Source organism: Paenibacillus vietnamensis (assembly GCF_020169515.1).
In the GTDB taxonomy this organism is placed as follows: Bacteria; Bacillota; Bacilli; order Paenibacillales; family Paenibacillaceae; genus Pristimantibacillus; species Pristimantibacillus vietnamensis.
Map to the genome: position 1 here is coordinate 115,344 of NZ_JAHMHW010000012.1, position 53,677 is coordinate 169,020.

At 53.8% G+C, this 53,677-nt stretch carries 48 protein-coding genes, 1 tRNA gene and 1 other annotated feature (1 of these 50 running past the window's edge); of the genes, 28 read left to right on the forward strand and 21 right to left on the reverse strand.

The features are described 5' to 3' along the window. The 4 genes from KP806_RS19980 to KP806_RS19995 form a co-directional block, all read left to right on the forward strand. On the forward strand, nt 1-115 hold the 3' portion of the coding sequence (locus tag KP806_RS19980) for an aspartyl-phosphate phosphatase Spo0E family protein (RefSeq protein WP_224725502.1). 110 nt of this gene lie to the left of the window's left edge; the window shows 115 of its 225 coding nt (coding positions 111-225); its start codon lies beyond the left edge, outside the window; its stop codon occupies nt 113-115. A gap of 200 nt (nt 116-315) precedes the next feature. After that, nucleotides 316-936 carry a hypothetical protein gene (locus KP806_RS19985; RefSeq protein WP_224725503.1) on the forward strand — a complete coding sequence of 207 codons (621 nt, stop codon included), beginning with the start codon at nt 316-318 and terminating at the stop codon, nt 934-936. Nucleotides 937-1,101: 165 nt separating this feature from the next. Further along, entirely contained in the window at nt 1,102-1,725 is a 624-nt protein-coding gene (locus KP806_RS19990) for a hypothetical protein (protein WP_224725504.1), read from the forward strand. Between the two features lie 31 nt (nt 1,726-1,756). Continuing rightward, nucleotides 1,757-2,992 carry an NAD(P)/FAD-dependent oxidoreductase gene (locus KP806_RS19995; protein ID WP_224725505.1) on the forward strand — a complete coding sequence of 412 codons (1,236 nt, stop codon included), beginning with the start codon at nt 1,757-1,759 and terminating at the stop codon, nt 2,990-2,992. Between the two features lie 19 nt (nt 2,993-3,011). Here the strand turns inward: KP806_RS19995 and KP806_RS20000 are convergent, their stop codons facing one another. Continuing rightward, entirely contained in the window at nt 3,012-3,545 is a 534-nt protein-coding gene (locus KP806_RS20000) for a TraR/DksA C4-type zinc finger protein (protein WP_224725506.1), read from the reverse strand. Between the two features lie 146 nt (nt 3,546-3,691). Between KP806_RS20000 and KP806_RS20005 the strand changes: the two genes are divergently transcribed. Both KP806_RS20005 and KP806_RS20010 read left to right on the forward strand, forming a co-directional pair. Further along, on the forward strand, nt 3,692-4,420 hold the full coding sequence (locus tag KP806_RS20005) for a DUF421 domain-containing protein (RefSeq protein WP_224725554.1): 729 nt from the start codon (nt 3,692-3,694) through the stop codon (nt 4,418-4,420). Next, complete coding sequence (locus tag KP806_RS20010; RefSeq protein WP_224725507.1) at nt 4,417-5,067, forward strand: SMI1/KNR4 family protein; 651 nt, start codon at nt 4,417-4,419, stop codon at nt 5,065-5,067. The genes KP806_RS20005 and KP806_RS20010 overlap by 4 nt, the downstream gene beginning before the upstream one ends. Before the next feature lie 518 nt (nt 5,068-5,585). Here the strand turns inward: KP806_RS20010 and KP806_RS20015 are convergent. From KP806_RS20015 to KP806_RS20050, 8 genes are all read right to left on the reverse strand, one after another. Next, entirely contained in the window at nt 5,586-6,029 is a 444-nt protein-coding gene (locus KP806_RS20015; protein ID WP_224725508.1) for a hypothetical protein, read from the reverse strand. Nucleotides 6,030-6,166: 137 nt separating this feature from the next. Beyond that, entirely contained in the window at nt 6,167-6,646 is a 480-nt protein-coding gene (locus KP806_RS20020) for an RNA polymerase sigma factor (RefSeq protein ID WP_224725509.1), read from the reverse strand. A 265-nt stretch (nt 6,647-6,911) separates the two neighbouring features. Beyond that, a complete protein-coding gene (locus KP806_RS20025; protein ID WP_224725510.1) occupies nt 6,912-7,487 on the reverse strand; it encodes a YdcF family protein in 576 nt (191 codons plus the stop codon). Nucleotides 7,488-7,510: 23 nt separating this feature from the next. Next, nucleotides 7,511-7,978, reverse strand: a complete 468-nt coding sequence (locus KP806_RS20030) for a hypothetical protein (RefSeq protein WP_224725511.1) — start codon at nt 7,976-7,978, stop codon at nt 7,511-7,513. Nucleotides 7,979-8,026: 48 nt separating this feature from the next. After that, complete coding sequence (locus KP806_RS20035; protein ID WP_224725512.1) at nt 8,027-8,878, reverse strand: nucleotidyltransferase family protein; 852 nt, start codon at nt 8,876-8,878, stop codon at nt 8,027-8,029. Nucleotides 8,879-9,506: 628 nt separating this feature from the next. After that, nucleotides 9,507-10,412, reverse strand: a complete 906-nt coding sequence (locus KP806_RS20040) for an AraC family transcriptional regulator (protein ID WP_224725513.1) — start codon at nt 10,410-10,412, stop codon at nt 9,507-9,509. Between the two features lie 474 nt (nt 10,413-10,886). Continuing rightward, on the reverse strand, nt 10,887-11,897 hold the full coding sequence (locus KP806_RS20045) for a Gfo/Idh/MocA family protein (RefSeq protein WP_224725514.1): 1,011 nt from the start codon (nt 11,895-11,897) through the stop codon (nt 10,887-10,889). A gap of 20 nt (nt 11,898-11,917) precedes the next feature. Then, nucleotides 11,918-12,769: a sugar phosphate isomerase/epimerase family protein gene (locus KP806_RS20050; RefSeq protein WP_224725515.1), complete on the reverse strand. Its 852-nt coding sequence runs from the start codon at nt 12,767-12,769 to the stop codon at nt 11,918-11,920. Between the two features lie 418 nt (nt 12,770-13,187). Between KP806_RS20050 and KP806_RS20055 the strand changes: the two genes are divergently transcribed. Continuing rightward, entirely contained in the window at nt 13,188-14,207 is a 1,020-nt protein-coding gene (locus KP806_RS20055) for a glycoside hydrolase family 43 protein (RefSeq protein ID WP_224725516.1), read from the forward strand. 24 nt (nt 14,208-14,231) lie between these two features. Here the strand turns inward: KP806_RS20055 and KP806_RS20060 are convergent, their stop codons facing one another. Beyond that, the gene (locus KP806_RS20060; RefSeq protein ID WP_224725517.1) at nt 14,232-14,744 is read right to left on the reverse strand and encodes a cupin domain-containing protein; all 513 of its coding nucleotides are present in this window, start codon (nt 14,742-14,744) and stop codon (nt 14,232-14,234) included. A gap of 158 nt (nt 14,745-14,902) precedes the next feature. Here KP806_RS20060 and KP806_RS20065 point away from each other — a divergent pair, with 158 nt between their 5' ends. The 5 genes from KP806_RS20065 (at nt 14,903) to KP806_RS20085 (ending at nt 20,790) form a co-directional block, all read left to right on the forward strand. Next, nucleotides 14,903-15,244 (forward strand): DUF1801 domain-containing protein, encoded by a 342-nt coding sequence (locus tag KP806_RS20065; protein ID WP_224725518.1) that lies wholly within the window; start codon nt 14,903-14,905, stop codon nt 15,242-15,244. Nucleotides 15,245-15,499: 255 nt separating this feature from the next. Continuing rightward, nucleotides 15,500-19,147, forward strand: a complete 3,648-nt coding sequence (locus tag KP806_RS20070; protein ID WP_224725519.1) for an S-layer homology domain-containing protein — start codon at nt 15,500-15,502, stop codon at nt 19,145-19,147. A 62-nt stretch (nt 19,148-19,209) separates the two neighbouring features. Continuing rightward, a complete protein-coding gene (locus tag KP806_RS20075; protein WP_224725520.1) occupies nt 19,210-19,728 on the forward strand; it encodes a phage tail protein in 519 nt (172 codons plus the stop codon). A gap of 12 nt (nt 19,729-19,740) precedes the next feature. Beyond that, complete coding sequence (locus tag KP806_RS20080) at nt 19,741-20,244, forward strand: phage tail protein (RefSeq protein WP_224725521.1); 504 nt, start codon at nt 19,741-19,743, stop codon at nt 20,242-20,244. 21 nt (nt 20,245-20,265) lie between these two features. Beyond that, nucleotides 20,266-20,790 (forward strand): phage tail protein, encoded by a 525-nt coding sequence (locus KP806_RS20085; RefSeq protein ID WP_224725522.1) that lies wholly within the window; start codon nt 20,266-20,268, stop codon nt 20,788-20,790. Nucleotides 20,791-21,375: 585 nt separating this feature from the next. Here KP806_RS20085 and gcvH read toward each other — a convergent pair. Further along, nucleotides 21,376-21,768: a glycine cleavage system protein GcvH gene (gcvH, locus tag KP806_RS20090; RefSeq protein ID WP_224725523.1), complete on the reverse strand. Its 393-nt coding sequence runs from the start codon at nt 21,766-21,768 to the stop codon at nt 21,376-21,378. Continuing rightward, entirely contained in the window at nt 21,725-22,006 is a 282-nt protein-coding gene (locus KP806_RS20095) for a hypothetical protein (protein WP_224725524.1), read from the reverse strand. Before KP806_RS20095 ends, gcvH begins: the two co-directional genes overlap by 44 nt. Before the next feature lie 456 nt (nt 22,007-22,462). Between KP806_RS20095 and gcvT the strand changes: the two genes are divergently transcribed. From gcvT to asd, 4 genes are all read left to right on the forward strand, one after another. Further along, nucleotides 22,463-23,575: a glycine cleavage system aminomethyltransferase GcvT gene (gcvT, locus tag KP806_RS20100; protein WP_224725525.1), complete on the forward strand. Its 1,113-nt coding sequence runs from the start codon at nt 22,463-22,465 to the stop codon at nt 23,573-23,575. Nucleotides 23,576-23,580: 5 nt separating this feature from the next. Next, complete coding sequence (gene gcvPA / locus KP806_RS20105; RefSeq protein WP_224725526.1) at nt 23,581-24,954, forward strand: aminomethyl-transferring glycine dehydrogenase subunit GcvPA; 1,374 nt, start codon at nt 23,581-23,583, stop codon at nt 24,952-24,954. Further along, entirely contained in the window at nt 24,938-26,404 is a 1,467-nt protein-coding gene (gcvPB, locus tag KP806_RS20110; RefSeq protein ID WP_224725527.1) for an aminomethyl-transferring glycine dehydrogenase subunit GcvPB, read from the forward strand. The genes gcvPA and gcvPB overlap by 17 nt, the downstream gene beginning before the upstream one ends. Nucleotides 26,405-26,481: 77 nt before the next feature. Beyond that, nucleotides 26,482-26,746: a binding site (T-box leader), on the forward strand. Between the two features lie 125 nt (nt 26,747-26,871). Further along, nucleotides 26,872-27,957 (forward strand): aspartate-semialdehyde dehydrogenase, encoded by a 1,086-nt coding sequence (gene asd / locus KP806_RS20115; RefSeq protein ID WP_224725528.1) that lies wholly within the window; start codon nt 26,872-26,874, stop codon nt 27,955-27,957. 593 nt (nt 27,958-28,550) lie between these two features. Here asd and KP806_RS20120 read toward each other — a convergent pair. Continuing rightward, nucleotides 28,551-29,084: a superoxide dismutase family protein gene (locus tag KP806_RS20120; RefSeq protein ID WP_224725529.1), complete on the reverse strand. Its 534-nt coding sequence runs from the start codon at nt 29,082-29,084 to the stop codon at nt 28,551-28,553. Between the two features lie 194 nt (nt 29,085-29,278). On the opposite strand from KP806_RS20120, the gene KP806_RS20125 reads away from it, so the two are divergent. Beyond that, nucleotides 29,279-30,748, forward strand: a complete 1,470-nt coding sequence (locus KP806_RS20125) for a sensor histidine kinase (protein WP_224725530.1) — start codon at nt 29,279-29,281, stop codon at nt 30,746-30,748. On the opposite strand, the gene KP806_RS20130 is transcribed toward KP806_RS20125, so the two are convergent. Next, nucleotides 30,745-31,332 (reverse strand): response regulator transcription factor, encoded by a 588-nt coding sequence (locus KP806_RS20130; RefSeq protein WP_224725531.1) that lies wholly within the window; start codon nt 31,330-31,332, stop codon nt 30,745-30,747. The genes KP806_RS20125 and KP806_RS20130 overlap by 4 nt on opposite strands. Nucleotides 31,333-31,566: 234 nt before the next feature. On the opposite strand from KP806_RS20130, the gene KP806_RS20135 reads away from it, so the two are divergent. Together KP806_RS20135 and KP806_RS20140 are read left to right on the forward strand one after the other, a co-directional pair. After that, complete coding sequence (locus KP806_RS20135) at nt 31,567-34,239, forward strand: Ig-like domain-containing protein (protein ID WP_224725532.1); 2,673 nt, start codon at nt 31,567-31,569, stop codon at nt 34,237-34,239. A gap of 14 nt (nt 34,240-34,253) precedes the next feature. Further along, nucleotides 34,254-34,973, forward strand: coding sequence for a hypothetical protein (locus KP806_RS20140; RefSeq protein WP_224725533.1), 720 nt, complete (start codon nt 34,254-34,256; stop codon nt 34,971-34,973). A 169-nt stretch (nt 34,974-35,142) separates the two neighbouring features. On the opposite strand, the gene KP806_RS20145 is transcribed toward KP806_RS20140, so the two are convergent. The 3 genes from KP806_RS20145 to KP806_RS20155 all read right to left on the reverse strand — a co-directional run bounded on the left by KP806_RS20145 (nt 35,143) and on the right by KP806_RS20155 (nt 37,417). After that, nucleotides 35,143-35,829, reverse strand: a complete 687-nt coding sequence (locus KP806_RS20145) for a hypothetical protein (protein WP_224725534.1) — start codon at nt 35,827-35,829, stop codon at nt 35,143-35,145. A 455-nt stretch (nt 35,830-36,284) separates the two neighbouring features. Continuing rightward, complete coding sequence (gene gluQRS / locus KP806_RS20150; RefSeq protein WP_224725535.1) at nt 36,285-37,250, reverse strand: tRNA glutamyl-Q(34) synthetase GluQRS; 966 nt, start codon at nt 37,248-37,250, stop codon at nt 36,285-36,287. 90 nt (nt 37,251-37,340) lie between these two features. After that, a tRNA-Asp gene (locus KP806_RS20155) sits at nt 37,341-37,417 on the reverse strand. 157 nt (nt 37,418-37,574) lie between these two features. On the opposite strand from KP806_RS20155, the gene KP806_RS20160 reads away from it, so the two are divergent. After that, nucleotides 37,575-38,324: a stalk domain-containing protein gene (locus KP806_RS20160; protein ID WP_224725536.1), complete on the forward strand. Its 750-nt coding sequence runs from the start codon at nt 37,575-37,577 to the stop codon at nt 38,322-38,324. A 73-nt stretch (nt 38,325-38,397) separates the two neighbouring features. Here KP806_RS20160 and KP806_RS20165 read toward each other — a convergent pair whose 3' ends face one another. Both KP806_RS20165 and KP806_RS20170 read right to left on the reverse strand, forming a co-directional pair. Then, nucleotides 38,398-38,802, reverse strand: coding sequence for a VOC family protein (locus tag KP806_RS20165; RefSeq protein WP_224725537.1), 405 nt, complete (start codon nt 38,800-38,802; stop codon nt 38,398-38,400). A 122-nt stretch (nt 38,803-38,924) separates the two neighbouring features. After that, on the reverse strand, nt 38,925-39,893 hold the full coding sequence (locus KP806_RS20170; RefSeq protein WP_224725538.1) for a glycoside hydrolase family 43 protein: 969 nt from the start codon (nt 39,891-39,893) through the stop codon (nt 38,925-38,927). Between the two features lie 305 nt (nt 39,894-40,198). Between KP806_RS20170 and KP806_RS20175 the strand changes: the two genes are divergently transcribed. The 8 genes from KP806_RS20175 to KP806_RS20210 all read left to right on the forward strand — a co-directional run bounded on the left by KP806_RS20175 (nt 40,199) and on the right by KP806_RS20210 (nt 53,220). Further along, complete coding sequence (locus KP806_RS20175; protein ID WP_224725539.1) at nt 40,199-41,146, forward strand: DMT family transporter; 948 nt, start codon at nt 40,199-40,201, stop codon at nt 41,144-41,146. Nucleotides 41,147-41,167: 21 nt separating this feature from the next. Continuing rightward, nucleotides 41,168-42,400, forward strand: a complete 1,233-nt coding sequence (locus KP806_RS20180) for an MFS transporter (RefSeq protein WP_224725540.1) — start codon at nt 41,168-41,170, stop codon at nt 42,398-42,400. Between the two features lie 174 nt (nt 42,401-42,574). Continuing rightward, nucleotides 42,575-44,920, forward strand: a complete 2,346-nt coding sequence (locus KP806_RS20185) for a helix-turn-helix domain-containing protein (protein WP_224725541.1) — start codon at nt 42,575-42,577, stop codon at nt 44,918-44,920. Between the two features lie 133 nt (nt 44,921-45,053). Next, the gene (locus tag KP806_RS20190) at nt 45,054-48,842 is read left to right on the forward strand and encodes an Ig-like domain-containing protein (RefSeq protein ID WP_224725555.1); all 3,789 of its coding nucleotides are present in this window, start codon (nt 45,054-45,056) and stop codon (nt 48,840-48,842) included. A 209-nt stretch (nt 48,843-49,051) separates the two neighbouring features. Then, nucleotides 49,052-50,017: an ABC transporter permease gene (locus KP806_RS20195; RefSeq protein WP_224725542.1), complete on the forward strand. Its 966-nt coding sequence runs from the start codon at nt 49,052-49,054 to the stop codon at nt 50,015-50,017. 14 nt (nt 50,018-50,031) lie between these two features. After that, nucleotides 50,032-50,928: a carbohydrate ABC transporter permease gene (locus KP806_RS20200; protein WP_224725543.1), complete on the forward strand. Its 897-nt coding sequence runs from the start codon at nt 50,032-50,034 to the stop codon at nt 50,926-50,928. Nucleotides 50,929-50,967: 39 nt separating this feature from the next. Further along, the gene (locus tag KP806_RS20205; protein ID WP_224725544.1) at nt 50,968-52,473 is read left to right on the forward strand and encodes an ABC transporter substrate-binding protein; all 1,506 of its coding nucleotides are present in this window, start codon (nt 50,968-50,970) and stop codon (nt 52,471-52,473) included. A 285-nt stretch (nt 52,474-52,758) separates the two neighbouring features. Next, nucleotides 52,759-53,220: an SRPBCC family protein gene (locus KP806_RS20210; RefSeq protein WP_224725545.1), complete on the forward strand. Its 462-nt coding sequence runs from the start codon at nt 52,759-52,761 to the stop codon at nt 53,218-53,220. A 57-nt stretch (nt 53,221-53,277) separates the two neighbouring features. Here KP806_RS20210 and KP806_RS20215 read toward each other — a convergent pair whose 3' ends face one another. Further along, nucleotides 53,278-53,424 (reverse strand): hypothetical protein, encoded by a 147-nt coding sequence (locus KP806_RS20215; protein WP_224725546.1) that lies wholly within the window; start codon nt 53,422-53,424, stop codon nt 53,278-53,280. Between the two features lie 33 nt (nt 53,425-53,457). Further along, the gene (locus KP806_RS20220) at nt 53,458-53,628 is read right to left on the reverse strand and encodes a hypothetical protein (RefSeq protein ID WP_224725547.1); all 171 of its coding nucleotides are present in this window, start codon (nt 53,626-53,628) and stop codon (nt 53,458-53,460) included. Nucleotides 53,629-53,677 lie beyond the last annotated feature (49 nt).

The window sequence follows — 53,677 nt, forward strand, 5'->3', positions numbered from 1 at the left end:
CTGCCGGATAGAACTGAACAACCTGGGTACGCTTCTGGGTGAAATCCACCCGAATGTGCTGGAAAAGTCACGGCAACTTGACGAGTTAATTCTGCAGCATATGGTAGGGATCTAGGAGAATATGAAGCAGATAATACAGCGGCAATTCAGGGCATTAATCACGTCCCGGACTGCCGCTGTTTTTGTTGTACCGGTACTAGTCAAAGTTGGTACTTTTTGGTTATCCATATTCGATCCATAATGATGGAGGGTTGCAACCACACAAAATTAAAAATTTGGAGGGTTTACGAAATGAATGATACGGAGGGTTTTATGATGAAAACTTGGAAAGGTTTGTTGTTAACGCTGATGATTGCCGCTGTTGCTCTAATATCTGTTGTTCCTTCTTCTTCGGTTTTCGCGAGAATGTCGGAGGATCCGATCATTGACGGAGGAGGCTATGACGGAGGAACGGGAGGAAGCACGGGAGGAAGCACTTCGTCTTCATCCACGATTCTAACGATTCCATCTTTAACCGCAGAGTCTACTTGGCAAAGCTCCAACGGCGGCCGCTACATGTACACACGTGCTACATTGCAGCGTTCGGGAGCTCTTGCCGGCCAACTGGATGTCGTGACTCGTACAAAAAACAACGTTAAACTAACCGGATTTACCGGCGGAGTGTTCATTTTGCTTCGCACAGCGGACGGTGCTGTCATCGGCGTAACCGATCAGAAGAAATTCGGCGTAGACGGACAATGGATCGGCCGTTACGACCGCACGGATTACTGGTCCTGGTCGTTCAGCCCGGAAGTGGCCGCAGCTACTGCTTATATGGAAATCATCCAACAGCACTCTGCAAAAGAGCTGGATGACCAGCTGGCTTACTGGCAAAGCACGGTATGCGGCAACTTGGACCGCCTAGGTTTGCCGAAGCCGCCTTACGGCTGCCCATAATAATACAATGCGGATAAAGTACCGGCCATCCCATGCCCGGTCCGGTACTAGTCAAAGTTGGTACTTTTTGGTTAGCGATACTCGATCCATAATGATGGAGGGTTGCAACCACACAAAATTAAAAATTTGGAGGGTTACGAAATGAATGATACGGAGGGTTTTATGATGAAAACTTGGAAAGGTTTGTTGTTAACGCTGATGATTGCCGCTGTTGCTCTAATATCTGTTGTTCCTTCTTCTTCGGTTTTCGCGAGAATGTCGGAGGATCCGATCATTGACGGAGGAGGCTATGACGGAGGAACGGGAGGAAGCACGGGAGGAAGCACTTCGTCTTCATCCACGATTCTAACGATTCCATCTTTAACCGCAGAGTCCACTTGGCAAAGCTCCAACGGCGGCCGCTACATGTACACACGGGCTACACTGCAGCGCTCGGGAGCGCTTGCCGGCCAGCTGGATGTCGTGACTCGTACAAAAAACAACGTTAAACTAACCGGATTTACCGGCGGAGTATTCATTTTGCTTCGCACAGCGGACGGTGCCGTTATCGGCGTAACCGATCAGAAGAAATTCGGTGTAGACGGACAATGGATCGGCCGTTACGACCGCACGGATTACTGGTCCTGGTCGTTCAGCCCGGAAGTGGCCGCAGCTACCGCTTATATGGAGATTATCCAACAGCACTCTGCAAAAGAGCTGGATGACCAGCTGGCCTACTGGCAAAGCACGGTATGCGGCAACTTGGACCGCCTAGGTTTGCCTAAGCCGCCTTACGGCTGCCCTCAATAAAATTCCAGCATAGGAGGAGGGAATTGACGGAATGAGTCAACATTTTGATATCATTGTGGTTGGTGCGCGGGTCGCGGGCTCGGCGCTTGCCTACGAGCTGTCGAGGTCCGGCTACTCGGTACTGCTGCTGGATAAAAGCCGATTCCCGAGCGACACGCTTTCGACTCATAATTTTTACGGAAACTCGCTGGCGATGCTGGAGGAGATGGGGATTTTGCCTAAGCTGCTGCAGACCGGCACCCCGACCTACAAGCGGGCGGTCATCCGGTTCGAGGATGCCGTCATTGACGGAGAGTTTCCGGAGTCTGACGGGAGGGCGGAGTGCTTGTGCATCAGGCGCACCCATCTGGACGATCTGATGTTCAAGCATGCGTCTTCGCAGCAGAGCGTTACCGCTATGGAAGGCTTTCGCTTGACGGATGTCATTCGTGACGGCGGGACGGTCACGGGGATCGAGGGCATCGACCGGAACGGAATCAGACAGCGGTTTTACGCGAAGCTGGTCGTAGGCGCGGACGGTCGCCGCTCTACGCTCCGGGATTTGGTGAACAGCAAATGCAAGCTGGCCGTTCCGACCGATTATGCGTCTTATGTCGGATATTACGAGGGCTACAGCCAGAACGGCGAGCTTCACGCGGAGCTTTACAAAATGAATGACAAATTAAGCATTGTATTCCCGACTAGCGACAATCTGTATGTAGTGGGCGTCATGTTCCCACTCGACAGCGCCGAGTGGGTGGAGAGGTTTAAGCAGTCGCCGGAGCTGGCCATGCAGGAGTGCATCGAGAGCGGTTTTGCGGGTTCCCCGCTCCAGGAGCGGATGCGCCAGGCATCACTAGTCGGGCGGGTCCGAGGACTGCTCGGTTACGATAACGACTGGCATGAAGGGATGGGAGCGGGGTGGGCGCTTACAGGAGACGCCCTCTCCTTCAAAGACCCGGCCGTCGGGCAGGGCATGCAGGATGCGCTCTTCGGCGCCCGGATTTTGACCGATGTGCTGACCAGCTTTCCCGATTGGAGCCGAAGCTGGAAGGAGATGGCGGCAAGCTATGAAAGGCTGATGGAAGAAAAAATGATGTTTCACTTCCAGCTGGCATGCCAATATACAAAAAATGCGCCGTTTACCCCGGAGCAAATGGCCGTTAACCGCCTGATCGCCTCCGATCCGATAGCGACGAAGGCATTCCTCGGCATCTACAACCGCGCGACGGAGCCGCTGCAATTCGCGCAGGTCCTTGCGGACTTGGCCTCCGGATGCCGGCAATAAATACATGAGAAACCCGATGCTACTTGGCATCGGGTTTTACCGTTTCGCTCGCATTTCCGTATTCCTTCACAGAGCGCCAGGCATCCGCCTCGTCGAAACGGCTGTCCTCTCTCCCTATCGGTCCGGAAGGAGGAGGCGTCATCACCTGCTCTTCTACCGGCCGATGGTCTGACGGCCCGGTATCATCGGAATGCCCAATACAGCGGGATGCCGTAGGAAGCGCCTGCAGACGCTCGAATTCGATATCTTCTCCGCATACCTCGCATTTTCCGTAAATGTCCGTTTTCAGAAGCTCCAGGGATTGGTTGACTTCCTCCAGCCGCTCGCCGAGCGACGCATCGATCGCCATATCCCGGCCTTTCTCGAACGTTTCCGTTCCAAGATCGGCAGGATGATTATCGTAAGAAGACAATTCGCCCGATGTGTCTTTAAGCGAGCCGCCAAGCTCCCCTTCGGATTCCTGATCTCTTTCGAAATGAGCCGTCAGATCCTTTTTCTCCTCCATAAGCTGCTCCTTTAGCTCTTTCAGCTGTGCTGGCGTTAAATCCGGCATCTTGAACTCCCCTTTCAGAAATGAGCTTTCTTGTTCTTACCCATTTACGGGGGAAGGTGACGCAAGAGGTGCCGTTTAGGCATGGCATCGTTAGTATTTTTTAAATAAGGGTAAATAGTATAAAAAGAGCAGACGAGGTGGCTGAGATGGAGGCGTATGGAGCCATATTCATAAAGCTGGCTACGGCGTTCGCCGGACTTTGGTGCATGACGCGCCTGCTTGGAAAGAGGGAAATCTCGCAGCTTTCGCCCTTCGACTTCATATCGGCTATGGTGCTAGGCGATCTCGTCGGCAACACGATTTACGATGAGAAGGCATCGGTATGGATGCTTATTTTTGCACTGGCGGTCTGGGCGGGTCTCTCTTATTTATTCGAAAAATTGCTGGAATTCGGGAAGTCATTTCGCAGGCATCTGGAAGGCAAGCCGGAGCTGCTGATTGTGGACGGCGAAATTGATATGGCTATGCTGCGCCGTAACAATATGTCGTTTGACGAACTGAGGATGATGCTTCGGCAGCGCGATGTGTTCTCCGTGAGCGATGTAGCGTATGCGGTGTATGAGACGAACGGGGCACTCAGTATTTTGAAAAAATCGGACTTTGAATCCGTGCGGCGCAGCGATCTCGAGCTTCCTTCATCGGCCGTAAGCCTGCCGCATGCTCTGGTCGAGGACGGGGTACTGCGGCCGGACGGGCTGGCTGTCATTGGCCGGGACGAGAAGTGGCTGGTGCAGGAATTGAACTCGCTCGGTTATGCGGATTTTCGTTCGGTTGCGTTCGCGGAATGGACAACGGAGGGCGAGCTCAAGGCGGTTTCGCGCTACGAAGGCGGAGGCTACCGAAAGGCCAAATCAGAAAGGGAGGTATCGTTATGAATTACGAGGAATGGAAGCGGCGGATCGAACGGATCGCTCTTCGGATTCAAGAGATCGGCGGCCAGGTTCATGAGCTCGTTATCGAAGAGCCGGCAACGGAAGCGCAAATTGTGGAGGTTGAACGGAAGCTGGGTTTCCCGCTGCCAACAAGCTTTAGAAGCACGCTGCTGGAGTTTTCTTCCCATTTCAGTTTCAGCTGGTTTTTACCTGACGACTTTAAGTTATCTGGAAAATGCCGCAAAGTTTGCGGAGGTTCGCCTCATTGGGGGCTGCATTTGCTCCAGCTGCTGGACGAGGACAGAAGAAATTGGGCCAGCAAGGTGTTCTCGAATAAAGAAGATGAATACGACGCCGTCTGGCACGATAAATTGGCCTTTCTGGCTGTAGGCAACGGCGATTACATGGCGTTTGACCGGAACGGAAGCGACGATCCTCCGGTCGTGTACCTCAGCAATGACGATGGGGACGGCCACGGATACAAAATGGGGGACAGCTTTCACGATTTTATCGAGAAATGGTCGAAGATCGCTTTTGTCGGCAACGAGGATTGGCAGTGGATGCCTTTTACATCGGACAAAAGCAGCGGCATTGAACCTGACGGGGAAGCGGCGCAGGAGTTTAGGGCTTGCTTGAGGCTGGATTTATAGCGGAGCGGCAGGTACTAGAGAAGGATAGAACTATTCCATTCCTTTGAGTCGCCTTATAATTTAATGGTGGGCGACTGTGAAGGAGGAGCATCGATTGCTAAAGCTTTTTGTACCTGTGTTGATTTCATTAACGTTATCGATGATTTATTGTATGAAGTTTAATAAGAGTCAAACCATCACCAAATTAATGATAGCTGGATCAGTAATTAATGTGGTTAGTCTGCTATTAGGGACGGTTTGGTTCTGGTCTACTGTATCTGATGGATTGGCGCAATTGGTACAGGGGGCTATATATGGCGTAAGCTTTTTTTGTCTCTTATTTCTTAATCTAATTACGGTTTTAATGATGAAAAAGAATTACCGTCAATAAATAAATTAAACAGACATTCGGGAGCGCTCTTGTCCATTTCAAGCGGTACGATCGTCTACATGGTGTTAGTACAGCTTTTCTTTTAGCTTTATTGAGCATAAAAAAACCGCATTCTTATGAGAATGCGGTTTGTCTGTTTACAGCATTATTAAAAATTATTGTAAATAACGTCGGCCGTTACTTTCCCGCTCGTGACGTCTCCCGAGGTGAAGCCGGATACCGTGTTGCCGACTTTAAATTCCTTGCTTACCAGCTGCTCGGAAGGATCCGGAGCCGTCGGGCCCGTGATGCCGTAAGTCGTATTTTCCGTTACCGTCACCCACAGCTCGCCGATTCGGAAGCTTTGGCCGTCGGCGCTTACCTCTTCAATGACACCGTCAATGTTGACCCGATGCTTAGCCGAAGTGGCCGGTCCCGGACCGTTATTTTCAACAACTCCGCCGCTTGGGTTGTTCGTAGCCGGATCAGGGGCAGTACCGCTTCCATTCTGGTTTACCGCATAAATGCTCAAGGTTAATACCGCGCAAGCCGCAAAGCTCGTTGCCCAGATGACTACCTTGTTTTTCTTTACCGCCGGATTAGCTGTTTTCATAGAAATCTCTCCATTTCGTTTATCGTTATTTATTTGTTTGTGCCTTTCCAGGTTTAAGCGTTCAAGCGTACGTTCTTGAAAGTCTTCGCTCGTTTTCAATTTGGACATGGCCGATTGATAACTCGATTTCTTCATCTTCACAAATCACCACCTATAACTTCTTTAAGCTGGTTGCGCCCGCGAGCAAGCCAAGTGCCTACCGTAGCCGGTTTGGCATGAAGAATGTCAGCTATTTCTTCCAATGAGTAACCCTCGTAATAATGCAGATGGATCGGGACCCGATATTTTTTATCCAGTGATAATACAGCCTGCATGACCATATAGTCGTCCACCGGCAGGTAAGACAGGTTGTCCGGTATGGGATTACGGCTTCTAAACCAGCCCGTTTTGAGCAGGTTTTTGCATTTATTGATCGTTGTCCGGATTAACCAGGCTTTCTCATGATCAGCGCTAGCGAAGACGGGGGATTTCTGGAGATAGGCCAGGAATACTTCCTGTGCGACTTCTTCCGCGTCGGCAACGTTTTTGAGATAAGCGAAGGCTATCCTGATCAGGCTGTCGGAATAGTTGACAACGGCTTTGCGGACGGATTCATTGAGCTCATATGAATCGATCACCAAATGTCCCCCTTTCACTAGTAATACAATTGAGGAGGCCGTTATTTTTCACGGTGTAAAAAAAGTTTAGAAAAATTGCTTTAAAAAGGGGAGCGCCGCGCTTTCTATCAGTATGTCCGTCTGCCGATAATGGCAACAGTCCGCGGGTTAGAAGTAAACAAAAAGCCGTTTGGACGAATGCAAAAACAGCGGCAGCCAGGGACGTGAACATCAGTCCTGACTACCGCTAACAAGGATCTTCTAAGATTGTCATTTTATTTTTTCACTATTTAAAGAGATATTTATAATAGGCCGGGAATTCCCGTATTATGGAGTAAATATCTCTAAACTCAAAGATTTTGGCGTGAGCTGAATACACTTCATCAAGATCCATTTTTCTAAACGCTAATTTTGTCCTGGATACATGAAAATATTGGGTAATAATCATAACGGAATCTATTTTTAATTCATTCATAATCTTGCTGGTATTTTGGGCGGTCATGTAGGAGTTGTACCCGTTACTATCCTCTATAATTTTATCTTCCGGTATTCCTTTTTCTATTAAGTAAGACTTCATAACCGTTGCCTCATCGAAACCTTCCTTGCCAATACCGCCGCTTACAATGATATTAGTAAAATAGCCTCGATTATAAAGTTCTACGGATCTATCTAATCTAGCTTTTAATCGCTCAGAAGGCTGTCCATTAACTTCTACTTTATTTCCTAAAACTACAGCTGCATCGACAGATTTCAATTCATCATTTAACCCATCTATGATCACGAAAGTAGTGTGAATGATAAACCAGATGATAAAAAGACCTGCTGATACTATTAAAAATCGTTTAATGGTAACAAAGTTCAATATTTCACCTGCATTCTTTCATTTCATATATCATTTGTTTCTAATTCATATTCGAATATACTCTTCAGTTCACTGTCTTCAATAATATATTTTATTTCTGATCTGGTAACATAAATGTTCTTCCTATCATATTGTATTCGCACTTCTGATTTATCCTTTAATCTAATAACAATTCCTGAAATTATGCTGGGATCTGCTGTATTGATCGATTTTATTGATTCGGGTGATATTGAATTATATATATTAATGATTCTTTCAGCCTGTTCTTTACCTAGATCTATATCAATATGTTTATATGTCGAATTAATCAATATGACTTTGCTCATCTTAGTGCTATCAATTTGCTGTTCATTAATCTTCTGATGCAATGAAAGACTTTCCATAAATTTTTTTTCTGAATCGTCAGTTAAGAACGAGAATATCACATAAGCAGAAAATATAATGAAGACAGCAGCTAAACCAATTATAATTTTGTTATAGATTGTATTCATCACTTGCCCCCATTTCTTATATCTCCGTTAGTCCAGACGCTGCTCCGCTTAGTTCAACAGACCTTTATTTTTTACCAGATTGTCTGTTTCATGAATGAGATCACGTAACATGTTCAAGGCCTGATCCAAACCGGTTTGATCTTCTGTGACCAAGGTCAATATGTTATTTATTCTATAGGAGTAATTGTCTGGCACCATGCAAAATGAATCGGCGATGGCAGCAGCTCCTTTTTCATTCATCCAGTAAGTTTCGTTAAGTGCAAACAAAACCTGATTCAAACAAGAAACTGACCTAAACCAGCATCCAGCTATGTAAGATAAATCTTTTTTATAAATCCCTTTTTTTCCAATCTCAAAAGAGAAATTTGCTTCCCATAGAAATTTTTGAATGATCGCTGTTTGCAAAACGTGCGGGTATGGATTTGTTCTGGACTTCATTGCTCCGACTAGACCTGACGGATCCCATAACACCTTACACAACGCTATTTCAGCTACATACACTGAGTTGATAAAACCATGAGGATGCCCCGGCTGATAGTCGATCGTGATATTCCCCATGAGGCATTGGTCAATTACTTTTGACACTTGATTAAGATCACGATACAAAAAATCGACCGGTATTTGATTCACTTTTAGCCAGCCGCCACCGTTAATCCATGGTCCCCAGCCGCCGATTTCTGTTATTAAGTTGTCTCTATGGTCGTCATCCAACATGGAGGCTGCCCGGCGAAGCTGGGCAATGTCTAACCCGCTGTCGGCGCTATAATAAATTCCAATATCAATATCGGAGGTGGGATTTTCAGTCCCCCTGGCTCTTGAACCGCCTAGAACCAAAGCATCGACACCATCGATCTGCTTAAGGCGATCAATAATGCTAGAAATAATATTTTGTACATCCATTTCTCTCACTCCGTTCCGAATATCTCAAATGCCTTTTTAAGCTTCTGTGTTATTGTGGTATTTCCATCGTAATAAAAGACGAGTATTTTGCCCATACCAAAAGATCCGTTTGGGGGGACGGCATCAGCGGTTGGAAATGGGTCGCGTTGTATTTCTCTAAACTGATAAAAAGATGACTATAAAAATGAGGATAAATAAAGTTTTTTTCATACCCCATTTCCTCCTTTTAAGCTTAGACGGGTTGAAAGTGGGAATGTTGCGTTAAAACTTTATCTTTGCACTCCCGCTGCAAATTATCGTGGTAGGACCGCTGGTTCGGTATCTGTTCAGCAGATTTGTGAAGGGCGGAAGAGAGGCGGAGGCTTTAGGATAAGCCGATAGAGGAATTGAGGCACGGAGACTGTAACCCTCAGTTATTTATCGAAACGATGGCCATACCATATACATTGGGAAGTTCATAAGAAAGGGAGGAACGATGGATTCCAATGCAGCGACTGCCTGGCCATCGTTCGAGCCTTGGGAACGGGTCCGATCCTTATTCGGGCGCATTCTGAGAAGCTGGTGCCCGGGCAGGTCGAGCTGCGATTCATCAAGAGACTCTGACGACGTTGAGGTCAGTGTCTCTTCTTTATAAAATCCGTGACAGCTTACGGTATTCCCGCGGCGAGATGCCTTCATGCCTGCGGAAGATGCGGCTGAAGTAATGGATGTCCGGATAACCGACTTGTCCTCCGACTTCTTCGACCGACAGCTCCGTTTCCCTCAGCAGCTTCCGTGCTTCCCGGTGCCGGACGGTGCTGACGAATTCGCCCGGCGGCATCCCGGCATGTTTCTTGAACAGCTTGGCAAAATGATCCTCGTTCATGCTAAGCTTCGCAGCGAGCTCTTTATTGGACCACGATTCGGCCGGCGCAGCTTCGATACCATGCATAAGAGCTGCGATTTTGGCGCCATGTACGGAAGCGTCCTCCAATCTGCGCGTTCTTTGCGTCCGAAGCAGCTGGGCGAGAATGTTCAGCATCAGCGACTTGCAAGCCAGCTCATAGCCGGCCGGACGCATCGCAAATTCGTGGACGAGCTCCTCCATCAGCTTGACGCAGGCTAGCGGCGGTGTATAGACGGGGCTTTCGGATAATGGTTCAAACGTTTCGGCAACGGCTTCCGAAGCGAATTTATTCGATTGAACGGCTTCTTCGCCGACGACGATATCCGCTTCCGTCTGAATGTCCAGCTCATCGAAAAAATCGAAATGAATGCCCAGAAGCTTGGCTCCCTGCGCCGATACGACTTCATTTTGGTGATAGACCCCCGCAGGAAGCAAGATCAGCTGACCGGCCGTTAGCAGGTAACGCTGCCCGTTCATCGTCGTAGCCGCATCGCCGTGGCATACGTAGATCAGCTCGAAGTCGTAAATTCTTCTCTGCTCCAGCTTGCCTTGGGGCAGCGTCTGAAATTGAGCATAATGGATGCTGGGAGACCATTCGCGAAACGGAGCCGTTTTGAGTATCGGATAGTTGGTTGCAGTGGGGTTCATCGTTTGTGTTTGTCCTCCTATGGGGCCCGAAACCCGGACATGAGATCCGTTATTTGTCTCAAAAGAGGCCATTTAAGCGTCCCGCGGACACAGGGTCCGTTATCGGCTAAAAAATGCCGTGCGAGCGGCTTCGTTTCAACGAATAAAGCATCTATTGTCCAGAAGTGCGGTTTTATCGTGTTTTTTCGCGGAATAGCGGATCGACGGTCCGGCATTTGCCGAGTCTCTATGAGAGGGCTCTACGTGGCTAGAGTTCTTACAAGCTATTATAATGCAGATGCAAAGATACGGAAACGCCGTTAAGCTTGCATAATGCAGATACAAGGACGCGGAAACGCCGTTAAGCTTGCATGCAAGCTGCCGGCAATTCGTGCGCTTTTCCATCCATAAGCCCAATGCCTCAAAAACGAAGCCCGATACCTCCAAGGTACCGGGCCTTTGTTTCATCCCGTTAAATATTGGGGGCTCAGCCGCTTACAGAGCCTCAAGCGCGCCATTCGCGTCCGCAGAACGGATTTCCGCTTCGACGATTTCAAGCGATTCGACTGCGCTTTCCGGCGTACATACCGACACCGGCTTGCCCTTGTCGACCGCTTCGATGAAGTATCTAAGCTCGCGGTAGTAGCCCATGTCCTCCGGCAGCTCGGCGAAAAAGCCGGGACCTCCGTTCGGATTAACCTTCAGCCGGTTGTTCTCGAAGACCAGGTTTCCGCCTTCGAAGTTGACCCGGAACGTCATCGCAAAGCCGAAATCGCCCTGCAGCGTCCAGTCCGCCTGCGCGTTCAGCACCTTGCCGTCCGGATACATATAGTTCGCGGAGACGATGTCGTAGCCGCTGCCCGGAATGACGCTGCGCGCGATGGCCGATACCCGATCCGGCTTGCCGAACAACCAATTGATCATATCTACATCGTGTATATGCATATCAAGGATGCATCCGCCGCTTTGTTCGCCGTCAAGGAACCAACCTTGCGGCGATCCGCCGCCGCGGAAAAAGCTTCCGGACGTTACTGCACCGTAGCGCCCGTCCTCCACGCAGGACTTCAAATATTCGTATGCCGGCCAGAATCGCAGGCATTGAGCGACCATGAACGTGCTGCCGGTTTTTTTCGCTGTATCCGCCATCCGCCGGCCATCCTCCGAGGTGAATGCGACCGGCTTTTCGCACAGCACGTGGATGCCTCTTTCAAGCAGACTGCAAGTTAAATCCGCATGAAGCTTAGTAGGGAGGGCTATGTCGACGATATCGAGCTGCTCGTGCTCAAGCATCGTGGCAATATCGTCATAAAGCCGGTAAGGCGACAAATCGTAAATGCTTTGACCGGTGGCGATATTGCCCCATGCCGCACCGTTTTTCAGCTCCTCGATGCGCAGGTCGCAAATCGAGACGAGCTGTACCGGCGCGCCTTCCGCAGCCAGTCGGACATAATTGTCAAAGTGCATGCGTCCCATAAAACCGAATCCGATTAAGCCAACCTTTAGCATGATTTATGTCTCCTTTTTCGTTATTTAGCGGCTTGCCGCCCTAGAATCGCGTCCATCGAGCTCGACGTGTTGAATAGGATTTGCTCGGAATGGTGCGCGTACGGGGGGATCATCTCTGCCGTAACATAATTGTCGTAGCCGGCCGATTTCAGCGCATTCATAACCGCAGGGAAGTCGACATCCCCCGCGAGCAAATCGACGAAGCCGTGCAAGCCGCCCGCCTGCCGGCGGTAGTCCTTGAAATGAACCTTTTTGATGCGGTGCTTTAAAACCCGGATCCAATGCTCCGGATAGCCGCTATAGAGGACGTTTCCCACGTCAAAATAGGAACCGACGAAGTCCGAGCCGTGCGCATCGATGAACGAACGCATTTCCAGCGGTGACAAAAGAAACTTGTTCCATACGTTCTCGATGGCGATGGCCACCCCGGCGTATTCCGCGAACGGCACCAGCCCGGCTATCGCTTCCAAGGCAGAGTCATAAGCCCGCTCATAGTCGACGACTTCGCCGCCAGGAATGAAATCGACGCCTACCGCACCGGGTATGACCAAAATCGCGTCGACGCCGAAGGCGGCTGCCAGCTCAAGCTGCTTCTTGCAAATGTCGATCGCCTTGCGGCGTTTGGCCGCATCGCTGCTCGTCATCGAGTAGGACCAGTAAAGCCCTGTCGCGAGGCCCGCGATTTCCAGCTCCGCATCGTCCAGCTGAGCCTTAATTTCGCGAACCTCCCGATCGGTTGCCTGAAGTCCCAGCTCCCCGGTCTCGTTCAGGGCAAGCTCGATACCGTCGAAGCCGGCTTTTTTGGATAACCGGATGCATTCTCCGATTGGTGTACCTTCCTTGAACGACCAGATGTTGATTCCTTTTTTCATCGGCGCTGCTCTCCTTTTCGGTTTGGCTAATTCCGTGTTTACATGAAAAGTGAAATTATCTCTTAATGCTTTTATATTAAACGCTTCTATGATCAAAAAGCTTTAGCGTAAAAAGTGTATTTTTGGACAATTCCGTGTAATTAAGCAATGACGCCTTCGCTGGATGAATCGGCCTGAGAATGCGTTATTCGGGAGCTGGCCAATGAAGAAGCGGAGCGGATTCTGCTGTGGGACGGTTATTCCGAAATCGGGCAGGTGCAGGAAATCGATCGAAAGCTGATGGAGCTTGTTTAGGAACGGGGCAAGGAATGAGCCGCTGCGCGGAGAACTATATGTTGAGGGCGCTTTCAAAAGTGAAAGAGCCGAGCAGTCAAGCAAGAGGACGATTCCATATCGAATACAAGGAGGAAAAGATTCCATGAACGTTTATAATGCCGCATCCGATATTGCGAATCCGGGCACAGGCCACAAGCTGGCCGACATTCCGGCTCATGATCCGTTTGTGGTGGCCGACGAGATCACAGGAACTTATTATCTTTACACCGGCGGGGGACCGAGGTTTAACGGGATGGACCGCCACGGCGTGCTCGTCTACAAAAGCAGGGATCTCGCGAATTGGGAAGGACCGTACGTCGTCTTCACCATTCCGGACGGCGCTTGGGCGAACCCGAAGCATGGCGCATGGGCGCCGGAGGTCCATGCCTATGGCGGACGATACTACTTGTTCGTTACGCTGCATAATAACGACAGGCCGCTGGAGGGAGAGGGGCATGGGGGCTTCCGGCTCCAATGGCGCGGAACGGCTATTGCCGTGTCGGACTCGCTTGAGGGGCCGTTCGAGCTGGTGAAGCAGGACGAGCCGATTCCGCCCGAGTACCATATGACGCTCGACGGTACGCTGTACATAGATGAAGAAGGCGGTCCCTGGATGGTCTATTGCCATGAATGGGTGCAGACGGCCGACGGCACGATCGAAGCCATCAGGCTGAAGGACGACCTTACCGGCCGGGTGTCGGAGCCGATTCATCTGTTCAGCGGCTCCGAGGCGCCATGGGACAATGGAGAGCATCCGGACGGAGGCGCCAATTCCATGTATGTGACGGACGGCTGTCAATTGTACCGGACAAGCGGCAACCGGCTGGTCATGCTGTGGTCGACTTACGAAGCAGGAAGCTACGTGCAGACGATCGCCCGTTCCGTATCGGGACGGCTGGAAGGGCCGTGGGAGCAGCTGGAGCCGCTCGTGTTCGAGGACAGCGGGCACGGCATGCTGTTTCAGACGTTCGAGGGAGCATGGATGCTTATTTTGCATTCCCCGTTCAAAATGCCCGACTCCAGATGCAAGCTGTATGAAATGACGGACACGGGCGATACCTTCAAGGTCAAGGCGGCCAGGCCGGATCTGGACGGAAGTCGAAATAACAGCGCTGCCAGCTAGATTTAAAAAGGAAGGAGTCTGCTTTTAAGCGGACCCTTTTTTCCATAATTCGATGAGCGGACCGTCAGCTCCGAAGAGAGGATCGGTATCCGGCAGCGGAACCCGGCGGATTTCCTCCAGAACGTCCGGCCGCTTTCCTTCGCCGCTTCGCAGCAGATTATATTCCATCCCGTCCGGATAAGCCCCGACCACTTTAAAATCCGGGCTTGCCGTAAGAAGCTTATGCCCGGTGCCGGCCGGGAGCACGATGACATCTCCGGCCCCAAGCTCGATCGATTTGCCGTGCTCGCCTCCGGCCTGGATGGCGGCGGAGCCGCTTTGCACGCCGAGTACTTCGTGCGAATTGCTGTGGTAGTGATGGTAGCCGTAAACGCCGTTCGTCCAGCTGTTTCTCCAGTTGTTGCGGTTGAACACGGCTTCGATCCGGCCAGGTTCGTCCTTCATCGCGCCCGGATAGACAAGCAGCGGCAGGTCCGGGTTGTTCGGAATTTGCCCGTCATCGTTGAATTTGTAAGGGATGGCCGTTAGTTTTGACAAGGAATATCCTCTCCTTCGTTTGGATGGTTTTATTTTATAATAACCGCCCTGGGATAATAGCAAACGAGAAGAAACCGTTCTTCGCCGTACATGCTAAAATTTTCCAAGAGACAGGCGCCTGTTGAAGGCAAATTGCTAAGGAAGACGAGGGTGATTCCATGAATCAGGAAGTAACGGACTTTATTGAAGGCCTGGGACAGCCATGGCAGGTCGAGGTTAGCAGCCGGCTTCGCGAAATGGTCCATCAGGCGATACCGGACGTTGCGGAGCGCATCCAATACAAAAAGCCGCATTTTTTGAAAAATGGATCCTACGCCGCTGTCATTTCGCCGGCAAAGGATGCGATAAGCTTTATGATTTTTAACGTCGCCGGTCTGGAGCTGCCTGCTGGCCAGTTCGAGGGGCCGCAAGAAAGAAAGTGGATCAAGATCCGTGAAGGCCAGACGCCGGAATACGACATGCTGGCCGGACTTCTCACACAGGCGTCAAGCACGCTCTGAACGGTAGGACGGAACGGGATGGGCGGTACTTCAAAAGCCGCGGCATCCACAAAAGACGATGAAATAACGGGAGGCGGGCCCTGTTGTTCCATCGTCTTTTTTTTACAATTTTATAGACGGCATAAGTCGTTGGTCGCTGGTGCAATTGGGAATTTGTGCTATGGTAAATATGGAAGGGTTTTCATTTAAATGGGGAGAAAGGAGGACGTTTGGGATTCCGGTAGTGGGTTAACAGATTATCGTTGGGAGGGGCTCATGAGAAATAAGCTGGCTGTGCTGCTGCTGTCGTCGCTTGCCGCTATGCTGATCCAGCCTGCGGCTTATCCGGCCGCGGTTTATGCGGCGGACGCCGGGGAGAGCGGGGCGATTTATCCGACGAAGGATAAGTTCGACGACGGAAACGTTGTTTTGAACGGGGATTCGGGCTTGAACTATATCGGCTACCGGAGCGATTACGGTCAGCATTCAACGCATCTTCATTATACGCTCGGGGATATTGATCAAACCCGCAATCTGGAGAAGGTGGAGCTGGTCGTTCCGATTCTGAACGGCAACGCCGTGCGTACGCAGTCGGACGTTAATCCTTATATCAAGCTGTTCGGGTCGGATACGGACAATTGGAGCGAAGCGGGAACTACTTTTGCAGATTTGCCTGTTTATAAAGCAGCGGACGATTATTTGGGAAAGGGAGAATTTGAATATCAGTATTACCAGGATTATTATGCGTCAAGTCCGTCAACGCCGATGGTGCTGCGGTTCGACGTGACTCCGTTTATTCGGGAGCAGCTGGCGGCGGTGGAGGATTTGGAGGCGTCGTTCGTGCTGGCCGGGCCTACGGTGGCCGACGTTTCTAATGTAAGCGGTTTAAGGATTAACATCATTAATATTAAAGAAAGGGAAAATAACCCCGGCCAAACGGGCGTGCCGTATTTGGAATATAAATATGCCGCAAACCAGACGCCGACGGATATCAGTTTGTCGAACAGCGGCATAGCAGAAAATTCGGCCGTTAATACGCTTGTCGGCACGTTCTCCGCGAGTGACCCGGATGCGGGCGACACGCACAGCTACTCGCTGTCCGGCAGCGGGGCGGCTTTTTTTGCGGTGAGCGGGAATGAGCTAAGAACAACCTGGGTTCCGGATTTCGAGCTGCAGAGCAGCTACAGCTTGACCGTCGAGGCGACCGATTCCGCGGGTAACAAGTATTCGAAAGATTTTTCCGTAAATGTGACCGACGTCGCCGAGAAACCCGTTATTACGGAAGTCAAGGTGAACGGCGGCGCCGCTTATACGCGCGATGAAGCGGTAACGGTAAGCGTGACCTACTCCGATCCGGAAAATAACGTTACTAAGCTGCTGCTGTCAAACGACAACTCGGTATGGACCGAGCTGAATGCGGTTTCACCGCTCGCTTGGACGCTGGCTGCAGGAGACGGGGGCAAAACCGTCTACATAAAAGCCAAGGACGCCACGGACTTGGAATCCTCCGCTCAAAACGCCGCGATAACGCTCGACGCTTCCGCGCCAAGCGGAAGCCTGACCCTTGCGGGAGGAAGTGCCTCCGTCAACCGGACGGATATTCAGCTGACGATTGTCGCCGCCGATGCAGTGCAGATGCGTTTCTCCAATACCGGCGTGGCCGGCGATTGGAGCAGCTGGGAAAGTGCCGCAGTCTCCAAGGGCTGGACGTTAAGCGCGGGAGACGGTGTAAAGACCGTTTATATGGAGCTGATAGACGCAGCAGGCAATGTGTCTCAGGCAAGCGACACGATACTTCTCGACACGGTCCCTCCGGACGGGACGTTATCAATCGACGGAGGGGACGCCTATACGACGGATGCCAATGTGGAATTATCGGTCGGCTTCGGCGATGCGGTGCAGATGAGGTTTTCGAACGATAGCGGAGTTTGGAACGACGCAGATTGGAAACCCGCGGCTGCGGAAGCGGGCTGGACGCTGTCCGGCGGCTACGGCGAGAAAACGGTGTACGTACAGCTGAAGGACGAAGCCGGGAATACGGCTATTTTCTCGGATACGATCGTGCACCGGTCCATTCCGGCCGTCAGCGACAGCACGGCAGACGGGACGGAGGATACAGCTTTGGCTTTTAAAGCGGCAGATTTCATTTACGCAAATGCGGATGGGACGCCTGTGGACAGCGTAACCGTGCTGACGCTGCCGGAGCATGGCAAGCTTCAACTCGCAGGCACTGACATAGCGGCTGGCGATGCAATCGCCGCAGGCGAGCTTGCGAATCTCCGGTTCGTTTCCGAAGCGGACTGGTTCGGCGAAACATCGTTCGATTGGACGGCATCGGCCGGTCCGGTCGGCGCTTCCGTCCCTGCGGACATGACGATCCGGCTGGCAGGCGTCAATGACGCTCCCGCAGCGGACGATCTGCAGCTCCAAACGACAGCGGGAGTCAGGCTCGATGGGCAGCTTGCTGCGGCGGATAAGGAACGGGACGCTTTGACCTATGCGATTGCGGACCAGCCAAGCAAAGGAACATTAACGCTTGATCCGGCGACGGGCAAGTTCAGCTACACGCCGGAGTCCGGCCATTATGAGGATGTTACCTTCACTTATAAAGCAAACGACGGGCAGGCGGATTCGAACACGGCGAAGGTGACCGTGTCGAATGCACGGCCGGCGGACAGCGGCGGCGGGTATGTGCCCAGCATTCCTGAGGTGACATTCGAAGGACTTCGCGGTCTCGCCGGCGTTCAAGCTGTACTTACCTATAGGGATGGGGTTCAGATCCTGGAGGTATCCTTGGACGGCGGCCGGTTAAAGGACGTCATGGACCGGTCGGCCGATGGCGAAATTACGGTGCAGGCAGCCGTTCAGTCCGGCCATGCCGTATTTTCAATGAATCATGCGTTTCTCGAACAACTGAACAAAGGCGGCGATACGCTTAACGTCATCATTAACGGAACAAGCTACGGCGTATCCGTACCGGCCATTCGCGGACTTTTCCAGGATTGGGATAGCACGGAAACGGTATTGAAAATGGAGATAGGCAAGGCGGACGATGACTCGGCGGCCAGACTGGCGGAGCTTGCTGCGGAGAAGGGCTTCGAGCTGCTTGCCGCTCCTCTGAGCTACAAGCTGTACGTTCAGCGCGGCGCATCCGTCGCCGAGCTGACCGGCACTCGCGGATTCAGGACGCTGTCCTTCGATGGTTTGGAAGCGCTGAAAGGCAAGCGGCCGGCAACGGTGGTGCAGCTTCTGCCAAACGGGGAAGCGGTCCATGTTCCGACCCGTATCCAGCCTAACGAAGCTTCGTTCGATATTCAGGCGAGGAGCTTCTCCGGCGGTATTTTTGCACTTGTTTCTTATAACAAGACATTCAGCGACACTGCCGGCTGGGCTGAGCCCTATATCGAGGAGCTGGCCTCGCGGCTTATCATTCAGGGAACGGGAGAGGGCAGGTTCGAGCCGCATCGAAACGTCACCAGGGCCGAGTTTGCCGCCATTCTGACGGGAGCCCTCGGCTTGCATGCCGAAGAAGACGGGCCATTTTTTACAGACGTACGGGAGGGCGACCGGTTCTTCGGAGCAGTTGCAGCCGCCGCCGGGTATGGACTTGTTACAGGGTACGAAGACCGCACATTCCGGCCTGATGCGCCGATTACGCGCGAGGAGGCGATGGTAGTGACGGCCCGCGCTTTCCGATTGATGGAGCTGGTGCCGGGCATTACGCAGGCTGAGCTGGGTGCTTCTATTGCGGCCTTCGAGGACCGCGATGCCTTGAGCGCCTGGTCGGAGGCGGCCGCCGCGCTGAATGTACGGCTTGGGATCGTGCAGGGAAGCGGCAATCGCCTTCTGCCGGATGAGCCTCTAACAAGAGGTCAGCTCGCTGCCCTCATGTTCAGGCTGCTGAAAGCGGGAAAATTTATTTAACGATACATGGCCGTAGGGCTGCCGTCAGCGGCAGCCCGGCCAGAAAGGGGATCACGGAAAAAATGGAACCATATTTGGGGGAAATCCGGATATTCGGAGGCAATTTTGCACCTGAAGGCTGGGCGCTGTGCGACGGCTCGCTGCTGCCGATTGCCCAGAACGACGCGCTTTTTTCGCTGCTTGGAACGATTTACGGAGGCGACGGAGTGACGACCTTTGCCGTTCCTAACCTAACGGGGCGGCTACCGATCGGCCAAGGCGCCGCTCCATCTACCGGGACGAGCTACACAATCGGTCAGATAGGCGGCACGGAAACGGTGACGCTGACTGAAGATCAGCTGCCGCGTCACACTCATACGGCACAGGCCGGCGCCCAGCCGGGTACGGCGGCATCGCCTGCCGGGAAAGTATGGGCGGGGAACAGTACCTTGAACACGTACTCGAACGCCGCGGCGGACGGGCAAATGAATGCGCAGCTTCTTTCGGCAGCCGGCGGAAGCGTGCCGCATGACAACATGATGCCGTATTTGCCGGTTAATTTTATTATTGCAAAGGTTGGCATCTATCCAACACAAAACTAAGGAGGAAGCGGAATGTCCGAATCGTATATCGGTGAAATCAAGCTGTTCGGTTTTCAATTCGCGCCGAGGGGCTGGGCCTTGTGTCAGGGGCAGCTGCTTTCGATCAGCCAGAACCAGGCGTTGTTCTCCATTTTGGGCACGACTTATGGAGGCGACGGAGTGACGACCTTTGCGCTTCCCGACCTGAGAGGCAGAGCTCCGGTCCATACGGGAAATGGCGTTCAACTAGGTGCAGCCGGCGGGGAAGAGGCGCATACGCTGACCGCTCAGGAAATGCCGGTACATAGCCATACGGTGTCGGCGGGTGGGAATCCCGCTACCGAATATACGCCTGTCGGCCAGGCATGGACGCCGGCGGCGAACGGGGCTGCGGTTTTTTCGGCCGGGGCGAATACGGCGATGAATGCGAATGCCCTGTCTGCTGCTGGAGCCTCTCAGGCTCACGGCAATATGCAGCCCTACTTGGCAATGAATTATTGTATTTGCCTGATGGGCGTTTTTCCTTCACGTAATTAATTAAATTGAGGAGGGTATGGCATGTCTGATCCTTATGTTGGTGAAATACGCGCGTTCGCGGGCAACTTCGCTCCGAGAGGCTGGGCGCTGTGCAACGGCCAGCTGCTGCCGATCTCGCAGAACACGGCATTATTTTCACTTCTTGGAACGATGTACGGCGGGGACGGCAAAACGAATTTTGCCCTGCCGGATTTGATGGGCAGGACGCCCATGCAGCAGGGGACGGGAGCGGGATTATCCCCGCGTTTTCAGGGCGAGGCGGGTGGAGAGGCAACCGTTACGCTGACAGTAAATGAAATGCCGCTGCACCGGCACATCCCTGCCGCCGCAGCAACCGGCACATCGGGCTCCCCGGAAGGAGCGATTTGGGCTGGGGTCGTCCCTGGGCGCAGCACGTCGCCTGTCTACGGTCCAGCGACCGGCGTCCAAATGAGCCCGCAAGCCGTAGCTCCGGCCGGGGGAGGCGCTTCCCATAACAACCGGCAGCCTTATTTGGGAGTAACCTACATTATCGCATTGTCGGGGGAATTCCCGTCCAGGGGATAATGTCCGGCATTGATGCGGGCTGCCGGATGGGATTCGGCAGCCTGCTTTGTCGTTCGTTACAAGCCTAACGAACCGTGCTGACTCTATTTGACCAATTTACCCGCCTTTACAATCGCAACGAACTTCACGCACCTTATTTGGCTGAAAACTAGCAACTCAACCTCATTTTCGCTCAATACGGCGTTCCGAGTTCGTTAGGTTTTGGATATATACTTTTTGAAAGCATAGCGATTGCTCAGTTCGTTAGCTTGCGGGGGCAGTAAAGTGTGTCTTCTAGGCAGTAAGTGTGGTTTCCGAGAGCAGCAAAGTGTCTTCTAAGGGCAGCAAAGTGTCTTCTAAGGGCAGTAAAGTATCTTCTAAGTGCAGTAAGCGCGGTTTCTAAGTGCAGAAAGTGTGTTTTCATAGAGGGAAGCTGAGAAGCCGGAGTTCACACGAGGAGTGGCTGCAATCGAGCAGACTGCATGGGGCTTTGTTGAGGTTATGCGAAATGTTCTGAATTTACATATACAGCGGCAGCCCGGGGCATTAGGCTCCACCCAAGGCTGCCGCTGTTTGCTTGGCAGTTTTATGTTTAGTTTGGCATTTTCATCTTACTCGGGTGAAGTCCTTATATTGCTCAGGGCCGAGAAGCGCGGCCACCGCGTCTGCGGCGTCTTCTGCGATTTCGGCTTCGATCAGCCAGCCTTCGCCGTATGGATCCTCGTTCACCTTCTCCGGAGAATCAAGCAGGGCTTCGTTCACCCGGATTACTTTGCCGGTAACCGGGCTAACCAGGTCGGATACGGTTTTGACGGATTCGATCGTGCCCATCGGCACGTCCGCTTCCAGCGAGGCGCCTATCTCCGGGAATTCAACGAACACAATATCGCCCAACTGGCTTTGCGCAAAATCGGTAATCCCGATTTGAACCACTTTGCCGCTGCCTCTTACCCATTCATGCGTCTGCGAATAGCCATAGCCTGCTTTTACCTCGCTCATGCTCATCATCCTTTCTGGTGTGAACCGCGATCAAATGCATGTTTCTCGTTTCATCTGCTAAGCCTGCTCCTGCGCCACTGTTGACGCTGCGCTGCAGAAACTGCAGCAGAAACCTGACATGAAGCACTCTTCCATGCACCAGAATGCACTTTTGCAGCAGAATCATCCGCACACAGCCTAATTCGGCCATATTGGCACAAATCTGCTGCAGAAACTGCAGCAGAGCCGCGCGCAGCACTTGCTCACAGTCATTCTACTGCAGAAACTGCAGCAGAGCCGCGCTCATGATGCCGTAATGGCGGTAAACGGCGGGTATGCGATTATTTGCTGGGCAAAAAAATCCTCTAATGACCTTTAGCGTAAAGGAGATCAAACTTCGAAGTCAATAGCCTTGACCGAGAATTGTCAGAAAAGTAGAAATTGATTGACACTTCCTTTCCTATTCATGTATTAATAAACTAATAGCTAAGCGTAACCGGCGACACCGTCTCTGGCGGCAAAAGCCCGTTTCGCATAGAAATAGAAGTCAGTTACAAGCTTAGTCATTCTTATATTTCAAAAATGCTCTCGGATACAAGGGACAGAGCGAAGAGGAGACGCGGGGGCGGAATTGCTGCTGGGAACGTTGGCCTGTTTGCTTTTGTCCCTATTTGTATGCTTCCGAGTGCTATATCCCGCGAAGGAGGAGAGAAGGATGACGGAACTGAAGAGGACACCGCTGTACCCTTGTTATGCGGATTTTCCAGGCGTTCGGTGTATTGATTTCGGCGGCTGGGAGCTGCCTGTCCAATTCTCGGGCATTCAGAAGGAGCATGATGCCGTACGGAAGCAAGCCGGTCTTTTCGACGTTTCCCATATGGGGGAATTCAGAGTGACCGGGAAGTTTGCCGAAGCGTTTCTTCAGCAAATGACGACCAACGATGTGTCGAGGCTGTCCGACGGTCAGGCGCAATATACGCTGATGTGCCGGCCGGACGGGGGAGTGGTCGACGATTTGCTGGTATACCGTCAGACGGCCGACCAGTTTATGCTTGTCGTGAACGCCTCGAATATCGACAAAGACTACGACTGGCTGCGGGAGCATGTCATCGGGGACGTATCGGTCGAAAATATTTCCGACGAACTGGCGCTTCTAGCCCTTCAGGGGCCGAGCGCAGCTGCGATTCTGCACGCACTGGATATAGATCCCGCCGTATGCGGGCTTCTTCCCTTCCACTTCGCGGACGGCGTTTCCTTTCCAGGGACAACAGCGCTTGTCTCGCGCACGGGCTACACCGGCGAGGACGGCTTCGAAATTTATGTCGCCAAAGAGAAGGCAGGCGATGTGTGGCGCACAATTCTTGCCGCCGGGGAGCCGTTCGGGCTTGTGCCGGCCGGACTTGGCGCCCGGGATACGCTCAGGTTCGAGGCGCGGCTTCCGCTATACGGACAGGAGCTTTCCCATGCGATAAGCCCGCTGGAAGCGGGGGTTGGCATGTTCGTCAAGCTGGACAAACCGGATTTTATCGGGCGCGATGCGCTGCTGAAGCAAAAAACCGAAGGCCTGAAGCGGAAGCTCGTCGGTATCGAGATGGTTGACCGCGGGATCCCGCGCTGCCATTACCCGGTTTATGCGTCAGACGGAAGAGCCATCGGCGAAGTAACGACAGGCACACAATCTCCGACGCTTAAGCGCAATCTCGGACTCGCCTTGATTGACGCGGGCTACGCGGAGCCGGGCACCGAGCTTTGGGTGGAAATCCGCGGGAAACGGCTCAAGGCCGAAGTCGTCAAAGCCCCCTTTTACAAAAGGACCCGAAAGGAGTGACCCGTATGGCTAACCTGCATCGCTACATCCCCATGACCGAGCAGGACCGGACCGACATGCTGAGTGCGATCGGCGCAGCTTCCATAGAAGAGCTCTTTCGGGATATTCCGGAGGAAATTCGATACCGGGGCACGCTGCCGGTTTCGCCGGCGCTTGACGAGCTGTCGCTGCTTGCGCATATGAAGGAGCTGGCAGGCCGCAACGCCGCATCGGACAGCTATACAAGCTTTTTGGGTGCGGGAATTTACGATCACCATATTCCGGTCGTCATTCAGCATCTGATTTCGAGATCCGAGTTTTATACCGCCTATACTCCGTATCAGCCGGAAATCAGCCAAGGAGAGCTTCAGGCTATTTTCGAATTTCAATCCTATATATGCGAGCTCACGGGCATGGCGGTAGCCAATGCAAGCATGTATGACGGCGTGACGGCGCTGTCCGAAGCCGGCGCTCTGGCGGCCGGGGCAACGAAGCGCAAGCAGCTTGTCATCTCCCGCACGGTTCATCCGGAAGCGCGGCAGATGTTCGGAACGATGGCCCGCGGATTAGGCCTCGAGATCATTGAGGTCGGGTATGCGAACGGCGTCACGGATCTTGACGCCCTTCAGGCGGCCGTATCGGCGAATACGGCGGCCGTGCTGATCCAATCGCCGAATTTCTTCGGCGCTCTGGAGGATCTCGCGGCTATCGAGCCGATCATTCATGGCGTTAAAGGCCTGCTCGTCGTCAGCACGAACCCCATCACAATGGGGCTGCTGAAGCCGCCGGGCCGGCTCGGCGCCGACATCGTCGTCGGCGATGCCCAGCCGCTCGGCATTCCCCAGTCGCTCGGCGGCCCGACCTGCGGCTTCTTCGCCGTCGCCGAGCCGCTTATGCGCCGGATGCCGGGCCGGATCGTCGGGCAGACGACCGACAAGGACGGCAAGCGCGGCTTCGTATTGACCCTACAGGCAAGGGAACAGCATATCCGGCGCGAGAAGGCGACGTCCAACATTTGCTCCAATCAGGCTCTGCTCGCTCTGTGCGCGTCGATTTATTTGTCGACGATGGGCAAGACGGGCTTGCGGGAAACGGCGGGCCTCAATCTTCAGAAAGCCCACTATGCCTCAAACGAAATCGCGCGGCAGCAAGGAATTACGCTCCCCTTCTCCGCACCTTTCTTCAACGAATTTGTCATTCAGCTGCCGGCGGGAACTAGCGTGAAAGATATTAATTCGAAGCTACTGAAGGACGGCTTCCTCGGTGGCTATGACCTTGGACTCGCGTATCCGGAGCTTGGCGGGCATATGCTGATCGCCGTCACCGAGAAACGGACCAAAGCCGAAATCGATGCCTTTGCCGGCAGATTGGGGGAACTTGCGGATGACAGCGACGCATAGGGAAAAAGCGCTTATTTTCGAATTGTCCAAGCCGGGCCGGGTCGCCTATTCGCTTCCGCCCTGCGACGTGCCCGAGGCGGCGCCCGAGGACTTGATTCCTGCCGCCATGCTGCGGGAGGAGCCAGCCAAGCTGCCCGAATTATACGAGGTGGATGTGATCCGCCATTATACGGAGCTGTCCCGCCGCAATTTCGGCGTCGACAACGGCTTTTATCCGCTTGGTTCCTGTACCATGAAATATAATCCCAAAATCAACGAAGATACGGCCCGCTTAAGCGGCTTTGCAGGCATTCACCCGTATCAGCCCGAGGAAAGCATCCAGGGTGCCCTTGAGCTGATGCATACGCTGCAAAACGATCTGGCCGCGCTGACCGGCATGGATCAAATGACGCTTCAGCCGGCGGCGGGCGCCCATGGCGAATGGACCGGGCTTATGATGATCGGGGCTTACCATGAAAGCCGCGGCGAGAAGCGTACCAAGGTCATCGTGCCGGACTCCTCGCATGGGACCAATCCGGCCAGCGCGACCGTCGCCGGCTTCGAGACCGTTACGATCAAATCGGACGAACGGGGTATGGTCGATCTCGATGCTTTGCGCGCGGCCGTCGGCAGCGATACCGCTGCGCTTATGCTGACCAACCCAAGCACGCTCGGCCTGTTCGAGGAGCAAATCGTAGAGATTGCGCGGATCGTTCACGAAGCTGGCGGCCTGTTGTATTATGACGGGGCCAATTCCAATGCCATCATGGGCATTACACGTCCCGGCGACATGGGCTTCGACGTCGTTCATTTGAATTTGCACAAAACGATGAGCACCCCGCACGGAGGAGGGGGCCCCGGCGCCGGTCCGGTAGGCGTGAAGAGCAAGCTCATTCCGTTTCTGCCGAAGCCGGTTGTAGGCCTTCGCGGGGACGGAACGTATTATTTCGATTACGAGCGGCCCGACTCGATCGGACGGGTTAAGGCGTTTTACGGCAACTTCGGCATTCTGGTGCGGGCCTATACCTACATCCGGACGTACGGCCCGGAAGGGCTGAAGCATGTATCCGAATGCGCCGTGCTTAATGCCAACTACATGATGCACCGGCTTGCGCCGTATTACGAGATCCCGTATCCGGGCGTGTGCAAGCACGAGTTCGTCATGTCGGGGCGAGGCTTGAAGGCGTACGGCGTACGCACGCTGGACGTTGCCAAGCGGCTGCTCGATTTCGGATACCATCCGCCGACGATTTATTTTCCGCTTAATGTTGAGGAATGTATGATGATCGAGCCGACCGAGACGGAGAGTAAAGAGACGCTGGATGCGTTTATCGAAACCATGATCCAAATTGCCGAGGAAGCGAAAATGAATCCGGAGCTGGTCCTAAATGCACCGTATTCGACGGTCGTTCGAAGGCTCGACGAAACGACGGCAGCCCGCAAGCCGGTCTTGAACTGTTCTTGCGGTTAGGATAAGAAGGATCCCTTTATTTTCAAAAAAAATTTTGTTTACCTCGCCGCCGTAATTTGTTAATATAATCGCAACATTATAATGCGATGAAGAGACGAGTAAATAAATGAATTCTTTCACAGAGAGCTCCCGATTGGCTGGAAAGGAGCAAAGCGTTCTTTATTGAAGAAAGACTCAGAGCAGCGCGTCGGAATCCGTAACAGGAGGATGGTGCGACAGGAGCTCCTGTTACAGAGCTAGAGTATAAGCATTACTCGGTAATGCCGTACTTGAAGAGGCTGATATGGCGACATGTCGGCGAATTTGGGGTGGTACCGCGAGCATACAAATCTCGTCCCTGAGGCTGATTAAAGTCTTGGGGGTGGGATTTTTTTATTGAAGGACAGGACACACAACACAGAAGCAGCATACGGTATAGCGATTAGAAAGCCATTCATTATAACTTACTGAAAGGATTTGAACTTCTTATGACACAAAAGTTGAAAGTCGGTATTGTCGGCGGCACGGGCATGGTCGGTCAGCGTTTCGTCCAGCTGCTGGATCAGCATCCTTGGTTTCAGGTAACGGCCATTGCGGCGAGCAGCGGTTCGGCAGGCAAAACGTACGAAGAATCGGTAAAAGGCAGATGGAAGCTGTCCACTCCGATCCCTGAAGACGTAAAAAGCATCGTCGTTCAAGACGCTTCGAAAGTGGAAGAGGTTGCCGGCGGAGTCGATTTTATTTTTTGCGCGGTTGATATGAAAAAAGAGGAAATTAAGGCGCTGGAAGAAGCCTATGCCAAAACAGGCACGCCTGTCGTTTCCAACAACTCGGCTCACCGCTGGACGCCTGACGTTCCGATGGTCATTCCGGAAATTAATCCCGGTCATCTTGAAGTGATCGAAGCGCAAAGAAAACGTCTCGGCACTTCGACCGGCTTTATTGCCGTTAAGCCTAACTGCTCCATTCAAAGCTATGTGCCGGCGCTTCACGCGCTGCAAGAGTTCAATCCGACAACAGTGGTAGCTTCGACGTATCAGGCGATTTCCGGTGCGGGCAAAAACTTTACCGACTGGCCGGATATGCTGGATAACGTGATCCCGTATATCGGCGGCGAGGAAGAGAAAAGCGAGCAAGAGCCGCTTCGGATCTGGGGCAGCGTCAGCGAAGGCGAAATCGTGAAAGCAAGCGCGCCGCATATTACAACGCAATGCATCCGCGTACCGGTAACGGACGGACATTTGGCTACGGTATTCGTATCGTTCGAGAACAAACCTTCGAAGGAAGAAATTCTCGACCGCTGGAAAAACTACAAAGGACGTCCGCAAGAGCTTGAACTGCCGAGCGCTCCTAAGCAGTTTATCACTTATTTTGAAGAAGAGAACAGACCGCAGACGAAGCTTGACCGTGACATCGAGCGCGGCATGGGCGTATCCGCGGGCAGGCTGCGCGAGGATTCCCTGTACGACTTCAAATTCGTCGGGCTGTCGCACAACACGCTGCGCGGCGCGGCCGGCGGCGCGGTTCTGATCGCCGAGCTGCTGAAAGCGGAAGGATATATTCAGGCGAAATAAGCACGGCTGGATGAAAAACAGCAGGCATCCCGAATTTTCGGGAGCTTGCTGTTTTTGTTTTTGCATAAAATTAGCGGAATTCGAGACACTTTAACTATAAGATCGCTGCTGCTGCTGTAATAACTGGATTTTATGTAGATAATATCAGGACATTTCGCTATTTGTGTGAAATAAAAGGATTCAATGTAGTTAATTTTAGTAATTTCTGTTCATCTAGACATTAGGGTGAATTTAAATCCATCAAATACAGGTATTTAACAGGAAAGTTAAAAGCCTTAATGATTAACTGTATGAAATACAGCTATGTATGCTAAGTCTAAGTAAGTTATGTAAGAAATGTATCCCGCACAGGCACCACACGCGAACGCAACTTCATCTCACTTAAAGTTATTATTCCCCAGCTAGCCGCTACACCTCCTCCATGATCCCCACAGTAAACCACATGCCCCAACCAAATACGCATATCCTTCTACGTACCCCGGCACACCCGTTCGCCTTCAGCTTCATATATCACACCCCGAAGCCACCAGCGTAACCGTCCGCACAAAAAAAGAAGCTGCCGCCATTAACGCATGGAAGCAGCCCTCGGTTTATCACTTGATTACCCCGCAAGCGATGCGGCTGCCGGAATTTCCGGACGGGTCGGTGACGTAATCGTCCGCTTTTTCATGAATGACAAGCGCCGTTCCGCCTTCCTTCAGCAGGGAATTCGGCTGCCCTTGAAGCAGCGTCACGTCGGCACTCGTCAAATCCGCCGAAACTTTGCCGCCCTCTCCGACTACGATATTGGGCAGATCGCCGCTGTGATAGCCCTTCGGATTATTGAAGCCGTGCTGCTTCATTTGCGGATTGAAGTGTTCCCCGGCGGTCGTGAAATCCGGCGTATCGCATTTGCCGACATTATGAAAATGCACGCCATGTGTTCCGGGCGCCAGCTTCTCCGCCTCGATATGAATCTGCACCTTGCCGGCTTGCTCAGTAAGCTGGGCTTTGCCGATCGTCTCCCCCTGGCCGTTGACGATGCTCACGAGCACCATCGGCGCCTCGGAGCTTGCTTGCGCCGCCATTGCGGCCCCGAAAGATTGGCCAGCCAGCAGCAGACCGGCTAACAGCATCATTTTTTTCATGGTATCCTCCCGTTTGTCTGGTTTGTTATGTACTGGTTGTCCGTGCGGAAGACGGCAATACCTTTAGATTGCGCAAACGGCTGGAAATTATTCCAAAAGAACTACTGCGAAAAAAACAAAATATGCCGTTATAACGAATTGTGCTAAAATGGGATTATTATGCAGCGCCAGCCTGGGCCGTTAGGGGGTTATTTGTGGGTCTCTTGTATATTCTCATGTTCCTTTCACTGTGGGCCATGGGTATCGTCTTTCTTGTTTACAGCTTTAAAACGAACTTCTGGATCGGCATGACCCTGATCATTGGAGGAATGTCGAGCTTCACTTTCTCCATCCATTTGGTTATCGTTCCTTTCCTGCAGACTTACGGCTGGCTATCGCCGATCATGAGCGGCGCGTTGTTCGAGCTCAGCGCGGCGGCAATGAACATGTATTTTTACTTTTTTCCATTCGCTGCATGTATGGGCGGGCTGTGGATCGGGGCGCTCCCCTCCGACAAAAAACGGCTGCTGCTTTCGCTTCTGCTGGCGGTTCCCGCGGCTGTGCTGTTTACCCTGCATCTTCTCCGTGAGCCGTGGAGCGCCTTCGATGTCGGCACCTTTCGCTGGTGGAGCGGCTTGTATTTCGTATCGGGTTACGCCTTCTACCATATCGCGTTCGCACGCGAGAAGGACGGTTACGAGAGACGAAACAAGAAACGGGTGGCCATCCTGTTCTCGTTCGGCACGCTGTGGGCATTTGTATCCGATTACATCGGCTTTGTTTCTCTGACGATGGAGGAGTGGAGATTCGATCTGGTGAGCAACGGAACGTGGAAACTGAATGCGGTCATTATTTTGGGGCTCATTGCGGTCATCATTTATTATACGATCAAACACGGCTTCCTCGGCATCAAGCTCAGAATCGAGCGCGAGCGTCTGGATTATTCCATGCGGGCGCTGACGATGGGCGTCTCCATCCTGAACCATTCCATCAAAAACGAAATTCAGAAAATCAACTATTTGACGGAGAAGACGCAGGGCTTCATACATGCCGGCCAGACCGACAAGTCGCTGCACACGATCGACCAGATCCATTCGGTGACCGCGCATCTGCTCGATATGGTGGGGAGAATCAAGGAAAAAGCGGACGATATCGTACTCAGCGAAGGAAGCGTCCGCGTGAAGGAGCTGTTCGCCGCAGTGCTGCTGCCGATGCAGCCGCTCCTGGAGAGACGCTCGGTCGAGGTCGTGCAAATACAGGACGAAGGCGGCGAGCTGACCTGCGATTTGCTGCACCTGAAGGAGACGCTGTCCAATCTCGTTCATAATGCGGTAGACGCCATGGAAGAGCAGGGCGGCACGATTACGCTCCGCGCAATGAAGTCCAAGCGGCATTTCATCATTGAGGTAAAAGACACGGGCTGCGGCATTCCGAAGGAGCAGCTTGGCAAAATTTTCGAGCCTTTCTACACGACGAAGAAAAACTCGAGCAATCACGGCCTCGGCTTATCTTACTGCATGTCTGTCATGAGGAAGCACGGAGGCAGCCTGGAGATTGCGGATACCGAAACGGGAAAAGGAACGTCGGTCATGCTGCATTTTCCGATTCGCCGCTACAAGCAGCCTGCCGCCACGGCCCCCGCGGTCGCTTCCCAGACAGCGTCCGTTCAACAGCAGCCGACCTAGTCGGATTTAAAGCCCGTCAGCTTGTTTTTGATGCTTTTCAGCTGCGATTTGATCGTGTTCGTCGACTTATGCAGCTTCTCCGAAATTTGCTGTTTGCTCAGCCCCTCTTTGCGCAGCTCGAAAACCTCCCGTTCCATCGGGGACAGCTCCATGAGCTGGATTTCGCTGCGCATGATGCGGGCCGCGTCCGCGTGAATCGTCGACCGGTCCTCGTACGCCTCCCGGATCGCGCGGACGATGTCCTTGTAGCTCTGCTTCGTAATGTAATTGAGCGCTCCCAGCCTGAACGATTTCATAATGACTTCCCTCTCGGTGAGGGAGGTGAGCATAATGACTTTTACGCGATCCTCGTCCAGCTCCGTCAAAATTTCCTTCATCGCTTCAAGACCGTCGAGATTGTTGCCGGTCAAATTAATGTCCATCAGAATAATATCGATCGGATGGCGCGAAGCGGCCGATACGGCTTCTTCCTTCGTGCCGGCGACGGCAACGACCTCGATATCCGGTTCCTCCGCCAAATCTGCGCTCAGATTTTGCTGCCAGAACGGATCGTCCTCCACCAGCATGACGCGTATGCTGCCCATCTGTCTTCCTCCCATCCGCTAGTACAGGTAAGTTAAACATAGTATAGCAAGCACTCACCCTGTCCGGTAGGGTGATTTTTTTTCACCCGGCCTTAAGACAGGGGTGAAAAAAATTCATCCTCCACAGCCCCTCCGGCCCCGCTGTATACTCCGAATTGTGAACGACGGGCCGGACGGCGGAATGCTGAAGGCGCCGCGGACGATTCGAGTTGAATCCAAAGGAGACGGTGAATAATGGTTCAGAAACAAACGAACGATGCTTCAGTAAGAATGGCCTCGGCCAATACTGCGCCCGTGCTTAACTATAATGTGCCGGAGCCTACAACCTACAGCGGACGCACATATATCGAGCTGGACATTGCGGATAACTGCTTTTTGCCGCCGCAGTCTGGCAGCACCCAGACGATGGCCGCGCTTGGGACGGCGGCAATGAGCTTCCAAGCGGCTGCACCGGCTCCTCAGCTTCCGATCGAGGAGCTGCGCAAGGTGAAGCGCTCCGGCGACCGGATGACGACGCGCCTTGCAGAGCTGACGGAGGAGGAAGTGGAGCAGCAGGCGAAGGAAGGGAAGAAGCTCAGCCTGTTCCGGACGATGACGGGAGCATGGTCGCACCGGTTCGCAGCCGATGCCGCGACGGCAGCGCCCGAGTATAGCGAGCCTCAAGCGTTTAGAGCGGCACTCGCTCCATTGCCGACAACGGAAGACCCGGACCAGTCGCCTCCTATCATTAACGACGACGTTATTGACGAACAGATGCGCGACGACGATGATTGGCCGCCGGAAGAGGATCCTATCGAGGAATCCGTGACCGCTACGATCAGCGCGCCAGCTGCAAATGCGAATATTACCGGTCCGCACACAGGTGCAGTTATCGAGATTAGAGGAACGGCAACGGCCGTGCTGGGAACGGTAGCAAGAGTCATGGTGAAGGCAGGCTCGGGCCCATGGAAGCAGGCACAGCTTTCCGGTGACAACTGGGTGCTTTCGGGCGTTGTCGTAACGGATCAGGGGCAAGTCACTTTGCAGGCGGATGCGTACCACTCCAACGAAGTGCTCTCTTACATTACCACGAGAAAAATTAACGTAGCGCTGGAGCAGGCGCCGGACGTAACGCCGCCGACGGTCAGGATCACTTCGCCTGCGGCCGGTGCGGTTCTGGCGACCAACAACGGTCCGGCTGCCAATATTACCGTTCAAGGAACGGCGGGGGATAACCGGGGCGTAACGAGGGTAGAGCTGCTGCTTGACGGGCAAAATCCGGTTGCGGTCGATACTCCGAACAACTATGCGACCTGGAGCAAGGCGCTGTCGATTCCGGCCGGCAACCATTCGATTACGGCGCGCTGCTACGATGCGGCGGGCTTAAAAGGAGAAGCCAGCCTGAACGTCAGCGTGGATACGACTGCGCCGACGATCAGCATTACGTCGCCGGCTCTGAACGCGGCGATTGCCGGCACCTACACGAAAGGCGCTGTCATTGAAGTGTTCGGCTCGGCTTCCGACGGAGGCGGCGTGAAGGTCGTCGAAGTATCGCTTAACAACAGCCCGGTTTACGTGAGGGCGGTGGAGAAAGCGCCTGGCGACTGGTCGCAGTGGAAAGCGACGGTGAAGGTTGATCTTCCGGGACTATGCGTCATTAAAGCCCGCGCCACCGACATGTCCGGGAATACGATGGAAGCGGGCACACAGGTGAACGTGACGATTTTGCCGGAGGTCAGCTCGCGGAAAAACCGTATCATTTTGATCGAATCGTACCGCCTATCCTCCTTCCTGGCCAACTACGGCGCGGGACGCACGCTGAAAACCTTCTCCCTGCTGCCGGGCGAGAAAAGCAAAATCAGCATCCGCACCTATGCTCAAAAGGAAGAGACGATGAAGAGCGCGTCGACGATTCTCGATTCCGTGACCGACGATATCGCAAGCGAGTTCGAGCTGTCGATCGGGGATGAGACCTCGAACAAAACCGGCTATGAATCCAGCAACGATTACAAGCTCGAAGCAAGCGTAGGCGTAAGCTGGGGCGGCTGGCTGAATGCGTCGGCGAGCGCATCGACGAGCGGCGCGACGAACGCGGCGCGGGAGCAGCTGACGAAGAACATAGTCAACTCGACGCAGAAGCACGTATCCAAAGCGTCCGCCCGCCGCGATATGCAGATCGATACGACCTACGAGGTAAAAACGACGACAACCGACGAAACTTCGATCGTCCGCGAAATTGAAAATATCAATATGAGCAGAACGCTAAATTTTGTTTTCCGCCAGATGAATCAGGAATTTATTACGCTGCTCCATTTGGTCGACGTGCGGATCGGCTTCTACCGCGACGAGAAAATCGAAGGGCAGGGCAACAGCTATTACCAGGAGGTTACGCTGCCTGAGCTGAATAAGCTGCTTGCGGAAATTATCGTGCCGGAGAAACGCGAGGAAATTCGCAATACGATCATGTTCCAATTGATGAACATTTTCGATTACCAGGATATTCACCACTCCTTCGTGGAGGAAGCGGTGCTGAAGGATGCGAACGGAAACGTTATTCCGGCGTCGAACTATCTGCGCGTCAGGAAGGACCACTATTCCGAATACGCCGATGAAGCATCCGGATCGACGATCAAGGTTCCAGGCATCATTATGGCCGCGAACAAACACGTCCTGCGGACGGACGGCATCGTTGTCGATGCGGTGCTCGGCCAGGGCGAGGCGCTTGACGAATATTCGAGCAACCTGCAGCTGCAATCGGTCAGGGAGAAGGAGCTGAAGAACGACCTGCTCCAGACGGAGGTCCGGATGAGGGAGCTGGCGCTGCAAATTCTCGAATCGAAGGATCAGGCGGCGGCTCAGCTGTATGCGCTGCTTAACCCGCAGCCGGTCGCGGCGGAAGAGGAAGAGCAAGCGACGGTCACCGTATAGGAGGAGGCGGAAAGATGGATTTCACCTTCACGCTCAGCGACCGGAACAAGGATCGGCTCGAGCATGACAAGGCGCTTGCGAACAAGGATAAAGCGGCGGTCGTCAATCAGAAGACGGTGGTCAAGGCATACAAATTCATTCATAAAAGAATCGTGAAGCTGATCGACATGCCGGTCGCTGCTTATGCTTTGAACTTTCATAAGGTGCATTTCGAATATTTGGCCATCGTGCTTGTCGCCGTAAAAAATACGAGCCAAGCGACGGATGCGATCGCCGGCATGAAGATGAATCTGGACAGCTACGTGTCGATGACGGAGCAGGTGCTGCGCAAAATCGACGAGCTGCCCGAGGACCCGCTGCCGGGGCTTAATCCGATCGATCATCTGTATCTGTCACGCGACCCTGATTTCGTAGAGGCTCATGACCGGATTATCGACGATTACCGGACGGTTGCGCGCGAGAACTTGACCAACATTCTGCATTGTGCCAAGCATGGGCGGGATATTTACGCAAGCACGAATACGGATGCGAAGAAGCTGCTGGACGATTTGATGAAGGTGCAGCCGCAGTCCGATATGGAGAAGCTGATTATCGAAGCGAACAAGCGGGATTTGAAGTGGCTGATTTTGTCGCTCGACAAGATCAGGACGGTGTACCAGAAGGCCGACGCCGCCGTTCCGAGGGCGCAGCGTATGGCGGATTTCGCGGAGCAGTTCGTCAAAATAGCCGGATAAACGAAAAAAGGCAATCCCTTCGCTGATGCGAATGCAGATTGCCTTCTTTTTATTTCGTTCATCCCGTATGGCGTTGAAGCCTGTACCTTGAACGGCACCAGATCAGGCGAAGCGGAATGATGCCGGGCCTGATGGCGTCAGCCGCTTTCAATTGGAGGTTCAGCCGCCACTATACCTGGTTTTTGCGCCGGTCCGCCAGCCAGAGCAGCAGCGTTCCGGCGATCAGAATCGCGAATGCCGCGATGAGGGTAATCAAGGAGGGCCCTCCTGCGGACGGCTGCCGGTCGTCGGTCTGTTCCTCTGGAGGGCTGGCCGGGGCAGCGGCGATCATCCTTTCCGAAGCAACGCCGTTTGCGGAAACGCTTCCGTTTGCAGGAGCTCCGCCGCTTGCAGAAGAGGGCGGATAGCTGTCTCCCAGAAGGGCGGTTTCTTCCTTGGCGGACGAAAGCGGCTTCGTTAATTCGCAAAAGCCGGTTTCCAGCTGCTTATCTCCGTTCGAATAAGCTGTCACCAAATACGCCGTCCCGATCTTGAAGTCCTCGTAGCCGCAGCTCGCCGAGCTCATGGCTGTGTATACGCTTATCTGCTTATCGGCCTCGCCCTTCCACACCTCGGACACCTCGAACGTAACCTTGACAAGGTCTGCGGTCGACATGAACAGCTTCCGGTGAGGCTGTTTAATCTCCTTCACTGTGCCTGCGAATATGACAGTATCGCGCTCAAGCGCGCTCTTCACCTGCAGCTCGGGATCCGGGGGGTAGGCGCAGGAGCAGGCAAAGGCGGAGTCCGGCTTGGCAAGAATGGCAGTACTTAGCAGAATGGCTATACATAAGACATATAGGATCGTTTTTTTCATCCAACATTTCACCTCTGAAGTATAGACGGGAAAACTGGAAGATTTGTTACACATCAGGCACCGGTCCCTCAAGCTAATGAACTGCACACCCTTTATTCGGCCGATTTGCTGCACATTTTATGTCTAACGAATCAGGCCGTCGTTATTGTAGGGTAAAGTTACCTAGAGGAGCCCATTTTCGAGCAATAACGTGATTTGAGTTCCGTAGGTTTCAAAATTGTTCCTTTGAAGGCAGTTAGCGTTCGTTGGATGCGTTAGCCCCATTTTGCTCGTGCCTCGAAGCGTCGCATGTGGACGGCAGCATGCCCAAGCTCCAACGTTTCGCACACTGAAGGCCGCATGCTCAATCACCAACATGTCGCACACTGAAGGCCGCATGCTCTAGTCCAAACATGCCGCATGCCGACGGCAGACACGCCGCTATCGCCAGCCGATCCGGCATGCGATGCGGCGTGTCAGCCGGCCCCGATCAAGCGGCGAAGCGGCTCCGTCAGAAGGAGATGCTCGCCGGCCTGGCGGATCGGTCCGAAGGACGGAATGAGCTCGCGGGCGGTCAACCGCTCCGGCCGGTCAATCCAGCCGGCTTGATGGGCGAGCGCGCCGAGCAGCTGCTCGGGCTCGACGCCGGCGCTGCGCAGACCGGCCAATGTTATCGAGCGGTCGCGCTTGGACAGGCGTTTGCCCTCTTGATCGACGAGCAGCGGAACATGCGCGAACGCAGGGGGCTTAAGCCCAAGCGCCTCGTAGAGCGCCAGCTGCCTTGGCGTCGAATCCAGGAGATCGACGCCGCGCAGCACGTCCGTAATGCCCATAGCTGCATCGTCGACCGTCACGGCCAGCTGGTAGCTGAACATGCCGTCCGCGCGCTTGACGACAAAGTCGCTGCGGTCATCCCCATCGGACGGCTGCGGTCCGGCGAAGGCGTCCTCGAAAGGCAGCGCATGGTCCGGCATGATGAAGCGCAGCGCGGGCGTTTTTTTCGCTGCCTTTGCGAGCCTCTCTTCTTCGCTCAGCCGGCGGCAAAGACCGGGATAGCCGGCTCCTTCGGAGGCGAGTCCGTGCGGCGCGCTGCCGATCGAGGCGAGCTCGCTCCGGCTGCAATAACAAGGATACAGCCGGCCGTCCTGCCGCAGCTTCTCCAGCGCTTCCTCGTACAGCGGCTCTCGGAGGCTTTGCACGTACGGGGCGTAAGGCCCTCCGACGCGGGGGCCCTCGTCCCAGTCGAGGCCGAGCCAGAGCAGGTCGTCCTGCAGCTGCTCGGCATAGGCGTCCCGCGAGCGCGCCTTGTCTATATCTTCTATGCGCAGAACAAACGCCCCGCCGGTTTGGCGCATTTGCAGCCAGGCGGCGAGGGCGGTTATGGCGTTCCCGATATGCAGCTGCCCGGTCGGCGAAGGGGCGAAGCGTCCGCGTCTCGTCATGGTGTTCACACTCCTTGAAGAATACAAAAAAGAGCAGTCCTGTTGATCTGCCCGGTTTTCTTGCGTTTATGTAGGTTGTAAAATAGGATATGGCGGAGCCGACGGGATTCGAACCCGCGGTCTCCTGCGTGACAGGCAGGCATGTTAGGCCTCTACACCACGGCTCCACGTTCATATCTAAGTGCCTGAGGCACATAGAGAATAGTACCATAAATGGCATTCGGCTGACAAGCCGTGCGAGAAAAACGTTTGCAAAATAAGGTGTTAAATGGGAAAATTATACTTTTGATGAAGCGATTAAATAGAGACGGGAGAGTGAAAGGGTTGAAAAAGGTAAAGGCGCTGCTTGTTGCCGCAGCCGTGCTGCTGCTCATGTCCGCAACGGCTCACGCAGCCGGGCAGGCGATCAAGGCCGCATTGTTCAAAAGCAGTATCTACGTAAATAACCAACTGAAAGAGTGGGGCGAAGATACTCCGCTGCTAAACTATAATAATAGGGTGTATGTGCCGCTCCGCGCGTTCGCGACTATACTTGGCGATGCCGTAGGGTACGATGCCAAAAGCAAGACGGTCTATGTAGACCAGCCGAATAGCTGGCCCGTCCAATCGAAGCTTCACAGCGCGACCGAAGAAGAGGGGCTCGAGATCAAAATTTTATCGGAAAAAGCGGTTTACGCTTACGGAGAGCCGATTCGGATCTGGGCTCGCCTATCGAATGCAAGTACGCAAGAGATCACGCTGTACCACGGCAGCCCGCTTGTCGGCTTTAACATCAAGGACAAGGACGGGTTTGAAAGCAATCAATGGTACGCTCTCGATTTACATACAAGCAAGTTTAAGCCGGGCGACGAATACAGCTCCATTTTGAGTCCAAGGCAATTCCTCGCGTACAACGCTTATAAACAAGGCATTTATGATTTTGACCGATACAGCGATAAAACGGCCCGCCCCGCAGCGCTTCCGAAGGGCGAATACACGATTGAGGCGGTAGCGGATTACAGCTTGAGCAAGGAAATTAATGACGATACGAAGAGAAAACTTAAAGCATCCATCCAAATCACGGTGAACGAATAGATGGCTGCCTGTTATGACAACTCAAAAAGCCGGTCCTGCTGTCATGAAAGACAGCAGGACTGGCTTTTTAACGTTAACCCTGTTTGTGCTCAGTCGTAACCTGCCACAGGACGCCGTATTTGTCCTCGATTACACCGAACAGAGAGCCCCAAAACTGCTGCTTTAGGGGGTCGATGACCTTGCCGCCTGCGGCAAGCTTATCGAACGCCTCATGAGCTTCCGCATCGGAGCCGAACTCCAGGCTCAGATGCATGCCGCTCCCCCGGCTAATCGATTCGAAAGGAGAATCGGACATGAAGAAGTTGATGCCGCCCGCCACGAAGCTCATGTGCATCACTTTGTCCTTATGCGACTCATTGCCGCCAGGCATTTGGTCAAAGGTCAGGACGGAAAGGATCTCGCCGCCGAGCGCCTGCGTGTAAAATTCAGCCTGCGCTCTTGCGTCCTCGGAAAAAATATACGGTGTAAGCTTCGCCATTATAGATCATCCCTTCGTTTTTTGAACTTCACTATCATGGCCTAATCGTATCATTTCTTTCGTCTCCGCATTTCTTTTTGTTTGCTATATTCGCGGGGATCCGCCGGCCGGATAACAGCCGACTACCAGCCGTCGCCCGGTAAGCCCAAATCCGGCGTGCCGTCTTCGTTCCAGCGGATCCGCTTCACGCGAGTATGGCGGTTCGGATCGTACAGAGGTTCTCCGGGAATGTCCTTGTAGGAACGCGCGTGATAGACAATAACATCGCAGCTGTCCGTCTCGTCGCGGGTAAAGCTGTTGTGGCCCGGTCCGTATTCTTCGGCTTCCGGACGGCTGCGGAAAATCGGCTCCGGCGATTTCGTCCATGAAGCGGGATCGAGCAAATCGCTGTCCTCGGCGGCCGTCAGCAGTCCCATGCAGTACCTGTCGTCGGTCGCGCTTGCCGAATAGGCGATGAAGACGCGCCCGTTCCGGATCAGGACGGCGGGTCCTTCGTTTACTTTATGGCCATGCCTTTCCCACTCGTAGCTCGGAGTTGCGATCCGGATCTGCTTGCCTGCGATGGTCCACGGATTCGACATTTTGGCGATATAAAGATCGGATACTTCATCGATTTGCGCCCACACGAGGTAGCGCTCGCCGCGGTGCTCGAACGTCGTGGCATCGAGCGTGAAGCTCTCGAAATTCATGACGATTTTGCCTTTCTCCGTCCACGTCCCCTCGCAGGGATTGTCCTCCGCACATTCCAGAACGTATTGGCGGATCGCCCATTTATTCTCGGCCTCCCCGGCCGCGAAATAGATGTACCACTTGCCGTCAATATGATGAAGCTCCGGAGCCCAAATATGATTGCCCATCTCCCCGGCGGTATGCTTTCTCCAAATGACGGTTTCCTGTGCGTCCGCCAAACCCGCGATCGTGCGGGAGCGGCGCAAAATAATCCGGTCGTATTCCGGAACGGATGCGGTGAAATAGTAATACCCGTCCGTATGCTTCAAAATATACGGGTCCGCCCGGTTCAGAATCAGCGGATTGGGATAAGCCGGCGTAGAATTGGAAGGCTGCTCGTTAACGTGAATTGAGGTGTCCATGGAAGGTACGGCTCCTTTTTTTGCAAAATAGGTCAAAAATGACGTATCAATCGAAATAACGACGTATTGAATTTAGTTATTTGTAAATCGGTTTATATATTTATTATATCCCTAACTTCCCTCCCGGACAATCGGTAATCACGTTAATTAACCGCCCCCCGCGCATATAAACCGCTTACGCTTCGTCAATCGGCGGTTTTCCGGCTTTTTCTTGGAAAAGCTCCCGTATACACTTTTTGAACAATCGGTAAATGAGGCGTATAGTGGGGTATATCTAAGGCAACGGAAAGGCGGATTTTTGTCCAATGTCCCAACGAAGCATTTTACCCCATCTCGGCTTTCTGCTCGTCTACCTGCTGTGGGGCATTAACATCAGCTCGATGAAAATCGGCGGACAGGAGTGGGATCCTGTCATGTTCAACGGTCTCCGCTATATTTCCATAGCCCCGCTGCTGTGGCTCTTCACCTATTCCCATTTCAGGAAAAAGGGCATCAGCCTCCGCATGGAAAGCCGCGATCTCGGCCGCATTCTGTTTCTCGGCATCCTGTCCGCGATCGGAATGGAGGTGCTGCTGTCCTTCGCGCTGCAGTATTCGAACGCGGCCAACGGCTCCGTACTGGGCCGCGGCTTTATGCCCGTTCTGACGGTCATCATTTCGCTTGTCCTCAAGGAAATCCGGATGTCTTACCGGATATTGATCGGTTTGCCGTTTGCTTTTGCGAGCGTTATCCTTATTGTGGCCGGCGGCGGGCAGGGACTGCATTTCGGACAGGATACGCTGCTCGGCGACGGGCTGCTGCTGCTGCGGAGCCTGCTCGGCGCCATCTATCTCATCCTGATGAGCCGGCTGACGTCGCGTTACCCGCTTATGCTTCTTATTTCCTGGGAGATGACTGCGGGCGCCGTGTCGCTGCTTCCATACGTGCTGTGGAAGGCGGATGCCGCCTATTTCGCCGCCATTCCGGCCAGCGGCTGGATCAGCCTCGTCTATACGTCGCTCCTGGCTACGATGGTCGGCTTTACGGTGCATAACTGGAGTCTGGCGCGGCTCGGGCCGTTCAAGGCTTCCGTTTACGGTTATACGCTTCCGGTCTCGGCGGCTGTGGCGGGGTATTTTCTGCTGCACGAATCGGTAACGGTTTATCAGGTGCTCGGAGGAGCGGGCGTCCTGTTCGCGATGTATCTGCTGCAGCGGGACAGGCAGAAGACCGGAAATCCGAGTGCGGTAAAACGGAGTACGCAAGCGACTTAAGGCACAAGGAGGGGGACAAGCATGCAATCCTGGCAACGGACGATGTGGATTCTTTGGTTTGGCGTATTGTTTTGCAGCTCCAGCTATACGATGTCGGTGCCCTTCCTGCCGCTTTTCCTTTTCGATCTGGGCGTAGAGAAAGACTCTGTTAATTTGTGGGCGGGCATCGTGCATTCCTCGGCTTTTATGGTCGGCGCAGTGATGGCCCCGCTTTGGGGGCTGCTGGCGGACAAGTACGGCAAACGCAAAATGGTCATCAGGGCCGGGCTCAGCTTATCTGTCATTTACGCGCTGATCGCTTTCGTGCAGACGCCTTGGCAGCTGGTGGGCGTACGGATGCTGCACGGCTTTGTCGGCGGCTTCGTTCCGGCCTCGATGTCGATCGTGGCTTCAGTTGCGCCAAAGGAGAAGCTTGGCTGGAGCCTCGGCATGATGCAGGCGGGCACGATGACCGGCGGCATTCTTGGTCCGCTGTTCGGCGGACTGCTGGCGGAAGCGTTCGGCCTGCGCAGATCGTTCGTCGCTTCGGCGATTATTATTTTGGCGGCGTCGGTGGCGGTCATTTTTTGGGTGAAGGAAGGCAAGCCGGCTGCGGACGGGGAAGCGGCAGTGAAAAAAGAGAAGCCGATTACCTACCGGATGGCGTTCCGCAACCGCGCGCTGATGAGCATGCTTCTTCTGCTGGTTCTGTTCCAGCTGTCGGTCAACATGTTTCAGCCGCTGATGTCTCTACATATTGCGGAGCTGCAGGGCGGCCTGCAGGGTGCGGTGTTATCCGCCGGGTTCATTTTGTCGCTGATCGGGATCGCGGGCATTGTGGCTTCGCCGGTCTGGGGCAGGCTCGGGGAGCGGAAAGGGTATTACCGCATTCTTACCGTCTGCTTGCTTTCTGCGGGCACGGTTGTCAGCATGCAGTTTTTCGTGCAGGATTTGTGGCTGTTCGCGATTGTCCAATTTATATTCGGATTGTTTATGGCAGGAATCGGGCCGATCGTAAATACGCTTGTCGTGCAAAACACGGACGAGCAGTTCAGGGGCCGGTCGTTCGGCCTTACGACGAGCGCCAACCAGCTTGGCTCCATGCTGGGGCCGCTGATTGGCGGCCTGCTGGGCTTGGCGCTTAGCATTCACTGGATTTTCGTTGCGACGGGGGCCATTATGGCGGGAGCGGGCTTGTCCGTGCTGCTGAAGCGCCGGCGGGAGCAAACTCGCCTGAGGCTTCGGGCAGCGCGGCCCGTTGAGGATATAAGATAAGAGGAAGGCTCATGCGGCAGGCTGCATGGGCCTTTCGTCTATTCAGGGCAGCCGGAACGCCGCCAAGTCGTTATATTTGTATGATTCGCAATTTTTAAGATTGACACAAAATCGCAATCCATCAATGATAGTGTCAACATGAAATAGGGGGTGCCCGCGATAGGTATCATCCGATTGCTCAAAAGCCGCAAATATTTGCAGCGAATCATTTTGTACTTCAACCTGTCCGTTGTCGGGCTGCTCGTTATTTTTTCTTTTTCCTATTATGCCTACTCTAAAAACATCGTCCTTCAAACCCAAAAGGATGCCAATGAAAAAGTATTGTCCCAAATCAATTACAACATTAACTATTTGCATGAAATTGTACAAAATATCGCGATTATGATGAGCTTCGATAAAAGCGTCATTTATCTGATGAACGCCAAGGAACCGGATCCGTTCACGAAATTCCAGACGCTGCGCATGCTGGATACGGTGTCCGACTCCACCTCCTTCGTCGACTCGATCGCCGTCTACAGCGGCGCAGCCAAGCAGATGTACGTCGGAGGCTCCGGAACGTGGTCCCGCACTCATTTGAAGGAGCTGGAGGAAATGACTCTCCGCGTCCTGAGGGAGCCAGGCGGCTCAACCGGCGGAAGATTGATCCCGATGAAGACGGATGAGGGAAGCGCGAACGTGGACTTGTTCTCCTTCTTCGTCCTCGAGAGCCATTCGGCAAACGGCGAGGCTCCGAATGCCGTCGTCGTCAATATCAGGCCGCGCTGGGTGTTCGAGAATATTTACAATCTTAACAGTCTTGGCGGACGCCGGGACGGAATCGTCCTTCTCGACCGGGACGGGAAAGCTCTCGCCTATCCGAGCGAAGCCGCGCTGACGTTTGCGGATGCCGTTCAGGGCTCTGCAGCCCGTTCCGGTGAGGATTCCGAAAAATTCACGGTGCGAAGGATTAACGGGGAAAAATATTTGGTTTCCGAAATGAGCGTCGGGGTGAACGAATGGAGCATCATGAGCTTGCTGCCATATGATCAAGTGATGGGGCGGGTGGAGTCTTTCCGCAATATTTCCTTTATTCTGGTCGGATTGGCTCTATTGGTTTCGATCGCGCTTTCCGCCGCGGTTGCGAACCGGCTGTACCGGCCGATCGGCAAGCTGACCGAGCAGTTCAACCGGAATACGCTCGTCCCCTTGACGGGGGCTCCCAAATCGCAGGATGAATTGAGCTACATTTCCGGCGTCTACGAGCTTACGCTGGACAAGCTTCGGCTCGCCCGCCAGGAAGAAAATCGGAATCAGCAAATCGTGAACGACTATTATTTGCGGCGATGGATGACCGACAGCGGCTCGCTGACGGAGGAGGAGCTCGGGGAGTGCCGGTCTGCGTTTCCGCGGCTTTTCCCTGAGGAAGACGGAGCGGGACCGGTCTGGGCGGTGGCCGTGCTGGCGCTGGACGCGCCGCCGCAGGCTTTCCGTTCGTCCGCGCAGGATCAGCTGTTCCGGTTTGCGGTGTGCAATATTACGGAAGAGATGCTGGCCCGGTCGTATCCGGTCCGCGTTCTGGATATGAAAAATGACTTCCTGATTGCCATCGTGCGCATATCGGCTGCAGAACGGGATTCGGATGCCCTCCGGACGCTGCTCGGCGAAACGGTCGATACCTGCCGGCAGTATTACCGGAGAACGTTTTCGGCGGCGGTCAGCGCTCCCGTGTCCGATTGCAGAGAGGTCAGCGCCGCTTACCGCACCGCGGTGCAGCAGCTGATGTACCGGCTGCTGTACGGCCCGGGCTCCGTCATCGCTCCGGAGGATGTAGCGGGGAACATCGCCCGTCAGGACGCGGTAGTTCCAATCGAGTGGGAGAAGAAGCTGGGCGAAGCGATCCGGGCACGCGACGTGAAGGCGATTCGCGCTGTGCTGGACAAGTGGTTTTCGGCGATTGCCGCGTTTCCGTTTGACGATATGACGTTTGCGGTGCAGCAGATCGTGCTGGTCATCCGGCAGGTGCTCAGGGAGCCTGTATTCTCGGCTCATTACAACTCGATTGCGATGCAGACGCTCGGGACCAGCGTGATCCGGTCCGATACGCTGGCCGAGATGCAGGAGAAGCTCGCTCGTTTTCTGGAGCAGGTTTGCCAGGCGGAGAGGGAAGAACAGAAGGAAGACAGGAGCCAAATCGTCGTAGACGCGATCAAGGAATTCGTGGATAAAAATGCGCTCGACATCAATTTGAGCCTGCAGTCCGTCGCGACGTATTTCAAAATGTCGTCGGCCTACGTCGGCCGCATCTTCAAGCAATACGAAAACGTGTCCGTCGGCGACTATATTAACGGATACCGGCTGGAGAAGTCACGTGATATGCTGCTTGCCAGCAGCTACAGCGTAAAGGAAATCGCCGATTACCTCGGCTTCAGCAATTCCAGTTATTTCATCACGCTGTTCAAAAAGAAATACGGCATGACACCGAAGGAATTCCGGATGAATGTAGCGCTCGGGGAGGAGAGACGGCTGGACCAATCTCTCTAAAATTGATACGAAATACAAATCCCGTTATTCGTCTTGTGACATTGTCTTTGTTTTGGGATTGCTGATGCGGACGCAAGTTTGACAGAATGAATACCGCAAGTGACACACAAAATCGCAGGAAAGGCGTGATGTGATGAACAAGCGGTATTTGGCGGCCTTAGTGCTGGCCGCGCTGCTGCTCGGCTGGCTGCCCGCCCCGAGCGGGCAAGCGCAGGAGGGAGAGGGAAAGGCCTTTTATGTGGCGCCGGGTGGAAGCGATTCCAATTCAGGCGGCCAAAACGATCCGTTCCGCACGCTGGAGGCGGCGAGAGACGCCATACGTGCCTTGAAGAGCGGCGGCGGATTGCCGGCCGGAGGCGTAACGGTTTACTTGAGAGAGGGAACTTATAACCGGAGCGAGTCGTTTAAGCTGACGGAAGAGGATTCCGGCACCGCAGATTCCCCGGTCGTCTATCGGGCTTACCCCGGCGAGACGGTCCGGCTGTCAGGCGGTACGGACCTGGACCGCGCCGGCTTTGAAGCGGTCTCCGACCCGGCCGTGCTGCAGCGGATCATCGATCCGGATGCGCGCGGCAAGGTCGTCCGGTTCGATCTGGCGGCTCACGGTTTGACCGACTACGGGCAAATCAGCAGGCACGGGTACTGGAAGGCGAGCGATATCAGCCTGCTGCCGCCGATGCAGCTGTATGTCGGCGGGCAAGGGATGACGCTGGCCCGCTGGCCGAATGAGGGAACGGTTCAGATGGGGGATATCGTCGATCCCGGGCCGACGGTGAACGATCCGGATCTTCAGACCCGGGGAGGGACATTCAAATACGGGTACGATCGTCCAAGGCATTGGACGCAAGCGGACGACATATGGCTGGATGGCATCTTCGGCTACAGCTGGGAATGGTCGTACAACAAAGTCGCGGGCATCGATACCGCGAACAAGACGATTACCCTGCAGTACGGCGAGATGTCCGGCATTCAGAAAAACTGGTACCCCGATTTCCATTTCGCCGAAAATTTGCTGGAAGAGATCGACGCGCCAGGCGAATATTACATCGACCGGACGAAAGGCGTGCTGTATTTGCTTCCGAACGCAGCCTTCCTGAGCGGACAAGGCGACATCACGGTCACGACGCTGAAGGAGCCGATGATTACGACGGTAGGAGCTTCGCATATCCGGTTCGAAGAGCTCATGCTGGAATATGGCCGCGATACGGCGGCGGTGATCATCGGAGGCGGCAGCGTGACGATCTCGCACTGCGATATCGGCAACTTCACGGGCAGTGCCGTATACGTCAACGTGCCGAGCAAGTTCATGCCTCCGGTCGCGGACAGCGCTCTGACCGGCGTCGACCATGCGATCGACAGCACCCATATCCACCATATTGGAGCGCTCGCCGTTACGCTAAATGGCGGAAATGCGACGACGTTGGCCCCCGGCAATAACCGGGTAACGAACTCCCATATTCATGACTTCGCTTTCTACAACAAGGCTTACAATCCCGGCGTCGTTCTGCGGGGAGTCGGCAACCGGGCGGTCGGCAACGAGATTCACGACGCGCCGCATCCGGGAATCCTGATTTTCGGCAACGATCATCTTGTCGAATACAACAACATTTATGACATTTGCAAAATGTTCTCCGATCTCGGCGCCATCTACATGAACGCAGGCTCGACTCCGCAGGAGCGGGGAACGGTCATCCGGCGCAATTATTTTCACCATATCGGCGAGCGCAAGCCGGGCGTGGAAGGAGTTTACCCCGACAACCTGACGATGGGGCTGACGATCGAGCAGAACATTTTCTACAAGATGGGAAATGCCGCGATCAAAAACAACGCCGGCTCGTACATCGCGGCGGACAATAATGTGTTCATCGACTCTTACGTTCCGTACGACAACCAGGAGATGTTCCTGGGCGATCAGCCGGGCAACAAGATCGATGAAGCCTATATGACGCAATGGCACGAGCTATTCGAGAGGAACAACAACTTCGCCGGCACCCCTTACTTGACCAAATATCCGGAGCTTGCCGGCTTTTTCGAAGAAAACCGCTATTATCCGGACAGCAACGGCTTTACGAACAACGTCATTTACAATCCGACGGTCAAGCGTTCTGCGGATGTCAACTCTCATGGCGCGAGGGATGTCCTCAATCTGCTGAATTATTCCGGCAACTGGGTGACCGCCGAGGATCCGGGCTTTGAGAATTTGGCCTCCGGCGATTTGCGCCTGAGGGAAGATGCGCCGGTATTCAGCCAAATTCCGGGCTTCGTCGATATTCCGTTCGAGAGGATCGGCACGCAGGGGAAAATCGGGATTTCGCATGTTCCGGATGCCGTCGGTCTAGTCGACCTCGCATTTCCTTATGCGAGCGTAACATTGGAGCTGGGCGAGTCGGCGCCTGTCCGGGCCGAAGCGATTCCTTGGAACGCCGCAAATGCGTCGGTCATTTACGGCAGCAGCAATCCGGCTGTTGCATCCGTGGACGCGAACGGCAGCGTGCAGGCGCTTGCGCCGGGAACGGCGGTCATTACGGCGCGGTCGGCCGCGAATCCGGAATTGACGGATGATTGCGAGGTGACGGTCGTAGGCGGCGATGGAGTGATGCATTTCACCGATTTCGAATCGGGCGGCAACGGCTGGCCGGTGGATGCCAATCGCAGCATCGTCGAGGATGAGGAAGGCAATCATTGGTATCGGCTGGTTGGGGGAGCAAATGCTCAGTCACCGAGAGACTTTGCCGACTACGTGCTCGAATATAAGCTGAAGACGCCGGCAGAGATGCCCGTCGGCGCAAACTTCCTGATGTATGAGCGGAACGGGGCAAACGGCAGCGGGTATGTGTTTTACAAGAAGACGGAAGAAGGCTCCTTATGGGCGTTTTACGATTCCAAATGGCAGACTTTGGCGGAGGTCGATCTGGCGCATGACGATCTTTTGCCCGATCGGGTCTATGCGATCAAGCTTGTTGTCCAAGGACCGAACGTCAGCCTGTACGTTGACGGGGAGCAGCGCCTGCAGGGCGCGAATCCGTCCTACAGCCCGAGCGGCAAGGTCGGATTTTACGTAGAAGGGTTTACGGACATGCAGGTTGACGAAGTGAAGCTTTCGCTCGTCAGGGAGCCGGTAACGGGCATTGAGCTGGATCAGAGCGAGGTGTCGCTCGAAATGGGTGAGAGAAGGCAGCTGACGGCGAGCGTATTTCCGCAGGAAGCGTCCAACCGGAAGGTCCGGTGGGTATCCAGCGATTCTGCGGTTGCAAGCGTAGATGACGCGGGCTTGGTTACAGCGCATAAGTCCGGCTCGGCGGTCATTACGGCCGTATCCGACGAAAATGAACAATTGAAGGCCGATGCGGCCGTAACAGTGCAGCCATGGCCGGGCTACCCGGTTCAATCGTTGAATAAGGCGCTAAAAGACAAGAAGCGCTGGACGGCTTCGGATGCGGTCGATTTCAATAAAGGAAACGTCCAGATTGCCGGGGAAGGCGTATTCGGTTACGAAGGACAGAAGTTCGGCAGCACGCTTCTCCGGTTCAAGGCGAAGCTCGGAGCGTTCGACGGAGGCTGGTACGGCTTCGCGCTGCGCTCCGACCGCACCGGCGATCCGACCTGGGTGGGTGGCAACAAAGGTTACCTGGTCGTCATCAAGGAGGACCATATCGAGTTCCAGACATGGAAGCCGGGACAAAAAATGGTGAGAATCATCCCGAATGACGAGTTTAAAGCCGGAGGCGAGTATGAGATGGAGATCGGCGTCATCCGCTCCTCCAGCGGAGAACGCTACATTTTGAAATCGGGCTCCCGCATCATTCTGAACGAATGGGATGCCGACCCGAGCAACCCGATCGCCGCCGAAGGTTACTTCAACGTATACAACTATGCCGGAGACGGGAATGCAATCGGGCTGATGCAGGTGAAAGGGAAGTAACGCCGTTTTGCGGAGTCGCCCGGAGGTTAGGCCGGGCGGCTTCTTTTTTTAAATAAATGCGAATTTTGATGGAAAGGCCGAATCCGATGATCGAAATTGATACGATATCCGTTTTTTGAGATTTATAGAGCGCCTGCGGGTATGCCATGATGATGGTGCGGATCGCTCGGCGCATCCGAACCATCACATCCAAAAGGGGGACAGACCGCATGCATTCATCCAAAACCGCCTGGCGTGTCACCGCTGCCCAAGCCGAAGGCAAGACAAAATCCCGCAGAAAGTTCCGCAGCGGCGACAAGGAGCTTACCTTTCTCGCGCTGCCGGCGGCGATCTATATTTTCGTCTTCAGCTATCTGACGATGTTCGGAGTCATCATCGCATTCAAAAATTACAGGTACGACAAAGGGATCTGGGGAAGCGAGTGGGTCGGGCTCGACAATTTCAAATTTTTTTTCCTGACCGAGAAGGCGTATATCGTCACCCGCAATACCGTTCTTTACAACGTCTGGTTTTGGATCGCAACGACGTTTTGCGCACTGCTCGTCGCCATTCTGCTGAACGAAATATCGCGGAAGTGGAGCAAGTATTATCAGACCGTTATGTTTCTTCCGACGTTTGTGTCCTGGGTCGTCATTATGTATTTGGCTGAAATCTTCCTGCATCATGACTACGGCTTTATCAACCGGCTGCTGGAATCGCTCGGCGGGGAGCGGATACGCTGGTATCTGGAGCCGGCTAATTGGCCGGCCATCCTCACCGTCGCCCATCTGTGGAAATCGATCGGCTTCTCGGCGCTCGTCTATTATGCGGGCATTGTCGCGATCGATCCGTCCTACTACGAGGCTGCGCGGATCGACGGGGCGACCCGGTTCCAGATGGTGCGCAAAATTACGATTCCGATGCTGGCCCCGCTCATCACGATCCTGTTGATCATGACGATAGGCAGCATGTTCCGCGGGGATTTCGGGCTTCACTTTTTTGTATCGGGCAATTCGCCGCTGCTGTACAACTCGGTCGATATTATCGACACGTTTGTCTATCGCGCGCTCAGCGTCAGCGGAGACACGTCGATGGCGGCCGCCGTGGGGCTTTATCAGTCGCTGGTCGGATTCGTGCTGGTGGTGGCGGCCAACTATGCGGTCAGAAAAATCAACGAGGAAAATTCCCTTTGGTAGGAGGCGGCGCAACCATGAACGAGACCGCTTTAACCCGCAATCGGACGGGCAACGCAATTATTCATTTGTTTTTTCTCCTCTTGTCGGTCGGAATTCTGGCCCCCTTTCTGCTCATTGTGTCCGTATCTTTGACCGACGAGAAATCGCTGATGGAGCTCGGATATTCGTTTCTTCCGTCCCGCTTCAGTCTGGTCGCTTACGATTTTATCCTGCGGACGCCGGCCGCGCTGCTGCGGGCTTACGGCAACACGATTATCGTAACGGTGACCGGAACTCTTCTGAGTCTGCTGTTTACCAGCATGGTCGCGTACACCATTTCCAGAAGGGATTACAGGCTGAGGGTGCCTTTGACGGTTTATATCTTTTTTACGATGCTGTTCTCTGGCGGTCTGGTGCCGTTCTATATTTTGATGACGCAGTACCTGCACTTGAAAGACTCGCTGTGGGCGATCATCCTTCCCGGCATGCTGTCGCCCTTCTACGTGCTCATCATGAAAGGCTTCATGGGCAAAATACCGCACGAATTGATCGAATCCGCGAAGGTCGACGGGGCCAGCGAATGGCGCATCTTCTTCCGGATGATCCTGCCGCTGTCGACGCCGGCGCTGGCGACACTTGGGCTGTTCATCGCCTTCAATTACTGGAACGAGTGGTTCAACGCGCTGCTGTTCATCGACAACGACAAGCTTGTCCCGCTGCAGCTGCTGCTCGTCCGGATTATGAACACGCTCGATTTTCTCCGGAACAACAGCGAATATATTCAAAATCTGGGGCTGGATATGAGCCAGCTGCCCAACGAATCGATGCGGATGGCGCTTGTCATTTTGGTGGCGGGACCGATGATGTTTGTTTTTCCTTTTTTTCAAAAATATTTCGTGCAGGGCATGACGGTAGGTTCGTTAAAGGGGTAGCCCCTTTGATGATAAAATAAACATATGGAGGGGTTTGGCATGAAAAAGGCCAGATATGTCGGCATTCTGACGGTTTGCTTGATGTTATTCGCATCGGCGTGCAGCAGTGGAAACAACAATACACCTGCGGGCGGGGGCGGTTCGCCGGCGCCGGCTTCCGGGGAAAGCGACGGAACGCTGCCTGAAGTCAGTCTTACCTGGTATTACGGCGTCGCTCAGGTATCGCCGGATCAGCAGCTGATCGAAGACGAGGTCAACAAAATCATCAAGCCCAAAATCAATGCGACCGTCAAGCTGAAGCCGATCGATTTCGGCAGCTATACGACGAAGCTGAACACGGCAAGCGCCGCCGGCGAGGAGTTCGATCTGGTCTGGACGGCCAACTGGGCTTTCAACTACGACGAGAACGTGAAGAAGGGGGCATTTCTGCCGCTGGACGACTTGATCGACACTTATGCACCCGAGACGAAGAAGTCGATTCCGGATTTTACATGGGACGCGACAAAGCATCAGGGCCAAATTTATGCCGTCCCTAACTATCAAACCGTGATCTCAAGGTACGGCATTAACGTGATTAAAGAATATGCGGACAAATATGGGCTCGATCCTGGCAAGGTGAAAAGCTATGAGGATCTGGAGCCGTTCCTTGAGCAGGTGAAGCAAAACGAACCCGGCATCGTTCCGTTCATGCTCGTGGGCCCGCTGACGAAGTTTCATCCGTTCCTGTACGGGTACGACGATTACGGGGTAAAAATCGGCGACGAGTCGTACAAGACGAATTTTATGGAAGGATCGCCGGAATTCAAGCAATTCGTCGAATTGATGCACCGCTGGTTCGAGAAAGGTTATATTAACGAGGACGCTTCGACGGTCAAGCAGATCGACAGCAGCCATAACGGCAAATTCGCCGCCTCGATCGAATATACGATGAAGCCGGGGTACGAAGCCGAAATTCAGGCGAAAAACGGCGGAAGAGAAATTATCGGCATTCCGCTTACGGACGTGACGACGACCCGCACCTCCAATATCGCAACGCTGACGGCCATCAGCCGTACCTCCAAAAATCCGGAGCGCGCCATGATGCTGCTTGAGCTGGTCAATACGGACCGGGAGCTGTTCAACCTGCTCAGCTTCGGCATGGAAGGAAAGCATTATGAGAAGCTGAGCGATAATATCGTAAAAACGAATCCGAACGGAGGGTATATTGCTTCCAACTGGGTGTTCGGCAACGTGTTTAACGGTTATCTGATCGAAGGCCAGGCGCCGGATACGTGGGAAGTGACCAAGGAGCTGAACGCATCCGCCGTCGTGCAGCCGACGTTTGGATTCAACTTCGACGATTCGGCGGTGAAAGCGGAAAACGCAAACGTAGCGGCCATCCGCGCCGAATACGAGCCGCTGCTGTTCACGGGCACGGTCGATCCGGCCGAATATTTGCCCGAATATATCGATAAGCTGAAGAAAGCCGGCGCCGAGAAGGTGCAGGCGGAGCTTCAGAAGCAGCTTGATGCTTGGACTGCGGAGAAAAAGAAGAACGGTCAATAGGCGGATGCGGATGGTGCTCCGCAGCGTGAACGGCCGCCGCCGGACGGTATTCGGCGCTTATCGGAACTGACGAAGCCAGCTGTGCGTCTTGCGGGACGCCGGCTGGCTTTTTTTATGGATAAGAATTTATAAGTTTCACATTCGTATATTGATTTTTCGAAGCTAATAGAGCATTTGGTAAGAAAGGTAAACGTATGGAATGTGTTAGGATGGAAAGAACGTTATAAGATGCAGGGTTTGTATTACTAATGAGATTAAACGTTAATGACGAGAGGAGCGGTTAAGATGGAGAACTTTGTACCTGTTGTGAAAGCGGAAATGCTGATTAAGAGGCCGGCGCATGAGGTATATGAGGCTTTTGTCGATCCGGCCGTGACGACGAAATTCTGGTTCACGAAAAGCAGCGGCAGATTGGAGGCGGACAAGCGAGTACGGTGGGAGTGGGAAATGTACGGTGTATCCGATGAGGTTCATGTTCTGGAACTGGAAGAGGACAGGCGTATTGTTCTCAAATGGTCGGACGGCACGAAGACGGAGTGGAGCTTTACTGAGCAGTCGGAGGATGAAACCTTTGTCACGATCACGTACTCGGGGTTTGGCGGCAGTGTGGAAGAGCTCGTCCTTCAGGCGACCGACAACATGGGCGGGTACACGATCGTGCTCTGCGGGCTGAAGGCGCTGCTTGAGCACGGCGTCGTCCTGAATCTCGTAGCGGATAAGGCTCCTTATGCTCATGTGAAGCGTTAAGTTGGATGTTGAGCAGCTATTCTGTTGTGCAATCTGCAGCAGAACGGGGAAAAGAATTCAGCGCCCGCCAATCTGCTGTACAAACTGCAGCAGAACGGCAACCAGTATCGAGCGCCCGCCAATCTGCTGTACAAACTGCAGCAGAAACCTGACATGAACGGCAGTTGGCCGAGCTGTGCTGCACTTTTGCATCAGATCGCTCAACGCTCAGCTCCGATTGGCCGATATGGCGCGATTCTACTGCAAAAACTGCAGCAGAATGGCAAATAGTATCGAGTTCTCGCCATTCTGCTGTACAAACTGCAGCAGAACGGCGAATAGTATCGAGTTCCCGCCATCCTGCTGTACAAACTGCAACAGAATGGCAAATAGTATCGAGTTCCCTCCATCCTGCTGTACAAACTCCACAGCCCCCTAATTAAACTGGAGTCTTCCCCTACAATAAATTAGACTATTT

Excerpts from the sequence above, each read along its gene's own strand:
- KP806_RS20085 (WP_224725522.1), top strand. The coding sequence starts at position 20,266 with ATGTCTGATCCTTATGTTGGTGAAATACGCGCGTTCGCGGGCAACTTC.
- KP806_RS20015 (WP_224725508.1), bottom strand. The coding sequence starts at position 6,029 with ATGAAAACAGCTAATCCGGCGGTAAAGAAAAACAAGGTAGTCATCTGG.
- KP806_RS20070 (WP_224725519.1), top strand. The coding sequence starts at position 15,500 with ATGAGAAATAAGCTGGCTGTGCTGCTGCTGTCGTCGCTTGCCGCTATG.
- KP806_RS19985 (WP_224725503.1), top strand. The coding sequence starts at position 316 with ATGAAAACTTGGAAAGGTTTGTTGTTAACGCTGATGATTGCCGCTGTT.
- KP806_RS20180 (WP_224725540.1), top strand. The coding sequence starts at position 41,168 with ATGCAATCCTGGCAACGGACGATGTGGATTCTTTGGTTTGGCGTATTG.
- KP806_RS20135 (WP_224725532.1), top strand. The coding sequence starts at position 31,567 with ATGGTTCAGAAACAAACGAACGATGCTTCAGTAAGAATGGCCTCGGCC.
- KP806_RS20010 (WP_224725507.1), top strand. The coding sequence starts at position 4,417 with ATGAATTACGAGGAATGGAAGCGGCGGATCGAACGGATCGCTCTTCGG.
- gcvT (WP_224725525.1), top strand. The coding sequence starts at position 22,463 with ATGACGGAACTGAAGAGGACACCGCTGTACCCTTGTTATGCGGATTTT.
- KP806_RS20120 (WP_224725529.1), bottom strand. The coding sequence starts at position 29,084 with ATGAAAAAAATGATGCTGTTAGCCGGTCTGCTGCTGGCTGGCCAATCT.
- KP806_RS20065 (WP_224725518.1), top strand. The coding sequence starts at position 14,903 with ATGAATCAGGAAGTAACGGACTTTATTGAAGGCCTGGGACAGCCATGG.
- KP806_RS20130 (WP_224725531.1), bottom strand. The coding sequence starts at position 31,332 with ATGGGCAGCATACGCGTCATGCTGGTGGAGGACGATCCGTTCTGGCAG.
- KP806_RS20145 (WP_224725534.1), bottom strand. The coding sequence starts at position 35,829 with ATGAAAAAAACGATCCTATATGTCTTATGTATAGCCATTCTGCTAAGT.
- KP806_RS20140 (WP_224725533.1), top strand. The coding sequence starts at position 34,254 with ATGGATTTCACCTTCACGCTCAGCGACCGGAACAAGGATCGGCTCGAG.
- KP806_RS20050 (WP_224725515.1), bottom strand. The coding sequence starts at position 12,769 with ATGAAAAAAGGAATCAACATCTGGTCGTTCAAGGAAGGTACACCAATC.
- KP806_RS19990 (WP_224725504.1), top strand. The coding sequence starts at position 1,102 with ATGAAAACTTGGAAAGGTTTGTTGTTAACGCTGATGATTGCCGCTGTT.
- KP806_RS20035 (WP_224725512.1), bottom strand. The coding sequence starts at position 8,878 with ATGGATGTACAAAATATTATTTCTAGCATTATTGATCGCCTTAAGCAG.
- gluQRS (WP_224725535.1), bottom strand. The coding sequence starts at position 37,250 with ATGACGAGACGCGGACGCTTCGCCCCTTCGCCGACCGGGCAGCTGCAT.
- KP806_RS20045 (WP_224725514.1), bottom strand. The coding sequence starts at position 11,897 with ATGCTAAAGGTTGGCTTAATCGGATTCGGTTTTATGGGACGCATGCAC.
- KP806_RS20040 (WP_224725513.1), bottom strand. The coding sequence starts at position 10,412 with ATGAACCCCACTGCAACCAACTATCCGATACTCAAAACGGCTCCGTTT.
- KP806_RS19995 (WP_224725505.1), top strand. The coding sequence starts at position 1,757 with ATGAGTCAACATTTTGATATCATTGTGGTTGGTGCGCGGGTCGCGGGC.
- KP806_RS20200 (WP_224725543.1), top strand. The coding sequence starts at position 50,032 with ATGAACGAGACCGCTTTAACCCGCAATCGGACGGGCAACGCAATTATT.
- gcvPB (WP_224725527.1), top strand. The coding sequence starts at position 24,938 with ATGACAGCGACGCATAGGGAAAAAGCGCTTATTTTCGAATTGTCCAAG.
- KP806_RS20175 (WP_224725539.1), top strand. The coding sequence starts at position 40,199 with ATGTCCCAACGAAGCATTTTACCCCATCTCGGCTTTCTGCTCGTCTAC.
- KP806_RS20165 (WP_224725537.1), bottom strand. The coding sequence starts at position 38,802 with ATGGCGAAGCTTACACCGTATATTTTTTCCGAGGACGCAAGAGCGCAG.
- KP806_RS20210 (WP_224725545.1), top strand. The coding sequence starts at position 52,759 with ATGGAGAACTTTGTACCTGTTGTGAAAGCGGAAATGCTGATTAAGAGG.
- KP806_RS20190 (WP_224725555.1), top strand. The coding sequence starts at position 45,054 with ATGAACAAGCGGTATTTGGCGGCCTTAGTGCTGGCCGCGCTGCTGCTC.
- gcvPA (WP_224725526.1), top strand. The coding sequence starts at position 23,581 with ATGGCTAACCTGCATCGCTACATCCCCATGACCGAGCAGGACCGGACC.
- KP806_RS20030 (WP_224725511.1), bottom strand. The coding sequence starts at position 7,978 with ATGAATACAATCTATAACAAAATTATAATTGGTTTAGCTGCTGTCTTC.
- gcvH (WP_224725523.1), bottom strand. The coding sequence starts at position 21,768 with ATGAGCGAGGTAAAAGCAGGCTATGGCTATTCGCAGACGCATGAATGG.
- asd (WP_224725528.1), top strand. The coding sequence starts at position 26,872 with ATGACACAAAAGTTGAAAGTCGGTATTGTCGGCGGCACGGGCATGGTC.
- KP806_RS20075 (WP_224725520.1), top strand. The coding sequence starts at position 19,210 with ATGGAACCATATTTGGGGGAAATCCGGATATTCGGAGGCAATTTTGCA.
- KP806_RS20170 (WP_224725538.1), bottom strand. The coding sequence starts at position 39,893 with ATGGACACCTCAATTCACGTTAACGAGCAGCCTTCCAATTCTACGCCG.
- KP806_RS20000 (WP_224725506.1), bottom strand. The coding sequence starts at position 3,545 with ATGCCGGATTTAACGCCAGCACAGCTGAAAGAGCTAAAGGAGCAGCTT.
- KP806_RS20055 (WP_224725516.1), top strand. The coding sequence starts at position 13,188 with ATGAACGTTTATAATGCCGCATCCGATATTGCGAATCCGGGCACAGGC.
- KP806_RS20080 (WP_224725521.1), top strand. The coding sequence starts at position 19,741 with ATGTCCGAATCGTATATCGGTGAAATCAAGCTGTTCGGTTTTCAATTC.
- KP806_RS20005 (WP_224725554.1), top strand. The coding sequence starts at position 3,692 with ATGGAGGCGTATGGAGCCATATTCATAAAGCTGGCTACGGCGTTCGCC.
- KP806_RS20205 (WP_224725544.1), top strand. The coding sequence starts at position 50,968 with ATGAAAAAGGCCAGATATGTCGGCATTCTGACGGTTTGCTTGATGTTA.
- KP806_RS20195 (WP_224725542.1), top strand. The coding sequence starts at position 49,052 with ATGCATTCATCCAAAACCGCCTGGCGTGTCACCGCTGCCCAAGCCGAA.